The sequence below is a fragment of the Micromonospora sp. NPDC005806 genome (assembly GCF_042871425.1).
Classification (GTDB): domain Bacteria; phylum Actinomycetota; class Actinomycetes; order Mycobacteriales; family Micromonosporaceae; genus Micromonospora.
In genome coordinates this window covers 1-44429 of record NZ_JBIAIL010000047.1, presented here as the reverse complement: position 1 = coordinate 44429, position 44429 = coordinate 1, and the positions used below count along the sequence as shown (strand labels likewise).

The window sequence follows — 44429 nt, the reverse complement described above, 5'->3', positions numbered from 1 at the left end:
GCGGCGCCACCAAGCCCGAGCTCGACGAGCCCACTACACCCGACGGCTCAACCTCGAACTTCAACCATGATCCCGAACGGCGGCTGCCGTACTAGGGTGGAAGGTCACCAAGTTCGAGTGCCAATCCACCCCTCGCGGCCGCAGGAGCAGCCCCGTAGCCTGGCATCCGCACATCAGCCGCCGACCGTGCGCGCGGTGTCTCAGCGCACCCGTCACGCTGAGTAGACGTCAGCCTCGTGCTGTTCCTTCGAGCCGTGCCGAAGCGAAGCGCCAAGGCGCCGGGTGACGCCGCGTCCCGCGCCGGGGGATCGGGAGTACGTGGGGAGCAGTCGGGTGCACTGAACGGCGTTGAACTGCGACCAACGGCACCCGCGCCCACCTGCGGCTGCTCGTTTCCGGAGGTCAGAGTCGTGCAGCGTCCTGCTTCACCAGACCTGGGCGCACATCTCGATGGCCGTGGCCGGCTGAGTTTCACCCGCCGGCGAGCAGCTGCTTCTGCACCTTGCCCATCGCGTTGCGAGGGAGCTGCTCGACGAGGTGGATCTGCCGCGGCCGCTTGTGCGCGGAGATCCGGGCGGCCACGAACTCGATGAGCTGCGCCTCGGTGGCCGCGTCGGCGACCACGTACGCGACCACCTGCTGCCCGAGGTCGGGATGGGGCGCGCCGATCACCGCGGCCTCCCGTACCGCGGGGTGGGCGAGCAGCGCGTTCTCCACCTCGCCCGCGCCGATCCGGTACCCGCCGCTCTTGATCATGTCGATCGAGGCGCGTCCGATGATCCGGTGCCATCCGTCAGTCTGCTCGCCACCCCGGCGAGTCGGGTGCCGACGAACCCGGGCCGCCGCTCACCGTCGGCGCGACTGCTGACCGTGATCAGCGTTTCGGTCATCCCGTACCGCTCGACGGGTGGTTGTCCGGTGAGCTCGGCGAGCCGCTTGAAGACGGGCAGCGGCAGCGGCGCGCTGCCGGAGACCAGCAGCCGGGCCGAGGACAGGGCTCGGGCGGCGGACGGATCGGCGCAGACCCGTGACCACACGGTCGGTACGCCGAAGTACAGGCTGCCGCCGGCGGCGGCGTACGCGTCCGGCTTGGGTCGGCCGGTGTGGGCCAGCCGCGATCCGACCCGGAGCGCGCCCAGCACGCCGAGCACGAGGCCGTGCACGTGGAACAGGGGGAGACCGTGCACCAGCAGGTCGTCGGTCGTCCACGACCAGGCGTCGGCGAGGGCGTCCAGGTCGGCGGCGATCGCCTGCCGCGGGATCAGCGCTCCCTTCGGTGCGCCCGTGGTGCCCGAGGTGTAGAGGATCAGTGCGGTGCTCTCCGGCGTGGGCTCCCGACAGCTGCTCGACGAGCGGGCAGTCAGATCGACCGCGATGACGGGGACCGGCACGTCGGCCAGCGGCGCGGTGCCGGCACTGGTCGGGGAGACGAGCAGCAGCGAGGCGGCGGAGTCGCGCAGCACGTGGTCCCGCTCGGTGGGGCCGGAGTCCGGTGGCACCGGTACGACGGGGACCCCGGCGAGCAGGCCGGCCACGACGGCCACCACGGTTTCCATGCTGGCGGTCGCCCACACCGCGACCGCGTCGCTGCCCGCGATGCGGCCGGCGAGGGCGGTGGCGGCGGCGAGCACCGCCTCCCGGGACGCCTGCTGGTCCCCGACCCGGATCGCCTCGGGGTCGTCGCCGAACGCCCCGGACAGGGCCGGCAGCAGCACTTCTTCGCTTCCTCGCATCGCGGTCACCGTCCGGTCCACGTCGTCGTCTGCTTGGTGGTGAAGGCATGGACGGCGGCGCGGAAGTCGCCGCTGCCGTACAGCCGGGCGACGAGGTCGTCGCCGTCGAGGTGGATGCGGCGCAGCCGCCGGATCGCCTCCTTCGTCGCCCACATGGTCGGTGGGCATCTCCCATGATCGGAAACGTCCGTGCCGGTTTGCCACCCCACCCGCCTAGGATCGGGGCCATGCCCTTGACCGCGAACGACGTCGACCGGTTCGAGGCCTCCAGGCACCGCCTGGAGGCCATCGCCTACCGCCTCCTCGGCTCCGCCGGGGAGGCTGAGGACGCCGTGCAGGAGACGTTCCTGCGCTGGCACGCCGCCGACGTCGACCGCATCGAGGTCCCGGAGGCCTGGCTCACGAAGGTGCTCACCAACCTGTGCCTCAACCAGCTCACCTCCGCGCGGGCACGGCGCGAGACCTATGTGGGCGCATGGCTTCCCGAGCCGCTGCTCGCCGGGGACCCGATGCTTGGCCCGGCCGACACCGCCGAGCAGCGCGAAACGGTCTCGTACGCGGTGCTCACCCTCATGGAGCGCCTGTCCCCCAACGAGCGGGCGGTGTACGTGCTGCGGGAGGCCTTCGACTACCCGCACCGGGAGATCGCCGAGATCCTCGACATCACCGAGGCCGCCAGCCAGCAGATCTTCCATCGCGCCAAGAAGCACGTCGCGGACGGCAAGGCCCGCACCGAGATCGACGAGGCCGCCGCCCGGCGGATAGTCGAGGAGTTCCTCGCGGCCGCCACCAGCGGCCAGACCGAGCCGCTCGTGCGGCTGCTCACCGCGGACGCGATCTCGATCGGCGACGGCGGCGGGAAGGTCCCGGCCCGCGCCAAGGCGTTCGAGGGCGCCCTCGCGGTCGCGAAGTTCCTGTGGGGCCTGTTCAAACCCGCCGAGGCCAAGCGCGCCATCGTCGGCGGCACGCCGGAGGTCTACGCCTGGACCGCCAACGGCGACCCCGCCGTCGTGGCGGTCGTCGGCGGCCGGGTCGTCGGCGTCATGTGCCTGGAGGTCACCGCCGAGGGCATCGCCGCGTTCCGCAACCAGGTCAACCCCGACAAGCTGGAGCGCGCGACCGAGCGGTTCAAGGCCTCCGACCACGGGGAACCGCTGTTCAAGGCCTTCTGACCCTCGTGTGAGGTGCTTCACATCGCGCTCCTGTCAGGAAACGGCGGGCCGCCCGGTTCAAGTGGCGAGCCCGCCTCAGACAGGAGCACCGAAATGCAGCACCGCATCATCGTCCTCGGAGCCGGATACAGCGGAGCCATCGCCGCCGGCCGCCTCGCCAAGCGGCTGCACCGCGAGGACGTCGCCATCACCCTCGTCAACGCCGAACCCGACTTCGTGGAGCGGGTCCGGATGCACCAGCTGGCGGTCGGCCAGGAGCTCAAGCCCCGGCCCTTCAGCGAGATGTTCGCGGGCACCGGCGTCGAACTGAACCTCGCGAAGGTCTCCGGCGTCGACGTCGACCGCAGGACCGTCGCCGTCATCGACGCGAACGGCGCCGAGGAGCTGGAGTACGACACCCTCGTGTACGCCCTCGGTAGCGGCTGGAACGCCCAAGGCGTCCCCGGCACCGCCGAGCACGCCCATGAGATCGCCAGCCGCCCCGGGGCGCTCCGGCTGCGCGAGCGCCTGGCCCGCCTGGCGGCCGGGCAGACCGTGACCGTTGTCGGCGGCGGCCTCACCGGCCTGGAGGCCGCGACCGAGATCGCCGAAGCCCGCCCGGACCTCGACGTCGCCCTCGCCGCCCGCGGCGGCCTCGGCGACTGGCTCTCGCCCAAGGGCCGCGGGCACCTGCGGAAGGTCTTCGACAAGCTCGGCATCGCCGTGCACGAGCACGCCGCCGTCACCGGCGTCGACGCCGACCGCGTCACCACCGCCGACGGCAGGGCCATCCCGGCCGCGGTCACCGTGTGGACCACCGGCTTCGCGGTCCACCCGATCGCTGAAGCGACCGCCCTGGAGGTCACCGGCGCCGGACAGATCGTGGTCGACGGGACCATGCGCTCGGTCTCGCACCCCGATGTGTACGCCGTCGGCGACGCGGCCTACGCGATGGGACCGGGCAACAAGCCGCTGCGGATGTCGTGCGCCTCGGGCACCCCGGCCGCGTGGCAGGCCGCCGACGCGATCGCCGCGCGCCTGACCGGCGGGAAGCTCCCGAACATGCCGATCCGCTACTTCAACCAGTGCATCTCGCTGGGCCGCAAGGAAGGCGTGATCCAGTACGTCACCGCCGACGACCGCACCGTCCGGGCGGCACTGACCGGACGGCTCGCCGCCGTCTACAAGGAGCTGGTCTGCAAGGGCGCCGCCTGGGGCGTCGCGAACCCGACGCTCGGGATGCCGACCCGGCGCCGCCGCGTCGCGCGGGAGCGGGCCACGGCGGGCTCGGCCGTCAAGGCGCTGGCCTAGTGCACGCGGCGAAGCGGGCGCCCTCGATACGAGGGCGCCCGCTTGGCTGTCGGTCCAGGCGGCGACGATCGCCGGGTGGAGGTCCTCGACCGGGGCTCCCGGGCGTCGACGTCGACGGTGACCTGGTCGCCCGATCGGGACCGATCCGCGCCTATTGACGGTCGCTCTTAGTGGTCGTCGGCGAATCCGTAGCGCTTGCGGGCCTCCTGAACGGTCTCGGGTTTGACCTCGCCGCGCCGGGCCAGGGCCGCGAGCGCCGCGACCACGACCGACTGCGGGTCAACCCCGAAGTGGCGACGGACGGCCTCGCGGGTGTCGGAGAGGCCGAAGCCGTCCGTGCCGATCGAGTGCCAGTCCTGCGGCACCCACTGGCTGATCTGGTCCGGGACCGCCCGCATCCAGTCGCTGACGGCGAGCACCGGGCCGGGGGCGCCGTCCAGCACCCGGGTGACGTAGGGGATGCGGTCCTCGCCCTTGAGCTGCAAAGCGTCACAGTCCAGCGCGTCGCGGCGCAGCTCGCTCCAGGAGGTGGCGGACCACACGTCCGCCGCCACGCTCCAGTCGCTGGCGAGGAGCCGCTGGGCCTCCAGGGCCCAGTGAATGGCGGTGCCGGAGGCGAGCAGCTGCAGACGCGGGGCATCCGCCGGCAACTCCTGGGCATTGGCTTCCCGGAACCGGTAGAGGCCCTTGAGGATGCCCTCCTCGATGGCCGCGCCCGGCGGCATGGGTGGTTGGACCTTCGTCTCGTTGTAGACCGTGAGGTAGTAGAAGACGTTCTCCGCGTTCGGCCCGTACATCCGGCGCAGACCGTCGCGGACGATCACGGCGACCTCGTATGCGAAGGCCGGGTCGTAGGCGATCGCCGCAGGATTGGTGGCAGCGATCAGGTGGGAATGGCCGTCCGCGTGCTGCAGGCCCTCGCCGGTCATTGTGGTACGGCCGGCGGTGGCACCGACGAGGAAGCCGCGGCCGAGTTGGTCGGCGAGCGCCCACAGCTGGTCGGCCGTCCGCTGCCAGCCGAACATCGCGTAGAAGATGTAGAAGGGGATCATCGGCTCGCCGTGGGTGGCGTACGACGTGGCGGCGGCGGTGAAGTCGGCCATCGAACCGGCCTCGGTGATGCCCTCGTGGAGGATCTGGCCGTTCGTGGCTTCCTTGTAGTACAGGAGCGTGTCGCGGTCGACCGGGTCGTAGGTCTGGCCGTGCGGCGAGTAGATCCCGGCGGTGGGGAAGAGCGACTCCATGCCGAAGGTACGCGCCTCATCGGGAACGATCGGCACCCAACGCTTGCCGGTCTCCTGATCCCGCATCAGATCCTTGACCAGGCGGACAAAGGCCATGGTTGTCGCGATTTCCTGACTACCGGACCCCTTGGCCAGGGATTCGAAGGGCTTGGCGGGCGGCTCGGGCAGCACCACCGGGTGGACCCGGCGGGCAGGGGCGGGCCCGCCCAGCGCGGCCCGGCGCTCGTGGAGGTAACGGACCTCGGGCGAGTCGGTGCCGGGGTGGACATACGGCACCAACTCATCGTTGAGCTTGCTGTCGGGGATCGGGAGTTCGAGGAGGTCGCGCAGCGCGCGGAACTCGTTGCCGGTCAGCTTCTTCATCTGGTGGTTGGCGTTGCGCGAGGCGAAGCCGGGGCCGAGCGTGTGACCCTTGACCGTCTGGGCGAGGATCACGGTCGGCGCGCCCCGGTGTTCGACCGCGGCCCGATAGGCGGCGTACACCTTGCGAGGTTCATGGCCCGCCCGCGAGGCGTGGAAGCACTCGGCGATCTTCGCGTCGGTCAGCACCTTCGCCATCTCGACGAGCGCCGGGTCGGCGCCGAAGAAGTGGTCGCGGATGTAGCCGACATCCCGGGCCGCGTATGTCTGGAACTGCCCGTCGGGGACTTCGCGCAGCCGGCGTACGAGCGCGCCTGTGGTGTCGAGCGCGAACAGGTCGTCCCAGGCCGAGCCCCAGAGCGACTTGACGACGTTCCAGCCCGCCGCGCGGAACTGGGCCTCCAACTCCTGGACGATCTTGAAGTTGGAGCGCACCGGCCCATCGAGGCGCTGCAGGTTGCAGTTGATCACGAAGGTCAGGTTGTCCAGGCCTTCGCGACCAGCGAGGGCGAGCGCGGCGGTCGACTCGGGCTCGTCCATCTCGCCGTCGCCGAGGAACGCCCACACCCGCGAGGCGGAGGTGTCCTTGATGCCACGGTGCTGCAGATAGCGGTTGAACCGCGCCTGGTAGATCGCCGACAGCGGACCCAGGCCCATCGACACGGTGGGGAACTCCCAGAGCCACGGCAGCCGGCGCGGGTGCGGGTAGGAGGGGAGGCCATCGCCGCCCGCCTCCTGCCGGAACCGGTCGAGGTGGCCCTCGGTGAGCCGCCCGTCCAGGAAGGCCCGGGCGTAGATGCCGGGGGAGGCATGGCCCTGGATGTAGAGCTGGTCGCCGGAGCCGTCGGCCTCCTTACCGCGGAAGAAGTGCTGGAAGCCGGTCTCGTAGAGCCAGGCGGCGGAGGCGAAGGTGGCGATGTGGCCGCCCAGGCCGTAGCGGCTGCCGCGGGTCACCATCGCGGCGGCGTTCCAGCGGTTCCAGGCGGTGATGCGCCGTTCCATCTCCTCGTCGCCGGGGAAGTCCGGCTCGGCGGCGGTCGGGATGGTGTTGACGTATTCGGTCTCCAGCAGCTTCGGCAGTACGAGGCCGGTGCCCTCGGCGTGTTCAAGGGTGCGGCGCAGGAGGTACGAGGCGCGATGCGGTCCGGCTGCCGCGGTGACGGCGTCGAGAGAAGCGGCCCACTCGGCGGTCTCCTCGGGATCCCGGTCCGGGATCTGATCGAGTGCGCTTGACTGCTTTCGCCCGATGTCGGTCATGGTGGGCCGCCTTCCGACGGTTCCGGACCTCTCGTCCGGGGGCGGGAGGTCGAGACGGTGAGACAGGGGACCTGCCGGCCGGGACGCTTCGGGGCCGATGGGGTCCACCGCCACTATAGGTCTGATCGATGATCGATCAAAAGGCGGTGAGCAAGGTCTCCGCTGGCCACGAAGGCATCCCAGGTCGCGAAATCAGACCTGGGGGGCACAACCGAGCACATGCTCCTTGACCAACTCGTCGACGCGGGGATCGCGTCGCCGAAAGGCCTCGACGATGGCCTCGTGCTCCTCCGCGTACGACTGCTGGCGGGTGCCCAGCCACCGCATGGCGAGCGTCGTCCACACCTCGATACCGAGCGACTCCCAGGTGTGCAGCAGCACACTGTTCCCGGATGCGCGCACCAACTCCCGATGGAAGGCGACCGTGTGACGTACCTGGGCCTCGGCGTCACTCCGGCTATCGGCCTCGTAGAGCGCGGCGACCGCCGGCTCCAGGACGGAGACGTCCTCGCCCAGCCGCGGCGCGGCGAGCGAAGCGGCGATCTGCTCGAGGCCCGCCCGCACGGGATAGATCTCCTCGAGATCGGCCGCGGAGAGATTTCGTACCCGGACGCCCTTGTTGGGCGCGGACTCGATCAGCCGCAGCACCTCCAACTCGCGCAGCGCCTCCCGGATGGGCGTCTGGCTGACCTCCAGCTCCACGGCGATCCGCCGCTCCACGATCCGCTCGCCCGGCTTCCAGCGCCCGCTGACGATCCCCTCGACGATGTACTCGCGGATCTGCCGAGGCAGCGAGTGGACGACGGGCGGGGCCATGGGTGCTCCTCGGGCGATTGGTGGCTCCCTAGACGATACGGCGGCCAACCGGAGGGCCGAATCGACCGCCACCGGGCCACCCCTGCATCGAGCCGGCCACGCCAGCGCCCATGATCATGGCCGGGGGCTGACCAACCCGGTCTGGTAGGCGATCACGACCAGCTGCGCGCGGTCACGCGCACCCAGCTTCGCCATCGCGTGGCTGACATGGGTGCGGGCGGTAGCCGGACTGAGGAATAGCGCGGTGCCGATCTCGTCGTTGCTCAGCCCCTGTCCCACCAGGGCCAGCACCTCACGCTCGCGTTGCGTCAGCACCGCCAGCCGTTCCTCCCCGGCCTGGGTGGCGATCCGTCCCGCGGTGAACTGGGCGATGAGGCGCCGGGTGATCCGCGGCGCGAGCAACGCCTCTCCAGCGGCGACCACCCGGATGGCATGCAACAGCTCGGCCGGCCCGGCGTCCTTGAGCAGGAAGCCGCTTGCGCCGGCCTCCAGCGCCTCGAACACGTACGCCTCGGTGTCGTACGTGGTCAGGATCAGGACTCGGACCTGCTCGAGACCGCGCGTCCTGGCGATCTGGCCGGTGGCCTTGATCCCGTCCAGCTCCGGCATGCGGATGTCCATGAGTACGACGTCGGGCCGGGTGGCCCGAGCCCGCTCCACGGCCTCGGCGCCGTTGGCGGCCTCGCCCACCACCGTGATGTCGTCTTCGACGTCGAGCAGCCCCTTGAACCCGGAGCGCACCAGAACCTGGTCGTCGGCGAGCAGCACCTTGATGGGGGCACTGCCGGACGACGACGTGGCCGTCGTGCTCATGGGTGCACCGTTCCGGCCGGAACCAGCGGCAGCCGCGCCGTGACCTCGAACCCGCCGCGCGGCCGCGGCCCGGCGGTCAGCTCTCCGCCCAGGAGCCCACAGCGTTCGCGCATTCCGACGATCCCACGGCCCGGCTCGGCCGCGCGGCCGGTGACGGCCGGCGCGTCCGGACCCGCGGCGACATCACCCGAGGCATCCCGGCCACCCTCATCGGCCACTCGGACCTCCAAGATCTCGGTGCCGTACTCGAGCGCGACCGTCACCCGGGTCGGGCCGACGTGGCGGATCACGTTGGTGATCGACTCTTGCAAGATCCGGTAGGCGGTGTTGTCCACCGCGCTCGGCAACGGCGCCGCCGACGAACTCACCTCGAGCTTGATGTCGAGTCCGGCTTCGCGCGCCATCGCGGTGAGCTCGTTGATCTGGCCCAGGCCGGGGTGCGGCACTCGCCCGTTGTCCGAATCGCGAAGCACCCCGAGGATTGCCCGCATCTCGTGCAGCGCCTGGGCGCTCGTCTGCTCGATGGTCACCAGCGCCTCGCGCGCCCCTTCCGGCCGTTTGTCGAGCAGGTACGCGGTGACGCCGGCCTGCACGTTGATGATCGCGATGGCGTGAGCGACGGTGTCGTGGACCTCACGCGCGATCCGGAGCCGCTCGGCGTCGACCCGCGAACGCGCTTCCTCCTCCCGGGTCCGTTCAGCCTGTCGGGCACGCTCCAGGGCTTCGGCCGCGATGACCCGCCGAGACCGGACCGACTCACCCAGGGCAGCGGCCATGATCGACGCCGCGATCCGGAAGAACACCCATCCGATGGCGGCCGCCGGCTCGATGTCGGCCGCAGCGATGAGCCAGCCGGTGGCCAGCACGGCGATGCCCACGCCGGCGATCACCAGCGACCTGCGCCCGTCGCCGTAGGCGGTCAGCGTGTAGAGGGCGACGAAGAGCCCGATCCATCCGGGCCCGTCCGGGAAGCCGATGGTGAAGTACACCAGGCTGACGAGAGCGGCCGTGCTGAACACCAACGCCGGCCACCGGCGGCGGACGGCCAGCACCAGGCCACTCACGATCAGCAGGACGTAGCCCAGGTGTCCGAGCTCGGTCAGCGGCCGCGATCCCACCTCCGCGGGTTTCGCGACGGTGCCCTGGACCTGCATCACGGCGACGAAGAGCCCGAGCAGGACGTCCTGCGCCAGGACAGGCAGGCGGACCGGCACCGCTCGGCGTTTCATGCCGCGATGATAGTGGCCGCGCGCGGGTGACCGGCTACGACGACGGGCGCGATCAGGTACGGGCCGCTTACGTAAATCTGCGTAGGAGCTGCCATCCGCTGCCCGAGGACGCGCGCGGGTCGGCGACGTGACGATCGCTTCCGTGACCCAACCAATGACTGATACGGCCGCCGCGAGCGACAATCGCCACCGCTCACCGGACACACCGCGGCCGGGACCGCTGGGCAGACTCGGGGGCCTGGCCTATCGCCGGCGGGGGAGAGTGCTGCTCGCCTGGGCCGTGGGCCTCGTCATCGCCTTCGGGCTGTCGGCGGCCTTCGGGGGCGAGTCCGTCAACGCCTCCGCCGCGCCGGGCTCGGATTCCGAGCAGGCACAGCGCCTGTTGACAGAGCGGTTCCCGGCCCAGTCCGGCGAAACGGTGCGGGTGGTGGTGCGCGCGGACGACGTCACCAGCGCCGAGGTACGACGTGGCGTCGGCGCGCTGCTCGGTGAGCTGGGCCGCATGCCGCACGTCGCGTCGGTCGAGGATCCGTACTCCGCCAAAGGCACCATCGCGCCGGACGGCCGGACGCTCGCCGCACGTGTCTATCTCGATGTCACCAACCCCAACGACATGCCGGTCGAAGACACCGAACGGCTGCTGGCCGCCGCCGACGCGGCCGAGCGCGACGGGCTGGAGATCGCGCTCGGTGGACGGGCCGTGCAGGTCGCCGAGGCGACCCAGTCGGGATCCGAGCTGATCGGGCTGCTGGCGGCCGCGGTGATCCTGCTGATCATGTTCGGGTCGCTGGTGGCGGCCGGGCTGCCACTGGCCATGGCGATCGGTGCGCTGGCGGTAAGCGCCAGCCTGGTCGGCATCGCGGCCGCCGTGGTGGACGTGCCCGACTTCGCACCCATCATCGGCATGACGCTGGGCATCGCCCTGGGCATCGACTACGCGCTGCTGCTGGTGACCCGGTTTCGCGAATGGCGGGCGGTCGGACTCGACCCCGAAGCGGCGACCGTCGCGACGCTCGACACCGCCGGCCGGGCGGTCCTCGTGGCCGGTGGCACGGTCATGGTGAGCATGTCAGGGCTGTTCGTGGTGGGCCTGTCCATCATGAACGGCACCGCCGTCGTGACCATGCTGGCGACTCTGGTGGTGATGGTCGCCGCCCTCACCCTGTTTCCCGCGTTGCTGGGTTACCTGGGGCGGCGGATCGACCGGCTCCGGGTGCCGCTGGGACGGCGTCGTGCCGCCCAGCTCTCCGCCGACGGCCACCTGGTGCCGGCGGCCGGCTGGACGCGCTGGAGCGGGCTGGTGCAGCGGCACAACGTGCTCGCCATCGTGACGGGTGTCGCTCTGCTGCTGGTGCTGGCCGCGCCATTCCTCGGCGTCCACTTCGGTCTCCCCGATGCGGGCAACGACCCCGAGGACACGTCGAATCGGCACGCGTACGACCTGCTGGCCGAGGGGTTCGGCCCCGGCGAGAACGGGCCGCTGCTGGTCGAGGCGGAGGTGTCGCCGGCCGACGGCGACGTGGCCCTCCAGCGGCTACAGGCCGAGCTCGGCCGCACGGCGGGAGTCGCCGCGGTGTCGCCGCCACGGCTCAATCCCGCCGGTGACACGGCGCTGATCACCGTCGTGCCCACCACCGGACCGCAGGAGGCCGCCACCGAAGACCTCGTCCAGACCCTGCGCGACGACGTGATCCCGGCCGCGACCAAGGGCACCAGCACCGAAGTACACGTCGGCGGCGCCACCGCGGCGACGATCGATGTCAACGCACTGATCGCCAACCGGCTCGCGCTGCTCATCGGTGGCGTCGTCGTCGTGTCGATGCTCCTCTTGCTGGTGGCCTTCCGTAGCGTCGTCATCGCGGTCACGGCTGCCGTGATGAATCTGCTGTCGGTGGCGGCGGCGTACGGGGTGGTGGGCTTCTTCCTCGAGGGCGGCTGGGCCAGTCGGCTGGTCGGCATCGACACGGCCACCCCGATGGCGGCGTTCGTCCCGGTCATCATGTTCGCGCTGTTGTTCGGCCTGTCCATGGACTACGAGGTCTTCCTGATCAGCCGGGTGCGCGAGTCGTGGGTGCGTACCCGGGACAACAGCCGGGCCATCGTCACCGGACTGGCCAGCACCGGACGGGTGATCAGCGCCGCTGCGGCCATCATGATCGTGGTCTTCGCGTCGATCGTCCCGAGTGACCAGGTCTTCATCAAGGTCTTCGGGCTGGGCATGGTCGCGGCCATCCTGGTGGACGCGACCGTCATCCGGATGCTGCTCGTGCCCGCGGTCATGCACCTGCTCGGGCGCAGCAACTGGTGGCTTCCTCGCGTCCTGGAGCGGCGCTTGCCCCAGCTGCACGTCGAAGGAGCATCCGACACGTTCCTGCGCCCCGTCACAGACCCGGAACCGGTCCCGTCCCGATGAGGCCGGCGAAGCCCGGATCACCCGTCGTGACCCAACCAACCTAAGGAGCACACGTTGCGGAAACTATTCGCCGGCCTTGCGGCCCTGCTCATGCTGGTCATCGTGGCGCAGTTCTACTTTGCCGCGAGCGGCGCGTTCAGCACCGCGCCCAACGACGAGTCCTTCCGGCCGCATCGCGCGTTGGGGTACGTGATCTTCCTCTTGCCGGTCCTGATGACACTCGTCGCCGCGCTGGCCCGGATGCCCGGCCGGCTCATCGGGATGGCCAGTCTGATCGCCGGGCTGACCGTTGTCCAGGTGGTGATCGCGGTGCTCGCCCGGGCGTTCAACGACACGGGCGACACCAGCACGACGGCCGGCCAACTCATCTTCGGCCTACACGCGATCAACGGTCTGATCATCCTGCACGTGACCGGGATTGTCGCTCGGCAGGCGCGAGTGCTGTCGAGGTCCGCGGTTCCGCATCGGCGGGCCGGGGCGGGCGACGACGCGCGAGTGTCCGGACCGGCAGCCGGAACGGCCCAGCCGGCGTCATGACGACGGCTCAGTTGATCGTCGTGGACCATGTGGTCGCGCTGCTCAGCGTTGCCGCATGGTCCGCGACCGGCGCCACCGCGGCCGCCCAGCGCGCCCGGCTCGTGCTCGGCCTGCTTGCGGCGGCTGTGCTCGTGACGCTTGCCCGGGTGGCCACGGTGGCGGTGCTGGCCGGTCGGGGCTGGTGGTTCGTGCAGGAGAAGGTGCTGTTGGGCCTGCCGATGCTGGGAGCCGCCGGGTTGGCCGCCGCCCTGATCGCCGGCCCGCGGCTGTTCGCGGCGAGGCGCACGCCGAAAGTCGGGATACCGGCAAGCAGCGTGGTCTTGCTGCTCACCGCCGGATACGCAGCCCTCGCCGGGCTCGTGGTGACCTTCCTGGTCGGTTACCCCCTGACCTGGAGCGCCGCATTGATCGCCTGCTCCTTCGTCTGCGCGGGCGCACTCCTGACCGCGCGCGTCGTAGCGGCGCCGGTCGACACCACCGACGACGCCGACATCGCGCCGACACAGGCACCGCACCGACAGCCCGGGTTCTCGCGCCGCCGGTTCATGGGCCTGGCGGGTGGAGCAGTCATGGCTAGTACCGGCACAACCGGGGTCGGCCTGCTGTTCACGCCGACTGAATCCACCGCCACCGGAGGTGGTCCCGGGCGGTCGTCCAGCCCGGGACCGGCCGTGTCAGTGGCCGACCTGCGGGGATCCGGCGCACCGGCACCGGGCGGCACGAGGCGGCAGTACGTACTCACCGCGCAGACCGCCACCGTCCGGCTCCCGTCCGGACGCGAGATCCAGGCCTGGACCTTCAACGGCCAGGCCCCCGGTCCGGCGATCACCGCCACCGTGGGCGATCTGATCGAGGTGACGCTGCGCAACACCGACATCGATGATGGAGTGACCCTGCACTGGCACGGCTACGACGTGCCGTGCGGTGAGGACGGCGCACCGGGCGTGACCCAGGACGTGGTGGCACCCGGCGGAGAGTTCGTCTATCGGTTCCGCGCCGAACAGGTGGGAACCTACTGGTACCACACCCACCAGGCGTCCCACCGCGGGGTGCGCCGGGGGCTGTACGGGACCCTCGTCGTGACGCCACGCGGACAGCAGGTGGACCACGCCGACGCTTCCACAGGGCAACTGGATCTGACTCTGCCGGTGCACACATTCGACGGCGTTGTCGTGATCGCCGACCAGGACGGGCGCGCCGACCACACCGCGCCGCCCGGCACCAGGGTGCGGTTGCGGCTGATCAACACCGACTCGGATCCACACCGATTCGCGCTCGCCGGGACGTCGTTCCGGGTGACGGCCGTCGACGGGCGGGACCTCAACAAACCCGGCGAGGTCAGCGACGCCGGACTGCGCCTGCCCGGGGGTGGACGGTACGACCTGGTCTTCGTCATGCCAGACACTCCGGTGGCGCTCGTCCTCGACAACGATCACACCGGCGGCCTCCGGCTGCACCCGGAGGACCACGACGGCACCGCCGGTGCGGACCCGGTGGTCGAGGACACTTCCGGCTGGCCCGAGCTCGACCTGCTGCGCTACGGAACGCCGGCCGCCGTGCCGTTCGATGCCGGCAGCCGCTCCGACCGGCACTTCACCATGGTGCTGGACCGTGGTGTGGCCATGCTCGACGGCCGGCCGGCGTACGCCCAGACGGTCAACGGCCGTGGCCACCCGTCGATCCCGGATCAGCTGGTCGCCGAGGGCGATCTCGTCCGGTTCACCGTGGTCAACCGGAGCCTGGAAACCCACCCCTGGCATCTGCACGGCCACCCCGTGCTGATCCTGTCCAGGAACAGCACGCCGCGGTCCGGCAGCCCGTTGTGGATGGACACGTTCGATGTCCGTCCGGGCGAGGTGTGGGAGGTCGCGTTCAGGGCCACGAATCCCGGGATCTGGATGAACCACTGCCACAACCTGCCTCACGCCCATCAGGGGATGATGCTGCGGCTCTGCTACGACGGTGTCACCACGCCCTTCGACGGCTCGCACACCGCCCACGAGACCGGTACGGCCAGGGGTCGAAGCCATGTCCACTGACCCGCCGTTGGCTGCTCGTCGCTCGGCCCCGTGCCCAGACGGCCCCACCTCGAATCTGGTCGCGCAAGTGCGCAACTACAGCCGGGCCGTCATCGAAGCGGAGCTGCGCAGGCTGGCCCGCAAGGTCCCGTCATTGCGTCCGAACGACCTGGCCGTCATCGACGCGGCTCTGGACGAACTCGCGGAATCCTTGCTCCTTGCCCGGCTGCGCAGCCTGCCGCAGCACACCGCACGGCTGAAGCGCCTCTTCGACACCCCGAGGGAGAACTCGTGACTCGCTCCGATCGGACCGCTACCGCGGCCACCGCGTTGAGCACGGCCAAACCGACGCCCAGGGAGAAGCCCCGACCCTGACGCCGCGCACCCGCCGGACCGACTGACACCGACGCGGGTCTGCGTCGATCTACGTCATCAGGGTGAGTTGCGGACATTCCACTCGAGCAGGGGCGTTGCCACCAGGAGAAACGCGGTGGGTGCCGCCCGGCCCTGAGCAGCTGGGGCATGGTCGCGGGTGGAACGGGAAGGTCAGGGCCGCCAGCAGGACCGACCGAGGAGATGCGCCATGACGGACACACCGGGCACCCGGTCTGGTACGGCCCAGCCGCCGGCCGGCGGCGGCTTCGCTGTCGTGGAGATGTTCACCTCCCAGGGGTGCAACAGCTGTCCTCCCGCCGAGGAGCTGCTGTCCGAGATCGATCGCGACGCGCGGGAGCGAGGGCAGCCCGTCTACGCGCTCGGTTTCCACGTCGACTACTGGGACCACCTGGGCTGGGTCGACCCGTACGGCGACGCGGCGCACACCCTCCGGCAGGAGGCATACGCGCGGGCCTTCCGCTCCGGGGGGTTGTACACGCCGCAGATGATCGTCAACGGCACTGTCGAGTTCGTCGGTTCCGACCGCCGGCAGGCGTCATCGGCGATCGCGTCCGCCCTCACCGAGGAAGCCGCGACGCCGCTCGGGCTGTCCGTGGAGGACGTGGCCGAGGGCACGGACGGCAGGCGCCGGGTGGTGGTGAACTACCAGGCCGAGCGGCTGCCGGAGCGGGCAGTGTTGAATGTGGCAGTCGTGGAACGCGGCCTGGAGAACGACGTCCCCCGGGGAGAGAACGCCGGGCGGAGGCTGCGGCAGGACGGCGTGGTACGCGCCTTCACGTCCGGGAAGCTGGATTTCGGGCGTGGGCGGGTCGAACTCGAGATGCCGCCGCAGCTCGATCCGCGACACGCCTCGGTGGTCGGCTACGTTCAGAAGGACGAGGACAAGACCATCGTCGGCGCCGCGGCCGTCGACGTGTCGGCGCGATGACGGACATGACCGTGTGCCGCTGCTACTCGACGAGGACGGCGACGGACCGGTGCACCGGGTGACCGCGGGCGGTCATTGCGGGGACAACGACTGGCGGACCAGCTCAGCTTGCCGCGGTGGTGGCGGGGTCGTCGGGGGTGCCGCCGTGCAGGCGTCCGAGAGCCGCGCCGAGTGCCGCGCCGCCGGCCGCACCCGTAGTCCAAAAGACGATCATGCCGACGAGGAACTCCGGACGCAGCACGTCGCGGACCGCCGATTGCCACGTCGGCGGCACGGCGTCGCCGGTGCTCAGGTAGCCGGCCTGTTGGTGCGCCCAGACCGCGGCCTCGGGAATGCCGACGGCGAGCACCGCCACAAGGGCGGCGAGCCCGGCCAGGGCTCCGGCACGCAGCCCTGATCCGAAGGATCGGGTGCGCCAGGCCGTGGCGAGCGCGACGGCGAGCAGCAGGACGCTCGGGACGGCCATCCAGAAGCTGAGCACACCGCCCTGATCGTGCGCCAGTGACCAGCGCGAGGCGGCGAACGACCCACCCGCCACGGCGACTGCCACCCCAGCGGCCAGCACCCACGCGCCGCGCGGCGGCCCGGACCGCAGTACGGCCCACGCTCCGCCGAGGGCGAACCTGCGGCGCTCGGCCGGCGGCTCGATCGCCGCGAGCTCGGCCCGCAGCGCGGCACCCCACGCGGACCGGTTCTCGGGCAGGTCGGTGGTGGCCAGGTCGAGCAGGAGCTGCCAGACGTCGCGTACCGTGTGCCGACGGCCCGCGGTCTCGGTGCGGGCGCCGAGCGTGGCTCCGAGGACGGGCCACGGCAGGGCCCAGATCAGCGCGGCGAGGAAGACCTCGAATGGTGCCAGCAGGTCGCCGTCGCCGAGGTTCATGACGACGGGGAACCTTTCGGGCTCCGCCAGGTAGGTGGCGCGCAGCGGCAGGTGCGCGGACACGGTGCCGGCGGCGACGGCGACGAGGGCCAGCAGCCCGGCGACAGTTCCGGCCCCGAATCCGCGGGCCCGGGAGACGGCGGCCGCGGCCAGGCCGGCGAGCACGGCGCACCCGACCACCGCGAGCAGTCCGAGCACGACGGTGAGCAGCACCATGTCGAAGCCCCAGCGCGGGCCGTTCGTGACGGTGGCGAGGTACGCGCGCTCCAGGCCGACGGTGAGCAGCGCGGCTCCGACCGCGACAGCGATCAGTCCCGGCCACACGGGGCGTCTGGTGCCGTGCCGCCACGCGGCGCGGGTGCGGGCGGCGAGCGTGCCCGAACCGTTTTGGGCGTCCGGCAGTCGGACCGCGAGCACCACGATCGCGAGCAGGGGCGCCGGTGCGAGCACCACCAGGAGGAGGAATTCCGGCATCGAGGGCCTCCGAACGGCAGGGCGGCCGGGGTCGAGCGGTCGCGGTCAGATGGTCGTGGGCGCGAGCCGGGCCGCGCGTGGGGCGGGTGCGGCTTCGCCGGCACGCGCCGACGCGGCAACGGTGCGCGCGAGCTCGGCGCCCGCGGTGGTGAGCCGGTACAGATGCCGGGCCGGCCGCCCGCGCGGCGGGTCGGCCTCCCAGGAGGTCTCCACCTGCCCGCGCTCGGTGAGGCGGATGAGGATCGGGTAAACCGTGCCTGCCTTCAGGTCGAGGGCGCGGCACAGGTCGTAGCCGTGGCTCCAGCCCGGGCCCTTCTCGGCGAGGGCGGTGAGCACGGCCGCGGTCTGCGGGGAGGGGCGTCTCGCACGTGCCATGAGGCTAATATCTACCTAGATAGAGTTAGTGCGCAAGACTCTGCCGATGACAGCGCACATCTCGGCAACTCGGTAGCGTGGCGCCGGCCCAGTCGTCATGATCGGGCTCGTGCTTGCTGACCTGTGGCCCCAATACGGCCTGACCATCGTCACACCACGACTCGAACTCCGCCTGCCCCACGAGGAGGAACTCGCGGCACTCGCTCAGCTGGCAGCCGACGGCGTGCACCGGGCAGACGAGCGTCCGTTCCTGACCCCGTGGACCGACGGCAGTCCCGAGGATCGGGCGCGGTTCGTCCTGCAGGGACACTGGGGCCAGCTGGCAGGGTGGAGTGTGGCGGCGTGGAGCCTCGGACTCGCGGTCTTTCACGACGGGGACCCACTCGGCGCGGTCACCCTTCGCGCACGCGATTTTGTGGTTGTCCGCGAGGTCACGACCTCCTCGTGGCTGGGGATCGAACACCACGGCCAGGGTTACGGAACCGAGGCTCGGGTCGGTCTGCTCACGCTGGCCTTCGACCACCTCGACGCGCGTGCGGCGCTCACCGAGGTGTTCCAGGACAACCACGCCTCACAACGAGTGTCCCGCAAGCTCGGCTACGAGGCCGACGGCATCTCCGTCGACGCCCGCGGCGGCGACGCCGTCGTGTCCGACCGCCTACGGCTCACCCGGCAGAGGTGGACTCAGCAGGAGCGGCCCGGAGTAAGGGTCGACGGCATGGCAGCCTGCCGCCCAATGTTCGGCCTCTGACGGCATCTGCGCAGCGGATGGGTCGCTCCGGCCGGGCGGGCACGGGATGCCAGGCCGCGCGACGGGGAAGTGTCGGCCCTGCCTGGCAGGCTGACCGCCGTGGTGATGATAAGCATCGTCGATGAAACGACCGTCGGTCGCGAGCCCGACGCGTGGCACCTGGAGATCTTCGAGGAGCGGCTGCCGCTGCGCGAGGTCATTCGTCGCCGTGTGTTCCAGGAGGTTGCGGAGCACAACGCCCGGCGTTCGGGCGAGTTCCGGGGACTGGTGCAGCCGACGGAGACCGAGCGTGGGCTCAACGGCGCCCGGAGGTACGAGCATCGCCAGGTCGACCCGCACCGCCAGTACGATCGCGCGGTCCAGGCGTTCGGTCGCAACGGTTTCATCGTGCTCGTCGACGAGCGGCAGGTCGAGGACCTCGATGCGCAGGTCGAACTTCGGACGGGCACCGAGGTCACGTTCCTCAGGCTCGTCCCCCTGGCCGGTGGTTGATGACCGCCGTGCTGCGCGACGCGGCCCTGTCGCCGTACGCCGCCAGCCTGCTGCGGGTGGTGACCGTCCCCGAAACGGCGGCGGACGACCCGGTCGCCGGCCGGGTGGTGGACGCATCGCGGCTCAGCGACCGGGAACTCGGCGTACTGTTGGCCGCCGCTTATCGCCTGCTGCCGGTGGATCCCGCCCACTGGGTGAAGCTGGGCATCACGGCGGCGTGCCAGCAACGACAGCCGGCGTTCACCCCGGAGTCCTGTGCCGCCATGCTGTCCGCGCTCGCGGACGAGCTCGCGCAGCCGTGGTGCCACGGGAATCCCGTGCTGGCCGTCAACGCGCTGCTCCGCTGCGAGGGGCCGTTGCCGGAGGAGGCGGCGCGATCGGCCAGGAAACTGGTCACCGTGCTCGGCGACCGCTACCGACTTGATCATCCGTACGCGCTGATGGCCCTTGCCGGGCTCGGCGGCGGGTTGACCGCGAGCATCGAGAGGAAGCTGTTCGTGTCGTCGTTGCATTCCATCGCCCGGGACGAGGCCGCGGTGGTGTCCGCGCTTGGCCGCACCGCGCAGGCGCTGCTCGCCGAGGCGAGCGGTGAGCGCTCGTACTACTCGCCGCCGCCGTTGCCGGACCTGTGGCAACGACTGGCCGACCTGACGGAGTACGCGTCGTTCGCGCACCGGGCGCTCGGGGCGGCACACCGGCGGGTCGCCGATATCCAGTCCGGCGCGATCGCGTACCAGGCGGACGCGGCGTTCGAGAGGAACGAGGTGGGGGCGCTCGGCCGGGCGGTGCGGGTCGCCCTGCTGCGCGACGAGCCCTGGCTGACGGAGCTGCTGCCGCCGCTGCTGCTGGGCATCGCCGTGGCGCCGACCGCCGCGAAGACGGCCCCCTCGCAGGCGCTGCTGTACGAGGTGGCCCGCGCCGTCGAGGACTTTCCCACGCCGGAGGCGTTGGCCGCGCTGCGTGCCGCGCGCGCCGCTGCCCGGCACAAGGGCGTACACAGACAGCTCGACCGCGAGCTGCGGCGAATCGAACGGGCCCTGGGGGATCGGCCCGACGTGGCGTTCCGACTGCCCGACCTCGGATTCGGGCCCGAGGGCGTCCGCACCGTGACCGTCGGCGGGTACGACGCGGTCATCACCCTGTCCCACGACGTCGACCTGGCCTGGCGGCGGCCGGACGGCAGGACGCTGGCGACCGTCCCGGCAGCCGTACGGCGCGACCACGCCGACACCGTGAAGGAACTGCGGGACCTGGTGAAGCAGGCCCGGGGACATCTCGCGACGGTGGCGCGGTCGCTGGAAATTGGCTTCACCGCCAGCACCACCCTGCCCTACCGACGCTGGCGGGACGAGTTGGCCGCGAACGGTCTCGGGTGGAGCGTGGTGCGGCGCCTGATCTGGGAGGTGCCGGACGCGTCCGGCGAATGGCGGGCGGTGCTCCCCACCGGCGACGGCTTCGCGGACCTGAGCGGGACGGCCGTGCCCGAGCCCGAGCCGGACGCCGAAATCCGGCTGTGGCACCCGCTGACCACGTCGGCCGAGGAGATCCGGGGCTGGCGCGATGAGCTCACCGATCGCGAGCTGCGGCAACCGTTCAAGCAGGCGTTCCGCGAGGTCTACCTGCTGACGCCGGCCGAGCTGCAGACCGAGACCTACTCCAACCGGTTCGCCGCGCACATCGTGCACTACCGGCAGCTGTACGCGCTGATGAAGGGCCGGCGCTGGACGTGTTCGAGGCTCGGTCCGTGGGATGGCGGGGACACCGACGACGCGTACTGGGTCCTGCCCGGCGGGGCCTGGCGGGTCGGGTTTCGGCATGACTACCGCGACCAACAACCAGGGGGCGTCGAGTGCGCCAGCACCGACCGGGTGTGGTTCGACCGCCGGGTCGGCGGCGCCTGGCGGACAGCGCGGCTGGCGGACGTGCCGCCCATCGTCTTCAGCGAGGCGATGCGCGACGTGGACCTGTTCGTCTCCCTGACCTCGATCGCCGCCGATCCCCACTGGATGGACCGCGGGGACGACCGCTACGTCGATTATTGGCGCCAGGCGAGCCACGCCGAGCTGACGGCGACGGCACAGACCCGGCGGAGCGCGCTGGAGCGGATCATCCCGCGGACGAAGCTCGCCGATCGATGCGAGCTGACCGAGCGCTACCTTGTCGTGCGGGGACAGCTGTCCACCTACAAGATCCACCTGGGCAGCGCGAACATCCTGATGGAGCCCGGAAATACCTACCTCTGCATCGTGCCGTCCCGGCGCGGACCACGCGAGCCGGTCTTCCTGCCCTTCGAGGACGACCGGCTCGCGCTGATCCTCAGCAAGGCGTTTCTGCTCGCCGACGACGCCCGGATCACGGATCCGTCGATCGTGGCCCAGCTGCGCGCACGCCGTTGACCACCAGTCGGGATCAGGGGGTGTCTCTTCGCTCAGCGGCGGAAAGCGTCGGTAGTGACAACCTCGGGGTGCCTATTGGGCATTCCCGATCCCGCTGTGACATTTCTTCACCGCTCCGCGCCTTCCCGCCACGGCTGTCACCTGCGCATACTCCAGCACCGCCGCCCTTGAACCGTCGAAGGGCGATGGCCGATCGGATGGAGCTGATGGAAAAGATGACGTCGCATACGGTCTCTGCGGCAGACGCCGGCACGTGGCTGCTCGGTGATCTCACGGTCAACAGGATCGGTTTCGGCGCCATGCGCCTCACCGGCAGCGCCGCCTTGCACCAGGGCACTCCCAGCGACCGCGGCCAGGCGATCGGCGTGCTGCGTCGCGCCGTCGAGCTCGGCGTGAACCACATCGACACCGCGGCGTTCTACTTCTCCCGGCTGCGCCTGGCCAACGAGCTGATCAACTCGGCGCTGGCGCCGTACCCGGACGATCTCGTCATTGCCACCAAGGTCGGCCCGGCACGCGACGCCGCCGGCGAGTGGACCACCTGGGCGCGGCCCGACCAACTGCGCGGCCAGGTGGAGGAGAACCTGCGACAGCTCGGCCGCGACCACCTCGACGTGGTCAACCTGCGGCTCATGGGCCAGGACTCCATCAGCGAGCACTTCGGGGCCCTCGCCGAGCTGCGCGACGCGGGACTCGTCCGCCACCTCGGCATCTCCGGCGCCCGCCCGGAGCACCTTGCCGAAGCGCGGGCGATCGCACCGGTGGTATGCGTCCAGAACCGCTACAGCATCGACACACCCGGCGACGACGAGATGCTCCGGGCATGCGCGGAGCTCGGCATCGCGTTCGTGCCCTTCTTCTCCATCGCCGGGGAGGGACGCATGGCGGGAGCCGTCCGGGCCGAGCACGACGAGGTCCACGCCGTGGCCCGTGCACACGGCGTCTCACCGGCGCAGGTACGCCTGGCATGGATCCTGCAGAATGGCGCCCATGTGCTGGCCATCCCCGGGACGGGCAACCCGGATCACCTCGTCGACAACGTCGCGGCGGGCGCACTTCGACTGACGGAGGAGGACCTCCAGCTCCTCGATGGGGTTGGCCGCTCCGCATCCTGATGTCGACCAGTTGACCGGCCGCGCGAAAGGGCCTCCTCTCGACGCTGAGAGGAGGCCCTGTCGCCTGGCAACGAGCGGGTCAGCGGGGCGCGCCGACCGCCGAGGGGCGGATGTCCACGTCGTCCTTGTTGACGAACATGATCCGGTGGCCGAACTGGATCTGGACGTACGTCGTCCTGCCGCGGATCACCGTCCAGTCACCTGGTGAGGATCCGTCAACGGTCCACGCCTTGTAGTACTCGCTCGGCGCGACCAGGCCGACCGCGTACCGCTGCCCCGCCGACAGCGTGTACTGCAGCGGCGCGATCGTCTGGTACTCCACGCCGTCCGGGTAGGCCGCCGCCTCCGGGTAGGCACGCCCGTAGACCGGGATGGTGGCCCGGCCCGACTTGGGTGTCACCACGAAGCCGGTCGCCCACTTCGCCACCGGGGCAGCGGCCGGGTTGAAGAACCACGCCTTCTGGCCGAGGTACCAGATGGCCGTCCAGTCGCCCTGCCGGTCCGCGATGGCGTACGTCTGGCCCGCCGACGCTCGGGCGCCGTGGTCGGAGACCTCCATCGTCGAGGGTGATCCGTCCGCGTGCAGGCCGGCATCCTTGACCAGCGGCGCGTCCTGGCTGGGCGCGCTGTGCAGGATCACCGACGACGAGCCGCGCAGCGGGCAGGGCTCGCTGGTCGGGCTGCCGTTGTCGTCCAGCGTGCAGCCCCAGAACGCGGGCCGGTTGCCGGCGAAGTCGGGGTCGATGGTGACCAGCCCGGTCCGTGCCGTTCCGGTGCTCTGGAACGGCGCCTTGAGCAGGTCGAAGTAGTGCGACCAGTCCCAGTACGGCCCCGGGTCCCAGTGCATGCCCTTCACCGTCGACGGAACGGTGCCGGGCACGTTGTCGTGGCCGATGATGTGCTGCCGGTCCAGCGGGATGTCGAACCGCTTCGCCAGGTACCCCACGAGCTTGGCCGAGTTGCGGTACAAGCTCTCGGTGTACCAGGTGCCCTGGCGGGCGAAGCCTTCGTGCTCGATGCCGATGGACTTGGCGTTGATGTACCAGTTGCCGGCCTGCCAGGCGACGTCCTTCGTCCGGACGTGCTGCGCGGTGTGGCCGTCGCTCGAGCGCATCGTGTAGTGCCAGCTCACGTACGTCGGATCCTGCACCAGCTCCAGTGTCCTGGCGTACGTCTCCTCGGTGTCGTGGATGACGATGTACTCGATCTTCTGCCGGGCCGGCCGGTCGGACAGGTCGTGGTTGCCGTAGTCGAACATGCCCGGGCCGTACTGCTCGTACGGCGCCGGGATCCACTCGCAGGCCAGCTCCTGCGGGCATTCCACGCCGCCGGCCCGGGCAGCCTTGCGCAGGCCCAGCTTGTCGAGCCAGGACTTCTGCGGCGTCACGTCGCGCGGGGCGAGCGTGACCCGCTGCCCGTCGTCGGTGGTGCGGGCCGCGCCGGTCCGGATCGTCGCGTACACCTCGTCGGCGAAGCTCGCCGCGGAGTCGGTACTGTCGGAGCCGGAATACCGCGCCACCGCGCCGTACCAGGCGGCCGGGTCGGTGCCGGCACCGAGCGGGGCGCCGATCTTCTTCTGGTACGACGCCAGCAGCGCGGCGCCGCCGCGGATGTTGGCCGCCGGGTCGGACCTCAGCGCCTCCGCCCGGCTGCCGGTGACCGCCGCGGCGGCGTCCAGCGTCTGCAGCGCCGCCTCCGCCGCCGGGCTGGCCGACGGCTCGGCGGCGTGGACCGGGGCGCGGGAGTCGTCGCCACGCGGGTCCTCCGCCGGGCCGTAGTGGCCGGGCTCGCCCAGGCTCTTGACGTACGTCGCGTCGGTGAGGTGCATCGGGCCGTAGCCGGCGCTGGTGCTGGGGGTGCCGGCGTTGGTGTCCCAGCGGGACTCCAGGTACGAGACGGCGAGCAGCACGGACTCCGGGACGCCGTACTCGGCGGCCGCCGCCGCGTACTGCTGCTGTCGGTTGGCGGCTGTCGGGCTCGCCGCTGGCGCGGCGCTGACCGGCGCGAGCGTCGCGGCGCCGACCAGTGCGGTGCTGAGCAGAATCCGCCTGCCGAGGGGCGCTCGTGATCGGGGCATGGAACCTCCGTTCGGGGGGTGGCGCAGTGGCCATGGCCACCCTCGTCCCCGCGGGCCGCCCAGTCAATAGATTCCGATCGGCCGCAACCACATGAAAGAAATTTCCAAGCGCTACCGCTGGCCGGTGGCGAGGGCGGTGACGAGCTGCCGGTAGGCGTCCTTCTCCGGTAGTTCGCGTTCGGTCCTGGTGCGGCGACGGGTGGTGACGACGGGGGTGCCGCGTACGGGATCGAAGCCTGGATGTTCGGCGGTTTCCCGCCAGAGTCCGACGCCACGCCGCTGCCAGCTGGGAAGGTCGTCGAAGGTGATGCCGTGGCGGAGCAGCAGCGTTGTCTTGTCCGCCGTGCCGACCCCTTGCATCGTGTGGCTGGCCTGCCGAGGCGACTGGCCGGTCTTGCGGAGGGCCCAGTAGCACCAGCCGTTGAGCGCGCTGCGAGTGGCGTCGGACTGCCGCCACGAGAAGTAGTCGGCGACATCCTCGACACCGACTCCGACCCAGAGGCGGGAGTCGAAATGAGCCGCCTCGGCGGCCGCCTGGGTGAACGCCGCGGCGGCGATACCTGCCGAGATCGACACGAGCTTCTCCACGCCGCGCCCGAACAGGTCGGAGGCTGGGTCGAGCAAGATCGATATTTCGTCGCTCGCGGTGTAGGCGTAGCGAGCACCCAGCTCCGTCAGCAGCGTTTGGGCGGTGACCACCATCAGGTCGCAGAACCGGGCGTCGAACGGCTTGTCGAAACGCTGCTCGGTGAGTCGGGAGAAGCCACGCCCGTCGACCCTGATCACGGTCCAGGCGCCCGGGAGCACCCGCAGCGAGTGGAAGGACTCCCGGGCCCGCTGCCGGGCCTCGAACTCCTCCGCGTGCACCACGGTCAACCTTCCATCGGCGCTACCTGGAACCCGCCGCTGCCATCGAACCGGACTTCGTACAACCGGTCGAAGCCGTCGTCCTGCCGAGGGCAGCGCAGCCGCTTGAGCGTGTCGTACAGTCCAACGTCCGGCACCCGGGCTCGGTTCTCCCGCGCGGAGTTGCGGACGAGCACCGCCGGCAGATCGGGCGGAAACCAGTAGCCGACCGTCAGGGCGCCGTGGGCACGGGCAGCCTCGATCAGCGGTTGCCACTCCCGAGGTGACGGATTGGTGTTGTCCACCACGACGCACCGTCGCCCAGCCAGGGCCTCGTTGACCATACGCATCTGACGACGCTGACGGTGGCGGGCATTCGGAAAGTCGTCCTTGCTGACCGCCACATGACTGTCAGTCAGCATGCGGCGGCGGAACGTCGTCTTGCCCGACGCCTGCAGACCGATGAGGATCGCCACTTCCAGCCGATCAGCCAAAGCCCGCCTCCGGACGCGTCGCCGCTGTCGACAGCACGGCCATGTCTCATGCTGATCGGGCCGTGTTGGTGATGTGCGCGAGTACGGCCGAGTAGTCCCGGTCGCCGAGGCCGGCTTCCTGGGCTGCCGTGAGCCACTGCCCGGCGGCTGCCGCGACCGGCAGGTCGACGCCTGTCGACTCGGCGGCAGACACGATCAGGTCGACGTCCTTACGGGCGAGTGACAGCGCGAACCGGCGCGGAAATCGACCGGACTCGATCGCGGGCCGTCGCCGATCCGCCTGCGAGCCGACCGGAGTCGCGGACAGGACCTCGAACGCCGTGTTCCGCGGCAGACCAAGCCCATCCGCGAGCGCGAGCGCCTCGCCGAGGACAGCGAGCACCCCGAAGAGGGTCGAATTGGCGACCAGTTTGGCGGCCGCGCCGGCACCGAGCGGTCCGACATGCATCGGCGACCCAAGCGCGGCCAGCACCGGCATCCACCGTTGGGCAAGCAGCTCCGGCCCGCCGACGAATATCCGCAGCGAACCCGACTCGGCCTCCGAGATGCTGCCCAGCACCGGCGCATCGAGCAGGCCGACACCATCCGGCAGCATCGCGGCCAATCGTCGTACGGCGGCCGGCCCGACCGTGGACATCTCAAGGAGTGTCGTCGGCGCGGTAGCACCGGCGACGATCCCCTGCGGGCCCTCGGCCACCTGCTGGAGCGCGGCCGGGTCGGACAGCATCGTGATGACCAGGCTGGCGCGGCGGGCTGCCTCTGCCGGACTGTCGGCAGCGACCGCGCCACGTGCCACAAGATCGCTGGTCCGCTGCGGTGTGCGGTTCCAAACAACGAGGTCATGGCCGGCATCGAGCAACTGGCCCGCCATCCGGCTGCCCATCCCACCCAGACCGATCACAGCGATGCTTGCCATGACCCCATCCTGCCAACTTCACCGGGCAATCAGTGCGTAAGCGGCCATCGTCTCCACGAACCGCTCTGGATCGTCGAGCCAGGAAAGGTGGCGCGGTCGAGGGCTGGGACGGCGACCTGCACGCACGACTTCGCGTCAGCACGGTCGCGGGGGTGCGTCGCGCTCGCCGCTGCGGTCAGGGCCGTGCTGAACCATCCCGCCGACTACGGGTCCGCGCGATACCCTCGGCGTCATGGTGTTCCGGGGATGGCCGGCTGAGGCTCTGGAGTTCTACGAGGGACTTGCGGCCGACAACTCAAGGACCTACTGGACTGCGCACAAGGCGATCTACGACGACAAGGTGCACGCTCCGATGACTGAGCTGCTCGCCGAGCTGGAGCCTGAGTTCGGCGAGGGCAAGATTTTCCGGCCACATCGAGACGTCCGGTTCAGCGCCGACAAATCACCGTACAAAACCGCGATCGGGGCGGTGCTCGAGCACCGCGGGTACGTCCAGCTCTCCGCCGACGGCCTCGCCGCCGGCAACGGGATGTGGATGATGGCCACCGACCAACTGGAGCGGTACCGCCGGGCGGTGGCCGGCGAGGCCAGCGGCGGAGAGCTGCAAAAGATCATTGCGGAGATTGAACGCCACCGGATCGAGGTCGGTGGCCGCGAGACGCTCAAGACCGCGCCGCGGGGCTATCCGCGCGACCACCCGCGGGCCGATCTGCTCCGAAACAAGGGCTTGGTTGCCTGGAAAGAGTGGCCGGTCGCCGGCTGGCTGGGTACGGCCGCGGCCAAGCGGCGGATCGTGGAGTTCCTCCACACGACACGGCCGCTCGGCGACTGGCTCGATCGGCATGTCGGACCTGCCACGATGCCAGCACGGGAGCGATGAGACCGGCCCGCAACCCAGCCGGTGAGTGAAATCAATCACCGAGCGTAACCAGAGACTCTGCCACGGTCACGGACCATACTGGGCGACCAGTTGTCTGTGGGCGCGTGCACAAGCAACCGCGGGTCCTGGTCGGCGCTGCACCGCCAGCGATCGTCCGACGAAAGCGTCCCCAAACCCCCGAAGCGGCAAGGAGACGGCATGATCAAGACGCGACTTGCCGCGTCGCTGCTCGCTGCCCTCTGCGCGGCGGCGATCGGTTTCACCGCTGCGACCACGACGACGTTCAGCCGGGTCTTGATGAACAACGGGCCCGGGGCACCGGCGTCCGACGATACGGCAGCCCATTGCGGAGCCGGCTGTGCGCTGTTCGACAACGCGGCCGCCCTGCGCCAGCCGAACACGTCAGCGTTCCCCGCCGCCATCGGCTCGCACGCCGAAAGCACCTCGGTCATCTGGAACGGGCAGTACCTCATGTACTACCGGACATTCGTCAGCCCCGCTGGGACCACCTGTCCCATTCCGCAGGGGGTGGCGCTGGCGACGTCCGCCGACGGCGGTGGCACCTGGACCCCGGTGAACGGAGGGCGCCCGTTGCCGGCCCTGCAGACGGTCCAGGACGGTCAGAGTTGCAGTTTCGATGACAGCGTCCAGAGCACGTGGGTCTACGCGCCGGACGTTATCGCCGATGGATCCCGCCTCGTCATGGTGTTCGAGCAGCGTGACCACAACCCGAACTACCTCGGCCCGGGGCAGGGGCGAAGTCTGCACTCCATTCGATACGTCACTAGCGCCAACGGGCTTGACTGGTCGAACAGCACTCTTCTTGTCGGACCCGGAGCGGTCGGTGCGTGGGACGACGAGGTGGGGACACCCGATATCGAAAAGGACGGGACCGGCTTCCTCCTGACGTTTCACGGGCACGACTCAACCGGGCGGTTGAAGCAGACGCGCGCGGTGGTTCGGCTCGACACCCTGGCCGGCGAGTACACCGGCGCCCGTTCGAAGATCATCCTGTCGTCGACCCCGGGCTGGGCCAACTATGGCGTCGGTATGGCGGACATGACCCGCGAACCGGATGGCTACTGGTACATGGTCTTCGAGGCCTTTTCTGGCGCCAGCGGAGCCTGCGGTCGCACCGACACCAGGACGGTGGTCGGCATCGCCCGGAGCGCCGACGCCCGGACCTGGTCGGTGCGACAGGCGCCGTTGATCAATGGCCGGGACGGGCTCAGTTGCGGTTGGGACATGCCATCCTGGCAGGTCCTCGGCGGTGTTCGAGGGATCGTAACGCCCAACGACCCGCCTGAGGGTGCCAGCCTGGTGCGCTGGGACATCATCGAGCCGCCGTCATCGTGATCGAGGGCGGTTGAGCAGGTAGGCGGGGCCAAGCCGGCGACAACCCCCAGCCGCTGGCCCCGCTCGACGCCATCGGCACCGACGAACAGGTAGGGCGAGAGTCGGCGGCCGAAGACGTCTGACCAGGCGCGGCGCCGCGGCTTCCCGGCCGTCACGCGGTCCCGTCGCTGCCGGGGCGGCCTGCGTCCGACGCCGGGCCCGTCCGCTGGCGGGCCACGTAGAGCAGGTGGTCGAGGGCTGCCCGCGACCTGCCCGTCGCCGTGGCGATCACCCCGAGCGAGTCGGCGTGGCCGCGACCGGCCAGGTCGTCGAAGACCGCGAGGAGGTCGGACTCGAAGCCGTCCGCGGTCGCACCCCGCACCTGGGCCAACTCGGCGAGCCGGCCCTCGATGTAGCGGCGCACCATCACCTGGTACGCCCCGACGCTCGGCATGTCGTGGAACTCGGCCACCATGTCGTCGACCTGCCGGCCCGTCCGGTGCACGACCGCCGACGTGATGCCGCGGGCCCGGACGTCGGGCGTCGCGTCGTCGGTGATGCGGATGACGACCTCGTCCGGACCGTTGATTCCGCGCGATCCGGTCTCGGTGTGCCAGCGGGCGGTGACGACGAAGCCCTCGTCCCGGCGGGACAGTTCAGCGGGCTGGTCGGGCACAGCGTGGAGGCGATTCTCCTGGGACATGCATTCCTCTTTCCGGTGCCTCGTGGGCACCTGTCCGGGGGCTGACCTCGTTCTGTCAGGGCCGGCGGGTCAGGCTCGTCCGCCGCTGGATGCTGCGGCTCCAGTGCGGTCGACTCGCCAGCGAGCGCCGCATCCAAGTCGGCGTCGCCGCTCAGCGCGGCGAGGACCACCTTGGCGGTGTCATCGGGTACGCGGCCGGCGGCGCGTCGGTTGACGATCAGCTCGACGAGGGGTTCGCTGCGCTTCATCGGGCCTCCGCTTCGAGCAGCTGGCGAGGGCATGTGGTGCCACCTTCCCGGCTCCATGTGGGCCGGCTGCAGGTGGTGGTGCCGCGACGGTGGGTGACTGCCTTATCTGTTGATCGGCGGTCGCGCCAGCAATGCAACGTGCCGGTCGCACAGAGCTCGCAGCCTCGGGGTAAAACGAACGCGAGCCGGTCGCCGTGCATGATCGGCGCGCCGAGGCGCCGAGATTCGACTCGCTGCTGACCGTCACCCTCGGCGGCAACTCGGACGCCGGAACCGCGCTCATCCTCGTACCCGAGAGGCGGGAAGACCTTCGGCGGCGCTGCCGCAGGTCGCCGGCGGCGCTCGACCCGGCGGGGATTCGGCGCTCGACAAGCTCGCGGAGGTGGCGGCAGGAAGCTCGTGGCGGTCGAGTGGATGAGCCTGGACGGGGTGGCGCAGACTCGGGGACGGGCCGCGCGATATTGCCGTGCGGCCCGTCCGCCTTGTGGTCGGCGCGGTCAGATCTGCACCCACGACCCGAACGAGCCGACCGCGGTCTGCTGACACACCCCGGATTCGGTGTCCGAGCCGGTCTTGGCGTAGATCGCGATCGTGCCCTAGACCCCGTGTACCGCGGTGGGGGCACCGGCGATGCCGCCGCCGTTGGTGCCGATGGAGATCCAGCGCTGCGGGGACAGGGTGTGGTCGCCGCCATCCAGGCGCTGTTCGAACTTGTCTGGTCCAGTGGCACCACGCTGGAGGATTCGCCCACCACCGACGACGACGGCCTCACCGCCGCCGACCGGGAACTGCTCCGGCTGCTGACGCAGGGGCACACCGACGAGTCCGCGGCACGCAAAGCTTGGCCCGTCGCTGCGTACCGTCCGGCGCACCGTGTCCAGGCTGATGGAGCGCCTGGACGCACGCAGCAGGTTCCAGGCAGGCGTGTACGCCACCCGCCGGGGGTGGCTGTGAGCAGGCGAGCGGATCTACTTGGCCGGCCTTGCTTCGTAGACCCGTGTCGCGGCTCGCCACAACGCGACGCTGAGGGCAAGCATCCACAGGATGAACAGGCCGACGCCGACCAGTGACGAGTTCCCCTCTGCCGTGCGACCGAGGACGCTGAAGATGGATCCGAGCAGGAACACGGCGGCTGCGGCCATACCCGCGATGCCCAGCCATTTTGGCAGCAGGTGGGTGCGCAGCATGGCCAGCGAGGACGTCGCGGTGAGCGCGGTGATGGTCCACACGACCGGTGTGCGTCCCTGCAGTTCGTTCAACGCAAGAACCGCCCCGGTTTGGTTGCTGTCGGCCACGCCAACTAGAGCGGTCTCGGCGGCCAGGGACAGGAAACCCATCGCGATGAACGCGGTGCCGGAGATCAGCACCGCCGTGGCCATGGTCTCCTGCCCGGACCGCCAGATGACCGGCACCAGCGCAGCGAGGAAGACAACGACGGCCAGGAGCGCGAGCCCGACGGCGACCTCGCTGCCCAAGAGAGTCCCACGGTGATCGGTGTCGTATGCGGCGACGGCCGCCGCCGTGGATGCATCGGACCCGAAGCCTTGCAGCAGGCGGTGGACGACATAGAGCAGGTCGAATGCCAGGCCGCCGATGGCAGCCGTACGCAGGGCTTGCCCCTGCGCCGCGTCGCGAGTGATGTCAACGGCCATCGGATCATGATGCGACAGGCGATGCGCCGGCGCAGCCCCGTAGACAGGATCGAGCAATTTCGACGACGCCGATCGATTCGGATGCCCTCTGAGTCTGCTTTGCGCACCGCTTCGGGTCCTCCGAATCGAGATGTGGATGAGGATGAGCCGAGGTTGTGCCGCATCAGTGCAGGGTCGTGGTGAAGAAGTCGACCACCATGGCGGTGATCTGCTCGGGTGTGGGCTCCTGACCAGGTGTGTTCAGGGTGTGGGCCGTCCCGCGGACTTCGACGAAAGTGGTGGGTACGCCAGCCGCGCGCAGCTGCTGGGCGAGAGTCTCGGACTGGCGGATGGGGACGTCGGTGTCGAGGTTGCCGTGCAGGATCAGGAACGGCGGTGCGCCCGGGCGGACGTCATCACCCACGGCCGGCGGTCGGGTCCCACGAGCAATGCCAGGAATGGCGCACGAACCATGACAGGTCCGCAACATACTCCACACGGCCTGTTTCCCTGTGTGCAAAATGGTGCGGCAAGTTCCCGCGGACGCGACTACATTTCCGTCCCGGACTGGTCGTAGGGCCCGTTGATCAGGTGCACGGCAGCCTCCTCGGCGCTCGCGCCGCCCCCGTCGATACCGACGTCCCTGGCCACGGAGTCCGCCTCGACGTCCTCCCCGAGCCCGTCGTTGATCTCGACGAGCCGCCCGGCGCGCAGGTCACGGTCGTAGCCGCGCCTGGTTAGTTCGTCCTCGTCACCGTAGGGGGCAGGATCATCGTCGATCGTGATGTCGGGCTCCTCCTCGGCGAGCCGCTGAGCGAGCGGCTCGCCCGCGTGCTGCTCCGCCTCCGTCGTCCCGAAGCGGTTGGCGCCCGCCCAGCGATCGGCCGCGCCGATCCCAACGTCCAGCGGGTCGGCCACACCGTCGATAAGCGTGTCTGAGCTGCTGAGGATGCCCTCGTCCTCGACGTCGTCGTACTGCGGAAGCTCAAAGTCGCCGCTCATATGAACCCTTTCAGGTCGGGCTGGAGGGATGGGCGTGATCGGCCAGACTGCCAGTTCAGGGGCGATGGCCCGACGCCGTCGACCTGCTGGCCACGGCGAAGACATATGATATGTCACTTTTCTCCGAGCGCCCAGATGCCTGACGCTTGGCGGAGTGTGATGACCGGAACAGATCCCGAGAGTGCTGTCGGCGCTCGACGGCGACCTGCTCGACGTCACCATCGCCAGTGACGGCACGAGTGGGCGTGTGGCTTTTGCTCATCATCGCTTCGATATTTCGGACGTCAATGGCACGGGCAGGGGTGACGGCGCTGCTTGATCACCTGCACGGTCATGCCGCCGACCGGTCGCACGACGACCGGAACCGATGAGGGTACACCCTCGTAGCTGACGACCCCCGCAGGTCATCCCGCCGACAGTAGGACGATCCCTCGGGCGTGGAACCGTGGACTTAGGTACGACGCCGTCTGTCGCCTACGCGATTGCCAAGGTACCGAGACCAGCGCGATGCTGTTTTCGGCAGGTAGTCCCAAGACTCATGCGTACGGCGGTCGAAGGGGGCGCTGTCTCGGCGACCGACGGGGGCATGGTCAGCCGTTGAGTGATCTAAAGCCTTCGTGTTCCTACGAACCGTCGTTCTGTACTGAGCATGGATGTTTCGTCGCCCTTCTTCCGATCAAGTAAGGAAGTCCCTAGAGATAGGTACGACCATGGCGATTACCGTTCAGCAGCTGGTGGCACAGGCCAAGAGCCAGATCCGCAACCTGTCGGTGGACGAGGTCGCGCGCGAGCTTGAGTCCGGCTCCGTGACGCTCGTCGACATCCGCGAGCCTGACGAGGTGCAGCGTGACGGAGCTCTCCCTGGCGCGGTTGCGGCGCCTCGAGGGATGTTGGAGTTCTGGGCCGACCCAGCAAGCCCCTACCACCGCCCGGAATTCGACCCGACTGCCCGAACAATCCTCTATTGCGCATCGGGCGGTCGGTCGGCACTGGCGGTCCGGGCCCTGCAGGGTCTCGGCTATACCGATGTCGCGCATCTCGATGGTGGGTTGAAGAGCTGGAAGGAGCAAGGTCGGCCCATTACCCACCAGGCACCGTGAAATCGGACCTGACCACCGTCCTCATCCGCCGCGAGTGGTGCGGTGAGCCCGGTATGGCTTTCAAGCGCGACCTACCGAGCGTTTACTGGCCACGCTGGCCCTGCCGATCCAAGAGATTCCTGGCAGACGGCCGGAAGCTGGAGGGCAGCGAACTGTCGTACCCGCGTCCTACGGTGGGACGATGGACTGGAAGATCGAACTCATTCCCGTTCCGGTGACCGATGTCGACCGGGCCAAGGCGTTCTACCAGAGGGTGGGATTCAACGCCGACCACGACCACAGGGTGCACGAAGGCCTGCGGTTCGTTCAGCTGACACCACCCGGCTCGGCTTGCTCCATCGTGATCGGCGACGGCATCACCGAAAAGACGCCCGGCACGCAAGAGATCCAGGCCGTGGTCGCCGACGCCGCGGCGGCGCGCAGGCAACTGCTCGACGCCGGCGTCGATGCGAGCGAGGTCGAGGTGCAGCCGTGGGGCAACTTCGTCTACTTCCGCGATCCCGACGGAAATACCTGGTCGCTGCAGGCGATCGAGTCGCGCCCCAACGGCTGAGTGACGCGCTCGCATCTCGGCTGGCTCCCGGCCCGGTCAAGCTCGTTTGCCGCCGACCGCGCAGTGTCCGGCGGGCCAGTTGGCAACGGATTCTCAGAGCCGAGGTGCGCATCGGCGAGCGGCCGGAAAAAGAACCCGTCGCCTATGAATGTCTGTTGGCGGCCAGTTGGAAATCCCCATGCGCGGCCAGTTGGTGGGGATCTATCTGGCCGTCACGGCTTACCGACGATGACGAGCCTCGGCGACCGGTTAACCTCGCTGACGTGAGTTTCAGCGCGTACGCCCGTCAGGTGCGTGATCCGGGCTTGCCCTACCAGCGGCGGGTATCGGCGCTGCGCAACGGGCTGCGGTCCACGCACTGACGTTCTGGCAACGTGATCGCCTCCCCGCCCTGCTGACACCGGACGATCCGATCGCGGCGCAGGTCAGCTACTGCTCGACACGTGCGTGGCGGCCGGCGGGGCACTGACGACGCAGGACCAGCGCCTCCTGATCGCCGCCGTCGAAGCGCTCCACGAACGCATCCAGCCCGACCTTTGGCGAGACGACCAGGCGGCCTACTTCCGAGCGTCGGACCTGCTGCAGGTTGGCCGGTACGTCGAAATCGCAGCCGATGCCGCATAGGCGAGGCCCCTTGGCCCAGCGATCACGCTGTGCGGTGGCTCCGCTGGCGGACAGTCAGCGATGATCGGGGTCGGGGTCGGGTGCCGACTGGATCGCCGCGACGGCCGCGGTCAGGACGATGCCGAGGCTTCCCAGCTGCACCAGAGGTGCCCACGCGGGCGCGTGCACCGCGAGCAACCCGCCGAGCGCCGCGCCCGCGACGAGCCCCAGCAGGGTGAGAACACTCTGCGCAACGTCGCGCAGTCGGTGCCCGGAGGTGAGTCGCGCGATCACGGTGGTGAGCGTCCCGGTGAGGTAGGTGGTCGACAGTCCCGCCACGCCGAAGCGCTGCACGGTGCTGCTCTGGATGCCGAGCGCCACCGCGTTGAGAACGAGCAACGACAGCTGCAGCTGTCCCGACGGATGGGCGCCGCTCCACCACCAGCCCACCGCGTACGCCGCGAGCACCACGCCCTCGACGGCGAGCGCGCGGGTCACCGCCCGTGGCCAGACCGGGTCGTCGGGCCTCGGCGTGCCGGCGATGCGCGTGCCGAGCGAGCAGCCGAGGACGAAACTGCCGATCGCCGCGCCGGTGTGTACGGCCAGGGCGCCGTCGGCCCCGGCAGCGGCGATTCCGAGCAGAACCATGTTTCCGGTCATCACGCTGGTGAAGGCGCCGCCGAGTGCCAGGAACCCGATCGCGTCGGTGGCCCCGCTGTTCACCGCCAGCACGACGGCCATGGCTTCTCGCCAGCGACGCCGCCGGTCGCTGCTTTGCGAACCCAGCGACGGGGTCCACCGGAGTCCGCGCGGGTACGCGCTCTTGGTCGTGGGCATTAGCCAACGATGGCAAATCGGCCGACTGGAAGCCGTGGGCTGGTTGCACAGAAGACTACGGCGAAGGATGTGCATCTTGACCGTGGGGCGCTGGTCGTCGGCTCCCTAGCGTTGGTGACACCCCACAGACTCCGTGGCGTTACGCGGAGCTGCCGGGACCGCCCCGACGCATCAGAGAGAGAGGCGACAAAGATGACCGAGTTGCTCTCCCGGGACAACTTCCGCGCTGCCCTCGAGGACGCGATCAAGGGCAGGGAGGCCAAGAACGCGTCGTTCAGCCAGGCTTGGGCCGATGGCAAGCTGCAGCGGCACCACTTCGCCCGCTGGGCGGAGAACCACTACCACTACGTGGGCCCGTTCGCCGACTACCTGGCCTACGTCTACGCCAACACCCCCGACAGCTGCACGGACGCCAAGGACTTCCTGCTGCAGAACATGTATGAGGAGGAACTGGCCGACATTCGCCACACGGACCTGCTGATCCGCTTCGCCGAGGCGTGCGGGACGACGCGGGAGCGGATCGAGGACCCGAACAACATGAACGCCGTGACCCGCGGCCTGCAGGCGTGGTGCTACGCCACGGCCATGCGGGAGCATTTCGCGGTGGCGACCGCGGCACTGGTCGTGGGGCTGGAGTCGCAGGTGCCGAGCATCTACAAGAAGCAGATCGTCCCGCTGCGCGAGGCGTACGGCTTCACCGAGGACGAGATCGAGTTCTTCGAGCTGCACATCACCTCCGACGAGGTACACGGCGAGCGTGGCTACCAGATCGTCCTGGACCACGCCAACACTCCCGAACTGCAGCAGCGATCGCTGCAGTTCGTCCGCTGGGGCGCGGAGATGCGCTTCTCCTACACCAAGGCGCTCTACGACACCTACGTGGCGCCGGACCTGGTCAGCGCCTGATCGGAGTCGCCGGACGGGTGGGTCAACTGTTGGCCCACCCCTGCGGCATATGCGGCCGAGTTCCGCAACCGTTGCCGACCTGGAGGGAGTCCACGTGAGCGAGCCCAACCCCGACGAGTGGGTGCTCGTCGCCGAGCTGTCCGAGCTCACGCGTCGCAAGAAGAAGCAGGTCATCGTCGCCGGCACGCCGATTGCGCTCTTCCTCGTGAACGGCCGGGTGTTCGCGTTGCATGACACCTGCGTGCACAAGCAGCGCTCCCTGAGCAAGGGGACGCTCTTGCACGGGCGGATCATCTGCCCCGGCCACCAGTGGTCCTTCGACCCGGCCACCGGCGAGGCGGTGGATCAGACCGAATGCCAGCCCACGCACGACGTCCGGGTGGAAGACGGCAAGATCTACGTCGACCCGCTACCGCGCAGCCGGCGCGCGGAGACCGGGGCCGCGGCGTACCCGGCCAGGGTTGCGGGGTGAGCCACCGATGACCAGGACCATAGTCACCATCGGTGCCGGTCAGGCTGCCGCCGTCGCCGCCCGTGCCCTGCGCCGACGCGGTTTCGACGGCCGGATCGAGCTGCTCGGTGCGGAACCGGAGGCGCCGTACCAGCGGCCGCCGTTGTCGAAGGAGTACCTCGCCGGCGACGACGACTGCGGCCTGGACCTGCTGTCGGAGCGATGGTGCGCCGCGAACGACGTGCACCTGCGGCTCGGCCAGCCGGCCGTGCGGATCCGGCCGGAGCGCGGGCTGGTCGAGTTGGCCGACGGCACGGAGGCCGCAGCGGACGCGGTCCTGCTGGCCACCGGTGGGAGCCCCCGCCGCCTCCCGGGCGTCGCAGGCGAGCGTGTCCACTACCTGCGCACCCGGCCGGACGCGGACCGCCTCCGCGCGGAGCTGCGTCCAGGCGTACGGGTGATCGTGATCGGCGCTGGTTTCATCGGTGCCGAGGTCGCCGCCACCAGCCGAGGCAGGGGCGCCGACGTCACGATGGTGGAAGCGCTGGAGGTGCCGCTGCAGCGCGTACTGGGCCGCGAGATCGGGGCAACCTGCGCGGCGATCCACCGCCGGCAGGGCGTCACACTGCGGCTGGGCGAGTCCGTCGAGTCCGTCGTCGAGACACCGTCCGGTGTCGTCGTCACCACCAGCGGCGGCCGCATCGAGGGCGACCTGGTCGTGGTGGGCATCGGCATCACGCCGAACACCGCCGTGGCCGAGCGGTCCGGCCTCGCCGTCGACAACGGCATCCCCGTCGACGAGTACTGCCGGACCGCGGTGCCGAACGTGTACGCCGCCGGCGACGTGGCCAACCATTGGCATCCGCTGTTCGGAGAGCGGATCCGGGTCGAGCATTTCGACAACGCGAGCCGCCAGGCGACCGCCGCCGCCAACAACATGATCGGCCGGACCACCGTGTACGCGGACCCGCACTGGTTCTGGTCGGACCAGTACGACCACAACCTGCAGTACACCGGCCACGCGCCGGTCTGGGACGACCTGGTGGTGCGTGGCTCGGTCGAGGAGTGTGACTTCTCGGCGTTCTACCTGCGCGAAGGCCTGGTCCGAGCGGCGTTCGCCGTCGACCGCGGCGCGGACGTCCTGGTAGCCAAGGAACTGATCGCCGGACAGGTCAGCGTCGATCCCCGCATCCTCGCCGACGAGGACGTCGACCTGGCCGAACTGACAGCGTTGGAGGAGCAACTGTGAAGGGCAACTTCATCGGCGGCGAGTGGGCGGGCTCGGCCAGCGGGCGTACCCGCGAGCGGCGCAACCCGGCTGACGAGCGTGAGGTCGTCGCGGTTTTCCCGGATTCTGACGCGAAGGACGCCCACGACGCGGTGACCGCGGTGGCGGCGGGCTATCGGGAATGGGCGGAGCGCGGTCCGGAGGCGCGGGCGGCGGTGTTGCACAGGGCCGCGGACATCCTGGCCGCCCGCGCCGACGACCTGGCCCGGGAACTGGTCCGCGAGGAGGGCAAGACGCTCGCCGAGGCGCTCACCGAGACCCGCCGTACCCCGTCCAACCTCCGCTTCTACGCCGGTGAGGCGCTGCGGATCGCGGGCCGCACCTACGCCACGGGCGACGGCAGCCTCGTCTACACCTCCCGGGAGCCGGTCGGGGTCGTCGTGGCCATCACCCCGTGGAACTTCCCGCTGAACATCCCGTCCCGCAAGCTCGGCCCGGCCTTGGCGGCGGGCAACGGGGTGGTGTTCAAGCCGAGCGAGGTGACCCCGCTGATGGGGCAGCGGCTGGTGGAGGTGCTGCTCGAGGCGGGGGTTCCGGCCGGTGCGCTCGCCCTCGTGCAGGGTGGCGGCGAGGCGGGTTCGGCGCTGGTAGCGGATCCGCGGGTGGGTGCGGTGACCTTCACCGGCTCCTCCGACGTCGGGGCGGCCATCCACCGGGCGGTCGGGCCCAGCCAGCGCTGCCAACTGGAGATGGGCGGCAAGAACCCGGTGATCGTGCTGGAGGACGCCGACCTGGACCGGGCGGCCGACATCGTGGCCCGCGGGGCGTTCGGCCTCAGCGGCCAGGCGTGCACCGGCACCAGCCGGCTGATCGTCCACGATGCGGTGCACGACGCGCTCGTCGAGCGGGTGGTCGCACTCGCCCGCGCCCGCCGGGTGGGCGACGGGCTCGCCGACGGCGTGCAGATGGGTCCCGTCGCGACCCACGCCCAGCTGGACAAGACCCGGCACTACCTCAACCTCGCGCCGGCCGCCGGGGCACGCCTGCGCGCTGGTGACGAGCCGCTCGGCCCGGGCCTGGAACACGGCAACTTCGTCCGCCCGGCGGTCTTCACCGACGTCGACCCGTCGTCGCCGCTGGCGCAGGAGGAGATCTTCGGACCGGTCCTGGGTGTGCTGCGCGTGGACTCCTTCGACGACGCGATCAGCGTCGCCAACGACACGGCGTACGGCTTGTCGGCCGGGATCGTCACGCGCGACCTGGGCCGCGCGTTCGACTTCGCGCGGCGGGTCGACAGCGGCGTGGTCAAGATCAACCAGCCCACCACCGGCATGGCGATGAACGCCCCCTTCGGCGGGCTGAAGAACTCCAGCACCCAGACGTTCAAGGAACAGGCAGGGGAGACGATGATGCACTTCTACACCGTCGACAAGACCGTGTACGTGAGCTCATGAGCGCACCAGAGGCCACCGGCGCCCCCCAGGCAGGAGCGGAGCCGGGCACCAAGTTCGTCTGCGTCGCACGCTCAGGCCAGGTGCCCGACGGGTACGTCCGGCGCTTCTACGCCGACAGCCTGGAGCTGTGCGTCGCCCGCTTCGCGGGCAAGGCGTACGCGACGTCGAACTACTGCACGCACCTGGACTGCCTGCTGTCGTCCGGCAAGCTGGTCGACGACGGCATCGGCTGCTCCTGCCACGGCAGCGTCTTCGATCTCGAGACGGGCGAGCCGGTCTGTCCGCCCGCCACCGAACCGATCAAAACCTTCCCCGTGCGGGAAGAGGATGGGCAGATCTACGTGGGTGTGACGCCGGAGGACATCGCGACCGGCGGCCCGCGCCGACGCAAACCGGTGAGGTGACGGGCATGAGCAGGGACTGGCCGGCACCGACTCGGAATGCGGTCCTCGCCGGCGAACACATGGCGGTCTCGAGCCACCCGGCGGTCAGCGCCGCCGGTCACCGGGTGCTCGCCGCGGGCGGCACCGCGATCGACGCGACCGTGGCGATGGCCGCGATGTCCTGGCTGGCGCTGCCGGGCCAGTGCGGCGTCGGCGGCGACGCCTTCGCCGTGGTCCGCGAGCCGGACGGCTCGGTGTGGACCATCAACGGCAGCGGGTACGGGCCGGACGGCGGCGACCTGGAGTTCTACCGCGCGCAGGGCCTGTCCGCGGTTCCCCTCACCGGGGCGCTCGCCGTGGCGGCTCCGGGTGCGGTGGCCGCGATCGCCGCGCTGCACGCCCGTGGCGCGACGTTCAGCCTCCCCGAGTTGTGGGCGCCGGCGATCGCTGCGGCCGAACGCGGTCTGCCCTGCACCCGCAAAACCCGCGCGGACATCCTGGACCACGAGGCGCAGCTGCGCGCCGACGAGGGGGCCCGACGGACGTTCCTGCGCAACGATCGGGCGCCGCGGGTCGGCGAACGGCTCCCACAGCCGGAGCTCGCCGACTCGCTGCGGCGGCTGGCGGCCGAGCCCCGCGCTCTTTACAGCGGCGAGCTGGCGGATCGGGCGGTGGCCGCGCTGGCCGCGGCCGGCGCGCCGTTCAGCGGCGACGAGTTCGCCGCCTCCGGCGTTCCGCTCGCCGGCGAGGCGATCGCCGGGCGGTACGGCGACCTGGTCGTGCACACGACGCCGCTGCCCACGCCGGGCTGGATGGTGCTGCAGCAGGCGGCCGTCTGCGATGGGATGCTCTCCGGGCTGCCGCCGCTGAGCGTCGATGCGATCGGCTGGCTCGCCGGAGCGGCCCGGCAGGCCTTCCGTGACCGTTGGGATCGGTGCAGTGCCGGCACGGACGCCTGGCGGGCGCTGCTGCAGCCCGCGGCGGTGGCGGACGTGCGGGCGACGCTGGCCGCCGGACGGGGTCCGCTCGCGACGGCGGGACTGACGGTGGACGGGGACACCACGACGACCGTCGCGGTCGACGGCGACGGACGGGCGGTCAGCTTCATCCACTCGCTCGCCTTCACCTTCGGCGCCCGGATCACCATCCCGGGCACCGGCATCATGCTCAACAACCGGCTGGGGCGTGGCACCTACCTGATCGAGGACCACCCCAACCAGATCCGACCGCGGCGCCGTCCGCTGCACACCTGCCTTGCCTGGTTGGTGACCGACGCCGGGGGAGGCCTGCGGCACGTCGGCAACACGCCCGGCGGCGACGGGCAGGTGCAGTGGAACATGCAGGTGCTGTCGCACCTGATCGACCACGGCCTGGACCCGCAGGAGGCGGTCTCGGCGCCGCGGTTCACGGTGTTCCCGGGCAGCGACGCGGACGTGGTGGGGGCGCCCGACGAGCTCATCTGCGAGTCGCGGCTGGACGAGCGGACCCTCGCGGGGCTGCGCGCCGCCGGGCACCCGGTGCGGGTGGTCGGGCCGTGGGACGCGGGCGGCAGTGCGCTGGTGGTCTCGGTGGAGCAGCGGCTGGGCTGCCTCGTCGGTGGCGCCGACCCCCGCCAGGACGGGGTGGTGCTCGGTGGTTGAACCAGCCGGCCGGGGGACGTTGCCGACGCCCCCGGCCCCGCAGGGCCACTACGTGCCGGTGGTGGTGCACGCCGGCACCGCCTACACGGCGGGCATGACCCCGCGGGTGGACGGCCGGCTCGCCGTGCGTGGCCTGGTGGGCGCGGATCTGACCGTGGCCGAGGCACGGGCCGCAGCCGGCCTCGCGGCCAGCAATGCCGTCGCCGCGGTGGCCGACGCGGTCGGGGGACTGGACCGGGTGCGGCGGTGCCTGCGGTTGACCGTGTACGTCGCCTGCCGTGGCGACTTCACCCAGCACTCCGCCGTTGCTGACGGGGCCTCCGAGGTGCTGCGGGACTGGCTGGGTGAGCGCGGCGCCGTCGCGCGTTCGGCCGTCGGGGTGTCGAGTCTGCCGTCCGGCGCGCCGGTCGAGGTGGAGCTCACCTGCGCCGTAACCGCCGAATGAGCCCGTTCGGGGCAGGTTGTCGGCGTACGGGGCAACGTGCCCAACCGGGTACGGCCGAACGTGGGCAGGTCCATAACGACGTTCAGCGATTGATTCCGGAGGTCCAGTTCCCGTGCCGTTGATCCGGCCGTAGGATTCGACGACTACCGCTGTCCAAGTCGGGTCGAGATCCGATTACGGAGGGTGACTGGCCTGGCGGTCGAGTCGCCGCGCGCATCGCGGCATGAGCGCGCACCTGATCAAGCGGTCCTGGCGACCGCGCGCACCCGATCGGCGGCGTGAGCGAGCATTGGCGCAAAGCAGTCGTGGTTGCTAGCTGCAGCGTGCAGCGGGGAAGTCGTCAACCTCTCGTGTACCGCGGCCCGCTCTGAAAAGCGACTTAAGGTGCCGTAAGGGGTAGCTGGCGACGTCCGGGCGTGGGTGCGGCCCGTCGGGATCTACCACCAATGTGCTTCTGACAGTGATGCCGCCACGGCAGTCACGGATGACTCGCGTGGGCCCGCTTGCGGCCTCAGCGGCAAGGTCGATTCGCTCCTGAAGGGTCTCGGACCGGTCCTGATCCTCGTAGGCGAACCCGTGGCTCAAGTGCCCAGCGAAGGTGAAGCTGAAGACCTCCGCCCCGGAGTTGACTTGGACTGTGGCCACCCGCTCCGGCCAGCCGCGAGGGTGCAACTCGACCACCAGGTCCTCCTCCGGGACCCAGCCCGACAGGATGGTCCACTCGAAGCTTGGATGCCGAGCCATCTGACCGGGCACCAGAGCGGCGAGATCGGGGGTGTTCACGACTGAGAGTGAACCACGGTCCGCGACCGGTGGGTTCAATAGTTGTCACCCCGCCAGAACGTCCGCTCATCGACAGATCCGGTCGGCTCGTACGCGCTGTCGGCGGCAGAAGAGTGCCCAGGGGCATGGCACGCCGATTCGGCGTGATGGAATCTCGCGCATGACCGAACAGGAGCGCTACGGAGACTCTGTCCTCAGTCCTGGTTGGGAGTCAGAGCGCGATCGACTTGTCGCGATGGCAGCCGTTGCCGACGAGACCACCCGACGCATTCTCAGGGAGGTCGGCGTGCGCCGCGAATGGGTATGCCTCGAGGTCGGCGCGGGTGTCGGCTCCGTCGCATCCTGGCTCGCCGACGAGGTCCCGGACGGTTTGGTTGTTGCCACGGACATCGATACCCGGTGGCTCGAAGCCATCGCCAGATCTAACCTGCAGGTCCTGAGACACGATGTCGTGCGGGATCCGCTTCCCGAGGAGCACTTCGATCTTATCCACGCGCGGTTCGTGCTGGAACACCTTCCGGAACGCGATGCCATCCTGGACAAGCTCTGCCGATCGTTGAAGTCCGGTGGGGTGCTCGTCGTCGAGTCCATCGCCAGCTTTCCCCTCCAGTCCGGCACCGAGCCGGCCTTCCGAGATGCCATGCTCGCGGTCGAACGCGTCCTGGCGGAAACCATAGGCACCGACGCCGTGTGGCCAAGAAGGTTTCCACGGCCACTACAGGAACGAGGGCTGATCGACCTTGGCGCTGCGATGCACGTGCCGGTTACCGGTGCCCAGAACGCCTCATCGGCATGCTGGTCGCACACCCTGACGCAATTGCGGCCACGCATCGCTGCGAACCACCCAAGCACGCTTGCGTCAGTTGACGAGACACTGCGCCTGCTCGCGGATCCAACCTTCTACGACTTCGCCTTTGCGACAGCCATTGCCTGGGGACGCAAGAAGTAAACCGGTCGTCCCTCATCGAAATCTCCCACACACTCACATCGGCTACCTATTGACTGGTGGTACGACCGCAGCCCGGCCAGGCTTGGTCGAGGTGACCGGTGGGGTCGCTCTCATCGCGGCTGCCCACCGCAGGCTGGTGTGGCTCTCATCTGGCGTGCGCCCCGCCGGTCACCGCGGCGGTGAGAGGCTCAAGAGCGCCTCTGTGTGTCAACCCGTGCCGGTGGCGAGTTTGAGTTGATCTCTGGTGAGGTGCCGGTAAAGGACGTTGGTGAGGCG

General features: G+C 70.2%; 41 protein-coding genes and 1 pseudogene. 24 read left to right on the top strand and 18 right to left on the bottom strand.

Translation table 11 applies throughout. The annotated features are described in order from the left end of the window. Positions 1-471: 471 nt before the first annotated feature. Positions 472-1733 (bottom strand): annotated as a pseudogene (locus tag ACFYOS_RS31660) (AMP-binding protein). Between the two features lie 5 nt (positions 1734-1738). Next, a complete protein-coding gene (locus ACFYOS_RS31655; protein ID WP_387149468.1) occupies positions 1739-1888 on the bottom strand; it encodes a hypothetical protein in 150 nt (49 codons plus the stop codon). A 72-nt stretch (positions 1889-1960) separates the two neighbouring features. On the opposite strand from ACFYOS_RS31655, the gene sigJ reads away from it, so the two are divergent. Together sigJ and ACFYOS_RS31645 are read left to right on the top strand one after the other, a co-directional pair. After that, the gene (gene sigJ / locus ACFYOS_RS31650; RefSeq protein ID WP_387149465.1) at positions 1961-2905 is read left to right on the top strand and encodes an RNA polymerase sigma factor SigJ; all 945 of its coding nucleotides are present in this window, start codon (positions 1961-1963) and stop codon (positions 2903-2905) included. A 93-nt stretch (positions 2906-2998) separates the two neighbouring features. Continuing rightward, complete coding sequence (locus ACFYOS_RS31645; RefSeq protein WP_387149462.1) at positions 2999-4195, top strand: NAD(P)/FAD-dependent oxidoreductase; 1197 nt, start codon at positions 2999-3001, stop codon at positions 4193-4195. Positions 4196-4362: 167 nt separating this feature from the next. Here the strand turns inward: ACFYOS_RS31645 and aceE are convergent, their stop codons facing one another. From aceE to ACFYOS_RS31625, 4 genes are all read right to left on the bottom strand, one after another. Then, on the bottom strand, positions 4363-7056 hold the full coding sequence (gene aceE, locus ACFYOS_RS31640) for a pyruvate dehydrogenase (acetyl-transferring), homodimeric type (protein WP_387149459.1): 2694 nt from the start codon (positions 7054-7056) through the stop codon (positions 4363-4365). Positions 7057-7248: 192 nt separating this feature from the next. Beyond that, positions 7249-7872 carry a GntR family transcriptional regulator gene (locus ACFYOS_RS31635; protein ID WP_387149456.1) on the bottom strand — a complete coding sequence of 208 codons (624 nt, stop codon included), beginning with the start codon at positions 7870-7872 and terminating at the stop codon, positions 7249-7251. A 114-nt stretch (positions 7873-7986) separates the two neighbouring features. Beyond that, complete coding sequence (locus ACFYOS_RS31630; protein ID WP_387149453.1) at positions 7987-8685, bottom strand: response regulator; 699 nt, start codon at positions 8683-8685, stop codon at positions 7987-7989. Next, positions 8682-10097 carry a sensor histidine kinase gene (locus tag ACFYOS_RS31625; RefSeq protein ID WP_387149450.1) on the bottom strand — a complete coding sequence of 472 codons (1416 nt, stop codon included), beginning with the start codon at positions 10095-10097 and terminating at the stop codon, positions 8682-8684. The genes ACFYOS_RS31630 and ACFYOS_RS31625 overlap by 4 nt, the downstream gene beginning before the upstream one ends. A gap of 79 nt (positions 10098-10176) precedes the next feature. Here ACFYOS_RS31625 and ACFYOS_RS31620 point away from each other — a divergent pair, with 79 nt between their 5' ends. From ACFYOS_RS31620 to ACFYOS_RS31600, 5 genes are all read left to right on the top strand, one after another. Continuing rightward, positions 10177-12327: an MMPL family transporter gene (locus tag ACFYOS_RS31620; RefSeq protein ID WP_387149447.1), complete on the top strand. Its 2151-nt coding sequence runs from the start codon at positions 10177-10179 to the stop codon at positions 12325-12327. A gap of 54 nt (positions 12328-12381) precedes the next feature. Further along, positions 12382-12864, top strand: a complete 483-nt coding sequence (locus ACFYOS_RS31615; RefSeq protein WP_387149444.1) for a DUF6220 domain-containing protein — start codon at positions 12382-12384, stop codon at positions 12862-12864. After that, positions 12861-14903: a multicopper oxidase domain-containing protein gene (locus tag ACFYOS_RS31610; RefSeq protein WP_387149441.1), complete on the top strand. Its 2043-nt coding sequence runs from the start codon at positions 12861-12863 to the stop codon at positions 14901-14903. The genes ACFYOS_RS31615 and ACFYOS_RS31610 overlap by 4 nt, the downstream gene beginning before the upstream one ends. 67 nt (positions 14904-14970) lie before the next feature. Next, complete coding sequence (locus ACFYOS_RS31605; RefSeq protein ID WP_387149438.1) at positions 14971-15177, top strand: hypothetical protein; 207 nt, start codon at positions 14971-14973, stop codon at positions 15175-15177. A 288-nt stretch (positions 15178-15465) separates the two neighbouring features. Continuing rightward, positions 15466-16206 (top strand): DUF1223 domain-containing protein, encoded by a 741-nt coding sequence (locus ACFYOS_RS31600; RefSeq protein WP_387149435.1) that lies wholly within the window; start codon positions 15466-15468, stop codon positions 16204-16206. Positions 16207-16309: 103 nt separating this feature from the next. Here the strand turns inward: ACFYOS_RS31600 and ACFYOS_RS31595 are convergent, their stop codons facing one another. Further along, the gene (locus tag ACFYOS_RS31595) at positions 16310-17560 is read right to left on the bottom strand and encodes a hypothetical protein (protein WP_387149432.1); all 1251 of its coding nucleotides are present in this window, start codon (positions 17558-17560) and stop codon (positions 16310-16312) included. A gap of 45 nt (positions 17561-17605) precedes the next feature. Further along, positions 17606-17935, bottom strand: coding sequence for a PadR family transcriptional regulator (locus ACFYOS_RS31590; protein WP_387149429.1), 330 nt, complete (start codon positions 17933-17935; stop codon positions 17606-17608). A 97-nt stretch (positions 17936-18032) separates the two neighbouring features. Between ACFYOS_RS31590 and ACFYOS_RS31585 the strand changes: the two genes are divergently transcribed. The 4 genes from ACFYOS_RS31585 to ACFYOS_RS31570 all read left to right on the top strand — a co-directional run bounded on the left by ACFYOS_RS31585 (position 18033) and on the right by ACFYOS_RS31570 (position 22689). Beyond that, positions 18033-18686 carry a GNAT family N-acetyltransferase gene (locus ACFYOS_RS31585; protein ID WP_387149426.1) on the top strand — a complete coding sequence of 218 codons (654 nt, stop codon included), beginning with the start codon at positions 18033-18035 and terminating at the stop codon, positions 18684-18686. 105 nt (positions 18687-18791) lie between these two features. After that, a complete protein-coding gene (locus ACFYOS_RS31580) occupies positions 18792-19178 on the top strand; it encodes a hypothetical protein (protein WP_387149423.1) in 387 nt (128 codons plus the stop codon). Continuing rightward, positions 19178-21574: a DUF4132 domain-containing protein gene (locus ACFYOS_RS31575; protein WP_387149420.1), complete on the top strand. Its 2397-nt coding sequence runs from the start codon at positions 19178-19180 to the stop codon at positions 21572-21574. Before ACFYOS_RS31580 ends, ACFYOS_RS31575 begins: the two co-directional genes overlap by 1 nt. Positions 21575-21789: 215 nt before the next feature. Then, a complete protein-coding gene (locus ACFYOS_RS31570) occupies positions 21790-22689 on the top strand; it encodes an oxidoreductase (RefSeq protein WP_387149471.1) in 900 nt (299 codons plus the stop codon). 79 nt (positions 22690-22768) lie between these two features. Here ACFYOS_RS31570 and ACFYOS_RS31565 read toward each other — a convergent pair whose 3' ends face one another. The 4 genes from ACFYOS_RS31565 to ACFYOS_RS31550 form a co-directional block, all read right to left on the bottom strand. After that, positions 22769-24766, bottom strand: coding sequence for an N-acetylmuramoyl-L-alanine amidase (locus ACFYOS_RS31565; RefSeq protein ID WP_387149417.1), 1998 nt, complete (start codon positions 24764-24766; stop codon positions 22769-22771). Positions 24767-24877: 111 nt separating this feature from the next. Then, positions 24878-25636: a tRNA(His) guanylyltransferase Thg1 family protein gene (locus ACFYOS_RS31560; protein WP_387149415.1), complete on the bottom strand. Its 759-nt coding sequence runs from the start codon at positions 25634-25636 to the stop codon at positions 24878-24880. Between the two features lie 2 nt (positions 25637-25638). Beyond that, the gene (locus ACFYOS_RS31555) at positions 25639-26106 is read right to left on the bottom strand and encodes an AAA family ATPase (protein ID WP_387149413.1); all 468 of its coding nucleotides are present in this window, start codon (positions 26104-26106) and stop codon (positions 25639-25641) included. Positions 26107-26152: 46 nt separating this feature from the next. Further along, on the bottom strand, positions 26153-27022 hold the full coding sequence (locus tag ACFYOS_RS31550; RefSeq protein ID WP_387149410.1) for an NAD(P)-dependent oxidoreductase: 870 nt from the start codon (positions 27020-27022) through the stop codon (positions 26153-26155). A gap of 232 nt (positions 27023-27254) precedes the next feature. Here ACFYOS_RS31550 and ACFYOS_RS31545 point away from each other — a divergent pair, with 232 nt between their 5' ends. After that, entirely contained in the window at positions 27255-27902 is a 648-nt protein-coding gene (locus tag ACFYOS_RS31545; RefSeq protein WP_387149407.1) for a DUF2461 domain-containing protein, read from the top strand. A 198-nt stretch (positions 27903-28100) separates the two neighbouring features. Beyond that, the gene (locus ACFYOS_RS31540) at positions 28101-29258 is read left to right on the top strand and encodes a hypothetical protein (RefSeq protein ID WP_387149404.1); all 1158 of its coding nucleotides are present in this window, start codon (positions 28101-28103) and stop codon (positions 29256-29258) included. A 151-nt stretch (positions 29259-29409) separates the two neighbouring features. Here the strand turns inward: ACFYOS_RS31540 and ACFYOS_RS31535 are convergent, their stop codons facing one another. From ACFYOS_RS31535 to ACFYOS_RS31515, 5 genes are all read right to left on the bottom strand, one after another. Further along, complete coding sequence (locus tag ACFYOS_RS31535) at positions 29410-29940, bottom strand: hypothetical protein (RefSeq protein WP_387149402.1); 531 nt, start codon at positions 29938-29940, stop codon at positions 29410-29412. Between the two features lie 844 nt (positions 29941-30784). Continuing rightward, a complete protein-coding gene (locus ACFYOS_RS31530) occupies positions 30785-31003 on the bottom strand; it encodes a hypothetical protein (RefSeq protein ID WP_387149400.1) in 219 nt (72 codons plus the stop codon). A gap of 153 nt (positions 31004-31156) precedes the next feature. After that, positions 31157-31840, bottom strand: coding sequence for a hypothetical protein (locus ACFYOS_RS31525; RefSeq protein WP_387149397.1), 684 nt, complete (start codon positions 31838-31840; stop codon positions 31157-31159). 163 nt (positions 31841-32003) lie between these two features. After that, positions 32004-32243, bottom strand: coding sequence for an alpha/beta hydrolase (locus ACFYOS_RS31520; RefSeq protein ID WP_387149395.1), 240 nt, complete (start codon positions 32241-32243; stop codon positions 32004-32006). Between the two features lie 125 nt (positions 32244-32368). Beyond that, positions 32369-32821, bottom strand: coding sequence for a DUF5709 domain-containing protein (locus ACFYOS_RS31515; protein WP_387149392.1), 453 nt, complete (start codon positions 32819-32821; stop codon positions 32369-32371). A gap of 181 nt (positions 32822-33002) precedes the next feature. Between ACFYOS_RS31515 and ACFYOS_RS31510 the strand changes: the two genes are divergently transcribed. From ACFYOS_RS31510 to ACFYOS_RS31500, 3 genes are all read left to right on the top strand, one after another. Then, positions 33003-33140 (top strand): hypothetical protein, encoded by a 138-nt coding sequence (locus tag ACFYOS_RS31510; protein WP_387149390.1) that lies wholly within the window; start codon positions 33003-33005, stop codon positions 33138-33140. 391 nt (positions 33141-33531) lie between these two features. Next, positions 33532-33921, top strand: coding sequence for a rhodanese-like domain-containing protein (locus ACFYOS_RS31505; RefSeq protein ID WP_387149388.1), 390 nt, complete (start codon positions 33532-33534; stop codon positions 33919-33921). Between the two features lie 181 nt (positions 33922-34102). After that, positions 34103-34474 (top strand): VOC family protein, encoded by a 372-nt coding sequence (locus ACFYOS_RS31500; protein WP_387149385.1) that lies wholly within the window; start codon positions 34103-34105, stop codon positions 34472-34474. A gap of 678 nt (positions 34475-35152) precedes the next feature. Here ACFYOS_RS31500 and ACFYOS_RS31495 read toward each other — a convergent pair. After that, on the bottom strand, positions 35153-35818 hold the full coding sequence (locus ACFYOS_RS31495; RefSeq protein ID WP_387149382.1) for a YoaK family protein: 666 nt from the start codon (positions 35816-35818) through the stop codon (positions 35153-35155). A 288-nt stretch (positions 35819-36106) separates the two neighbouring features. On the opposite strand from ACFYOS_RS31495, the gene ACFYOS_RS31490 reads away from it, so the two are divergent. From ACFYOS_RS31490 to ACFYOS_RS31455, 8 genes are all read left to right on the top strand, one after another. Continuing rightward, a complete protein-coding gene (locus ACFYOS_RS31490; protein ID WP_387149379.1) occupies positions 36107-36820 on the top strand; it encodes a TenA family transcriptional regulator in 714 nt (237 codons plus the stop codon). 94 nt (positions 36821-36914) lie between these two features. Beyond that, positions 36915-37292: a Rieske (2Fe-2S) protein gene (locus tag ACFYOS_RS31485; protein WP_387149376.1), complete on the top strand. Its 378-nt coding sequence runs from the start codon at positions 36915-36917 to the stop codon at positions 37290-37292. Positions 37293-37299: 7 nt separating this feature from the next. Next, the gene (locus ACFYOS_RS31480) at positions 37300-38520 is read left to right on the top strand and encodes an NAD(P)/FAD-dependent oxidoreductase (protein WP_387149374.1); all 1221 of its coding nucleotides are present in this window, start codon (positions 37300-37302) and stop codon (positions 38518-38520) included. Next, positions 38517-39953 carry an aldehyde dehydrogenase family protein gene (locus ACFYOS_RS31475; protein ID WP_387149371.1) on the top strand — a complete coding sequence of 479 codons (1437 nt, stop codon included), beginning with the start codon at positions 38517-38519 and terminating at the stop codon, positions 39951-39953. Before ACFYOS_RS31480 ends, ACFYOS_RS31475 begins: the two co-directional genes overlap by 4 nt. Beyond that, on the top strand, positions 39950-40357 hold the full coding sequence (locus tag ACFYOS_RS31470) for a Rieske (2Fe-2S) protein (RefSeq protein ID WP_387149368.1): 408 nt from the start codon (positions 39950-39952) through the stop codon (positions 40355-40357). The genes ACFYOS_RS31475 and ACFYOS_RS31470 overlap by 4 nt, the downstream gene beginning before the upstream one ends. Before the next feature lie 5 nt (positions 40358-40362). Then, a complete protein-coding gene (locus ACFYOS_RS31465) occupies positions 40363-41976 on the top strand; it encodes a gamma-glutamyltransferase (RefSeq protein ID WP_387149365.1) in 1614 nt (537 codons plus the stop codon). Beyond that, entirely contained in the window at positions 41969-42421 is a 453-nt protein-coding gene (locus tag ACFYOS_RS31460; protein ID WP_387149362.1) for a RidA family protein, read from the top strand. The genes ACFYOS_RS31465 and ACFYOS_RS31460 overlap by 8 nt, the downstream gene beginning before the upstream one ends. Positions 42422-43364: 943 nt before the next feature. After that, positions 43365-44153: a class I SAM-dependent methyltransferase gene (locus ACFYOS_RS31455; protein ID WP_387149359.1), complete on the top strand. Its 789-nt coding sequence runs from the start codon at positions 43365-43367 to the stop codon at positions 44151-44153. Positions 44154-44429: the final 276 nt, after the last annotated feature.

Excerpts from the sequence above, each read along its gene's own strand:
- ACFYOS_RS31655 (WP_387149468.1), bottom strand. The coding sequence starts at position 1,888 with ATGTGGGCGACGAAGGAGGCGATCCGGCGGCTGCGCCGCATCCACCTC.
- sigJ (WP_387149465.1), top strand. The coding sequence starts at position 1,961 with ATGCCCTTGACCGCGAACGACGTCGACCGGTTCGAGGCCTCCAGGCAC.
- ACFYOS_RS31645 (WP_387149462.1), top strand. The coding sequence starts at position 2,999 with ATGCAGCACCGCATCATCGTCCTCGGAGCCGGATACAGCGGAGCCATC.
- aceE (WP_387149459.1), bottom strand. The coding sequence starts at position 7,056 with ATGACCGACATCGGGCGAAAGCAGTCAAGCGCACTCGATCAGATCCCG.
- ACFYOS_RS31635 (WP_387149456.1), bottom strand. The coding sequence starts at position 7,872 with ATGGCCCCGCCCGTCGTCCACTCGCTGCCTCGGCAGATCCGCGAGTAC.
- ACFYOS_RS31630 (WP_387149453.1), bottom strand. The coding sequence starts at position 8,685 with ATGAGCACGACGGCCACGTCGTCGTCCGGCAGTGCCCCCATCAAGGTG.
- ACFYOS_RS31610 (WP_387149441.1), top strand. The coding sequence starts at position 12,861 with ATGACGACGGCTCAGTTGATCGTCGTGGACCATGTGGTCGCGCTGCTC.
- ACFYOS_RS31600 (WP_387149435.1), top strand. The coding sequence starts at position 15,466 with ATGACGGACACACCGGGCACCCGGTCTGGTACGGCCCAGCCGCCGGCC.
- ACFYOS_RS31595 (WP_387149432.1), bottom strand. The coding sequence starts at position 17,560 with ATGCCGGAATTCCTCCTCCTGGTGGTGCTCGCACCGGCGCCCCTGCTC.
- ACFYOS_RS31590 (WP_387149429.1), bottom strand. The coding sequence starts at position 17,935 with ATGGCACGTGCGAGACGCCCCTCCCCGCAGACCGCGGCCGTGCTCACC.
- ACFYOS_RS31585 (WP_387149426.1), top strand. The coding sequence starts at position 18,033 with ATGATCGGGCTCGTGCTTGCTGACCTGTGGCCCCAATACGGCCTGACC.
- ACFYOS_RS31580 (WP_387149423.1), top strand. The coding sequence starts at position 18,792 with ATGATAAGCATCGTCGATGAAACGACCGTCGGTCGCGAGCCCGACGCG.
- ACFYOS_RS31575 (WP_387149420.1), top strand. The coding sequence starts at position 19,178 with ATGACCGCCGTGCTGCGCGACGCGGCCCTGTCGCCGTACGCCGCCAGC.
- ACFYOS_RS31570 (WP_387149471.1), top strand. The coding sequence starts at position 21,790 with ATGACGTCGCATACGGTCTCTGCGGCAGACGCCGGCACGTGGCTGCTC.
- ACFYOS_RS31565 (WP_387149417.1), bottom strand. The coding sequence starts at position 24,766 with ATGCCCCGATCACGAGCGCCCCTCGGCAGGCGGATTCTGCTCAGCACC.
- ACFYOS_RS31550 (WP_387149410.1), bottom strand. The coding sequence starts at position 27,022 with ATGGCAAGCATCGCTGTGATCGGTCTGGGTGGGATGGGCAGCCGGATG.
- ACFYOS_RS31545 (WP_387149407.1), top strand. The coding sequence starts at position 27,255 with ATGGTGTTCCGGGGATGGCCGGCTGAGGCTCTGGAGTTCTACGAGGGA.
- ACFYOS_RS31540 (WP_387149404.1), top strand. The coding sequence starts at position 28,101 with ATGATCAAGACGCGACTTGCCGCGTCGCTGCTCGCTGCCCTCTGCGCG.
- ACFYOS_RS31535 (WP_387149402.1), bottom strand. The coding sequence starts at position 29,940 with ATGTCCCAGGAGAATCGCCTCCACGCTGTGCCCGACCAGCCCGCTGAA.
- ACFYOS_RS31525 (WP_387149397.1), bottom strand. The coding sequence starts at position 31,840 with ATGGCCGTTGACATCACTCGCGACGCGGCGCAGGGGCAAGCCCTGCGT.
- ACFYOS_RS31515 (WP_387149392.1), bottom strand. The coding sequence starts at position 32,821 with ATGAGCGGCGACTTTGAGCTTCCGCAGTACGACGACGTCGAGGACGAG.
- ACFYOS_RS31505 (WP_387149388.1), top strand. The coding sequence starts at position 33,532 with ATGGCGATTACCGTTCAGCAGCTGGTGGCACAGGCCAAGAGCCAGATC.
- ACFYOS_RS31500 (WP_387149385.1), top strand. The coding sequence starts at position 34,103 with ATGGACTGGAAGATCGAACTCATTCCCGTTCCGGTGACCGATGTCGAC.
- ACFYOS_RS31495 (WP_387149382.1), bottom strand. The coding sequence starts at position 35,818 with ATGGCCGTCGTGCTGGCGGTGAACAGCGGGGCCACCGACGCGATCGGG.
- ACFYOS_RS31490 (WP_387149379.1), top strand. The coding sequence starts at position 36,107 with ATGACCGAGTTGCTCTCCCGGGACAACTTCCGCGCTGCCCTCGAGGAC.
- ACFYOS_RS31480 (WP_387149374.1), top strand. The coding sequence starts at position 37,300 with ATGACCAGGACCATAGTCACCATCGGTGCCGGTCAGGCTGCCGCCGTC.
- ACFYOS_RS31470 (WP_387149368.1), top strand. The coding sequence starts at position 39,950 with ATGAGCGCACCAGAGGCCACCGGCGCCCCCCAGGCAGGAGCGGAGCCG.
- ACFYOS_RS31465 (WP_387149365.1), top strand. The coding sequence starts at position 40,363 with ATGAGCAGGGACTGGCCGGCACCGACTCGGAATGCGGTCCTCGCCGGC.
- ACFYOS_RS31455 (WP_387149359.1), top strand. The coding sequence starts at position 43,365 with ATGACCGAACAGGAGCGCTACGGAGACTCTGTCCTCAGTCCTGGTTGG.